We start from the raw sequence: 57,186 nt of genomic DNA on the forward strand, positions 1-57,186 counted from the left end.
ATCATCGGAATGACGCGTCACGGACTTGTCAGCAAACGACCGCGTCGGACCAGCCGACGCATCACCAGCGGCATCGAACGCGGCGACGCTGATCAACGCGAGCAGAACAGCGCACATGACGCCGATGAACTTCTTCACGATTTCCCCCAAAGGATTTCACGCGGCGACCACGTAAGAGAGGAAACACCCAGCCCTAGCCGACGAAATATTGAGTACTCGCAGCGTGCGAGTAGCCCCCCGGGGCAACCTGGACGATTCCTCCCGAACCGCCACAACAGATGAGACGGACGCTACAACCGGTAACAGCAACCTGCAATCGCTGGGCAAATAGTATGAGGCAGCTTACAGTGACTACTCTCGGTGAGAGAGCCCTGCTGCACTGAGCGGGCCGGACTCTCGTTCCTATCGGTGGCCTTGTCCGGCAAGCGCCGGTCGGGCTGATTCCTTGTCAGCGTCGCACCCCGTCGAGGGTTTTCGCTCCGAGTTCGCCCATCCTGGTCCGTGTAGCCCGTGGCGAGATAGTGCGATCGGTCCAGTCACTCGCAGCTTCCGCATTCCCCGCGTGTGGTCGAGGTAGTCGGTTTCGGCGCAGACGGACGAGTCCAGATCCGTAACGATCATTCCCGCGAGCGGCTGGTCCTGGCCTACCGGATCGCCATCTTGATCAGCGAATGCGACTCCCCGGGTGGCGTAAGTCTGGTTCCACCACGAACACGATCCTTACTGTCGACGGACTGCGCCGCGTCACCGCTGAGGCGGTCCGCAACAACGCTGAGTGACCTATGAAGCACTTGCGGATACTCCGTCGGCTATCCGTCAGTCCTCAGGAGGGAACGGATACGTCGGCTCGTCACCGTCACGTTCTACCTGGCCACGCCTCGGCGGGCAGGACAAGCTCGTCCCGATCGACCAGGAACCGCAGGTATTCGAGGGTGTCGAGCGCGACGCAGGTATTCGAGGGTGTCGAGCGTCACGCAGGCGATTCCGCCGAACACGTGGGTGGCCGCGCTGTACCGCTCGCGGGCGCTGAACTCGTCGTAGCTGGGCAGGTCGCCGTGGACCGAGTCCTCGTAGAGCCAGGCGTAGGCCAGGTCCAGGTCGGTGGCCCGGTCGACGGCGTCGTCGTCGGCCTTGCCCGTGAGCACCGAGTAGGCGCGCGTCTTCGCACCTCAGGTGCGATCGCGCTCGATGGCGTCGCGCCAGGCCTGGCGGACCTTCGCGTTGGCGACCGCGACCCGGGAATCGTCGGACCCCGCGGTCAGCGCGTCCATCATCACCTTGGCGTGGCCAAGGGCGTCGTTCGTCAGCGTCATCGGCCTCAGCCGGGCGGCCAGCGACTCGAACGGCACCTCGTCGGGCAGCTCGAACTTCAACACGACCTCACCGGTCTGCGGGTAGACCACAGCCTTGAACTGGGTGCTGCGCAGGGTGCGCATGAGCTCGCCGCAGTCGTCGGCGATCAGCGGGTGGGCGTCGATGCGGCGCCGACGGCGGACGAATGCGCTGAGCAGGGCCGTGTCGTCGATGCTCATCGCTTGGTCTCCTCAGCGGCCTTGGCGGTGGCGGTTGCCTGCTGGAATCCGGCCACGACGCCGCGGAAGGTCTCGGCGGCGACCCGGGCGCTCTACGCTGCGGCGGTCTTGGCCTCTGCCGCGTCGGCACGGGCGATGAACTCTGCGACCTGCTCGGCATGAGCGCGTTTATAGCGGCGCTCGCCTTGAAAGCGAACGCAGATGCGCTGCGTCGACCGACCCGGACTCCTGAGCAGAACTCGCCGAAGCGCGCTGAGGTCCACTGCTCAGGCTCGGGACTTCATGCGGCAGACCCAGTCCTGGCCAGTTCGATCACTCATAGCAGAACACGGCGAAAAACAAAAGGTCAGGTCGCATTTCTGCAACCTGACCTCTTGCGCGATTTCGTCCTGAACCGCTCGTGGTGGGCGAAGGGGGACTTGAACCCCCACGTCCCGAAGGACACTGGCACCTGAAGCCAGCGCGTCTGCCATTCCGCCACTCGCCCGTGGCGTCGATCAATCGACATATGTCCGCGTGGACTCGAAAACGATAGCACGCAGCCAGCGCCGAAGTTAAATCCCACATCTCCGACCACTCCGACCTGCGAATACCCGCCCTGAAGCTGTCCGCCACAGCATCGTGCTGTTGTGACGTCAGTTGCGCATGTGACGCACAAGCGGCGACGGGCTTGCCTGGCCGGTAACATCGACAGGCACGGTATGCACGCCGACACGCCACAGACCACGGAAGGAGTCGAGACGGGTGGGAATTCTCGACCGTTTCGAGCGCAAGCTCGAGTCCGCCGTCGACGGTGGTTTCGCCCGAGTCTTCGGTGGCAAAGTGGCACCGCAGGAGATGGAACAGAGCCTTCAGCGCGAAGCCGAAGGCACCCTCGAGAACCTTGGCGACGGCGCGAGCCTCGTCGCCAACAGTTACGTCATAACGCTCAGTCCGTCCGACCTGGAGCACGTATCCACGGAGTACGAACTGAACCGGAAGATCTTCTCCCGCCATTTGGAAGACTTCATCCGGGACAATGGGTGGCAGACTTATGGGCCAGTGGTCGTAGAGTTCGATCAGATACCGTCACTGCACACCGGACAGTTCCATACCGACGGCGTCGTTAACCCCGACGCCACACCACGCCCGGTCCCCGCGTCCGCCGCGGCCCCGGGACCAGCTAGTCACCGAGGAGCCCCAGCCATGACCAATCCACCCGGAAACGATCAGGGCGGCCAGTACCCCGGCTACCCGCAACAGGGCGGACAGTACCCCCAGTACGACTACGACCAGCAGCAGTACGACCCCCAACAGGGGTACGCACCGCAGCCCGGCTACGAACAGCAGCCGTACGACCAGCAGGGCTACGCACCGCAGCAGGGCGGCTACGACCAGCAGTACGCCGCACCCGTCGACCAAGGGCAGCAGCCCGGATACGACTACGGCCAACAGGGCTACGGGCAACAGGGCTACGGTCAGCAGCCCGGCTATGACCAGGGCTATGCACCGGACCAGGGTTATGCACCCCAGCAGGGGGCACCTCAGCAAGGCGGCTACGAGCAGCCCGTCTACGACCAGGGCTACGGTCAGCCGCAGCAGGGCTACGACCAGGGGTATGCGCCGCAACCCGGCTACGACCAGGGTTACGCAGCACCTCCGATGGACCAGGGTTACGGCCAGCAGCCCGGGTACGACCAGGGCTATGCTCCGCAGGGAGCACCGCAGCAGGGCGGCTACGAGCAGCCCGTCTACGACCAGGGCTACGGCCAACAGCCTGCGTACGACCAGGGTTACGGAGCACCGGTCGGCGGCGGTTACGCACCCGCAGGCATCACCCTCGTCCTCGAAGACGGCAGCAACCGCACGTTCGCGCTCCGTCAGGGATCGAACGTCCTCGGCCGCGGCCAGGACGCACAGTTCCGTCTCCCCGACACCGGCGTCTCACGTCGCCACGCCGAGATCCGCTGGGATGGACAGACCGCCATGCTGACCGATCTGAACTCGACGAACGGGACAACCGTCAACGACCTCCAGGTCAGCGCGTGGGAACTCGCCAACGGAGACCGTATCCGTCTGGGACATTCCGACATCACGGTCCGTTTCCAGTAGGCCGGATCCGCATAAGATGCTGTCGGGGGATCGTCGCGTCCCCCGACAGTTGACTGCATCCAGGCAACCGCCCGGATGTCGATGTTCTTCGTGAGGGAGGTGACGCGCAGGTGCAGGGCATCCTGTTGCAGGTGACCCGTTTCGGGTTCCTCATCTTGTTATGGCTGTTCGTCTACGCCATCATCCGCACCATGCGCAGCGACCTCTCGGCTGCCACCAGCGGTCGGATCCCCATCGGCTCGAGCCGATCCGACCGGCGGTCACGCAGCACCCGCGGCCGCGGCTCCGCGAAATACCTCGTCGTCACCGCGGGCGCGCTCGCCAACACACGCATCACGCTCGGCGCACAACCCGTCCTCATCGGCCGCGCCGACGACTCGACGCTCGTCCTCACCGACGATTACGCGTCCGAACGACACGCTCGATTGTCGCCACGAGGCGACGACTGGTACGTCGAAGACCTCGGCTCCACCAACGGCACCTATCTCGACCGCGCCAAAGTGACGACCGCCGTCCGCGCTCCGATCAACACACCGATCCGGGTCGGCAAGACAGTGATTGAGCTACGCCCGTGACCCTCGTCCTGCGCTACATCGCGCGAAGCGACCGCGGCCTCGTCCGGTCGAACAACGAAGACTCCGTGTATGCAGGTGCCCGCCTGCTCGCACTCGCCGACGGAATGGGCGGCCACGCGGCAGGCGAAGTCGCCAGCCAGCTCGTGATCCAAGCGCTGCGCGGCCTCGACGACGACGAGCCCGGCGGCGACCTCCTCGACGCACTCGGACACGCCACAGCGGTCGGCAACACGGCGATCGCCCACCAGGTGGAGCAGACCCCCGAACTCGAAGGCATGGGCACCACGCTCACCGCCATCCTGTTCGCCGGCAGCCGCCTCGGCCTGTGCCATGTCGGCGACTCGCGCGGCTACCTGTACCGCGACGGCATCCTCACCCAGATCACCCGCGACGACACCTTCGTCCAGAGTCTCGTCGACGAAGGTCGGATCACCGCCGAGCAGGCGCATTCGCATCCGCAACGATCCTTGATCATGCGCGCCCTCACCGGTCAGGAAGTCGAACCGACGCTCATCATGCGTGAAGCCCGCGCAGGCGACCGCTACCTGTTGTGCAGCGATGGACTCTCCGACGTCGTCAGCGAGGAGACCCTCGCCGACACTCTCGGCAACATCGCCGACCACAAGGAGTGCGCCGACCGCCTCATCGAGTTGGCGTTGCGCAGCGGCGGCCCCGACAACGTCACCGTCGTTGTCGCCGACGTCGTCGACGACCAGTACGGCGAATCGCGGCCCATCCTCGGCGGCGCGGCGGGCGACGACGATCAAGACGGCTACGTGCCCGACCCGAAGACCGCAGCGGGCCGTGCAGCCGCGCTGCGTCCACCGGCGCCCGCGACCGCGCGGCCGACCATCACCATGGCGGACGAACCCGAACATCGACGACGGTGGGGGTGGCCGCTCGCCATCATCGCCGTGCTCGTCGTCATCGCCGCGCTCGTAACCGCGTTCTTCGTCATCCGAGCCCAGGCGTTGAACAGCAACTTCGTCACCGTGAACGACGACGGCGCCGTCGAGATCCACCACGGCACACCCGACAAACTGCTGTTCTTCACCGTCGAATCACCCAACCAACGGGCATGCGTCGACGACGCAGACGCCGAGAAACCGAGCGTCACGTTCGTCGACGCCGACAGTTCGTGCACGCCAATGCTCGTCGACGACCTCACCGAGATCAGTCGGAGCGCCGTCGAATCCCAAAGCATCAAGAACCTGTCGCTCGACGCCGCGCAGGAACGCATCCGCAATGAACTGACCTTCCTGCCGTTGTGCGCCGTCCCCGACGCACCGAAGCCGCCCGGCGACAAGGAACCCGGGGACAAGAAGCCCAGGGACACCACGTCCACCACGATGCAGGCGCCCGCCCCAACCACCGACTCGGACGGCGCACGCCGCTGCCGGGAGGTCGGATGACGTCGACTCCCGCTGGGCACGCACCGCCGACCACACCGCCGGCGAATACCGGGCGTACCACCGAAGTGGTACTGCTCGGTTTCGCCGTGGTGCTTGTCGGCGTTGCCTTGGTGATCGTCGAACTCGCTCAAGGAGAGCCGCTGACCTGGGAGGTCGCTAAGTTCGTCGCGGCGTTCGCCGCCCTCTGCGCGATCGCCCACGTCGCCGTCCGCTACTTCGCGCCGTACGCGGATCCACTGCTGCTGCCCGCCGTTGCGATCCTCAACGGACTCGGCCTGGTGATGATCCACCGCCTCGATCTCGGGTCGGCGCGCGCCGACGAACTCCTCAAAGAGTCCGAGCGCACGCACAACGCCGACCAACAGCTGCTGTGGATGATCATCGGCATCGTCTTGTTCACCGTCATGCTGGCCCTCCTCCGCGATCACCGCTCGCTGTCGCGGTACGCGTACACGCTGGGTCTCGGCGGTCTGATCTTCCTCGCGATCCCAGCGATCCTGCCGTCGTCGATGTCGGAGATCAACGGCTCCAAGATCTGGATCCGCGCGGGCTTCTTCAACATCCAGCCCGGCGAGTTCTCGAAGATCCTCATCATCATCTTCACCGCATCGTTCCTGGTGTCCCGCCGCGACCTGTTCACCACCGCGGGCAAACAGTTCGCCGGGATCGACTTCCCGCGTGCCCGCGACCTCGGCCCGCTGATCGCGGCGTGGGCGATCGCCGTCGGCGTGCTCGCCTTCGAATCGGATCTCGGTACGTCGCTGCTCATCTTCGTGACCGTCCTGACGATGCTCTACGTCGCCAGCGGGCGCGTCAGCTGGCTGATGCTCGGACTGACGCTCTTCGCGCTGGCCGCCGTCATCGCCTACCAGCTGTTCTTCCACCTGCAGATGCGGGTCGCGGTGTGGCGTGACCCGTTCGAGCAGTACGACACGTACGGCTACCAGGTGGCGCAGAGCCTGTTCGGATTCGCGACGGGCGGCCTGTTCGGGACGGGCCTGGGTTCCGGCCGCCCCAACATCGTGCCGTTCGCCAACACCGACTTCATTCTCACCAGCTTCGGTGAAGAGGTCGGTCTCGTCGGCCTCACCGCGATCACCCTGATCTACCTGGTCCTCGTCGTCCGCGGACTGCGCACCGCCATCGCTGTCCGCGACAGCTTCGGGAAGCTGCTCGCGGCCGGCCTCTCGTTCACCATCGTGTTCCAGCTGTTCGTGGTGTTCGGCGGCGTGTCGAAGCTGATCCCGCTGACCGGTCTGACCACGCCGTTCCTCGCGTACGGCGGATCGTCACTGCTCGCGAACTATCTGCTGCTCGCACTGCTCATCCGCATCTCGAACGCCGCCCGCGAACCCGATGCGCCCAAACCTAAGCCGAAACGCAAGGTCGACGCGATGCCCACCCAGGTGGTGACGCGCTGATGAACAAGCCCATCCAACGCGTCGCGATCGCCGCCATCGTCCTCGTCGTCGCGCTGCTCGCCAACGCCACCTACCTTCAGGTGTTCAAAGCGGACTCGCTGCGCAGCGACACCCGCAACTCGCGTGTGCTGCTCGACGAATACTCGCGTGAGCGCGGCGTCATCGTCGCCGCCGACGGCACGGTGATCGCCGAATCGGTCGCCACCGACAACAAGTTCAAATACCTCCGGAAGTACCCGACCAACCCGAAGGCATTCGCCCCGGTCACCGGCTACTTCTCGTTCGTGTACCGCGCCGATCGCGGTATCGAGGCCGCCGAGGACTCCGTGCTCAACGGCAACGACGACCGCCTGTTCACCCAGCGGTTCATGGACATGTTCTCCGGACGCGACCCGCGCGGGGGCAACGTCGTCACCACGATCGACCCGCGACTGCAACGCACTGCGTACCAGGAGCTCTCGGGCGCCGACTGCGACGGCCCATGCCGCGGCGCCGTCGTCGCCATCGAGCCGGGCACCGGCAAGATCCTGGCGATGGCGTCGACGCCAAGCTACAACCCGAACGCGATCGCCACCCAGGACTTCGGCGAAGCCGAGAAGGCATGGACGTCGATGACCGACGAATCGGCGGACTCGCCGCTCGTCAACCGAGCGATCTCGGCGCTGTACCCACCCGGTTCGACGTTCAAGGTGGTCTCGACCGCAACGGCGCTCAATGCCGGCCTCAACGCCGACACCCGCCTCACCGCGGCGTCCCGCTGGCAGCTGCCCGACAGCAACACCTTCCTGTCCAACGATTCCGGGGCGACGTGCCCGGGGTCGTCGAACGGGACCGTCACGTTGACGCAGGCCTTCGAGTACTCGTGCAACACGGCGTTCGCGCAGCTCCTGACCGAGAAGGTCCCCGGCGACAAGCCAGAGGAGTTCACGTCGACCGCCAAATCGTTCGGCGTCGGCGAAGACCCGGCGGGCATCCCGATGCCGGTCGCGAAGAGCTCCGTCGGCGACATCGGCGACGACCTGGCCGCCCTCGGCCAGTCGGCGATCGGCCAGCGCGACGTCCGACTCACCGTGTTGGAGAACGCGGTGATCGCGGCGACCGTCGCCAACGGCGGCGCGCGGATGCGGCCCTACCTCGTCGATAAATTGCAGACCGGCGACCTGCGCACCATCTCGACAACGGCGCCGACGACCCTCAACCGCCCGCTGACCGCCGATCAGGCCGACGTCCTGACCGACATGATGATCAAGTCGGAGCAGAACACAGCGGGCTCGCAGTCGGGCATCGCGTCGAAGACCGGCACCGCCGAGCACTCGGACACCGCGCAGGGAGGCGAGACCCCGTACGCCTGGTACATCGCGTTCTCGCCGGGAACCAACAAGCGCATCGCGGTGGCCGTCATGCTCGAGAACGGCGCACAGGGACAGAACTCCTACGGCGGCGTCGTTGCCGCCCCGATTGGACGAGCAGTGATGAACGCATATACGGGAGGTGGCCGATGAGCCTGCAGAACGGGACCATCATCGCCGACCGGTACCGCCTGGTCCGGTTGATAGCGACCGGCGGCATGGGACAGGTGTGGGAAGCCCTCGACACGCGACTGGGCCGCCGAGTGGCCGTCAAAGTTCTCAAGGCCGAATACTCGAACGACTCCGAGTTCCTCGGACGTTTCCGTACCGAAGCACAGACGACCGCACGGTTGAACGACCCGGGCATCGCGAACGTCTTCGACTACGGTGAGACGCCCGACCGCAACGGCGGCGACCCGCTCGCCTACCTCGTCATGGAGCTCGTCGACGGCGAACCGCTCAACTCGGTGATCGCCCGGATGGGCCAGCTCGCGCTGACCCACGCCCTCGACATGCTCGAGCAGACCGGACGCGCGCTGCAGGCCGCGCACACCGCGGGCCTCGTGCACCGCGACGTGAAGCCCGGCAACATCCTGATCACGCCCACCGGGCAGGTCAAGATCACCGACTTCGGCATCGCGAAAGCCGTCGACTCGGCTCCGGTGACCCAGACCGGCATGGTGATGGGCACCGCCCAGTACATCTCGCCCGAACAGGCGATGGGCGGCGAGGCGACCGCCGCGTCGGACGTGTACTCGCTCGGGGTCGTCGGCTACGAGGCGCTCACCGGACGGCGACCGTTCCTCGGCGACGGCGCGATCACCGTCGCGATGAAGCACATCCAGGACACGCCGCCGTCGTTGCCGTCGTCGATCCCGGCTCCGGTCCGCGAACTCATCGACATCACGCTCTCGAAGGATCCGGCGCAGCGGTACGCGACGGGCGGCGAGTTCGCCGACGCCGTCGCCGCCGTTCGGGCAGGCCATCGTCCGCCGCGGCCGCGCACCGCGGGCGGCGTCGCGCCGGTCGCTGCGGCGGCAGGGACCCGCGCGATGACATCGCCGACTCCCGCACCGGTCTCGCGGCCCACCACGGCCCCGTCGACCGCTGCCGGCGCGAACACCGACAACGGTGGCTGGACGACGACCCACAAGGTGTTGACGGCGGTCGCCGCGCTGCTGCTCATCGCGGCGATCGCTTTGGTCGCCTGGTGGATCAGCAGCAGCCCGAAGGACCCCGTCGAACCCCGGAACTCGACCCCGGTCACCGTCACTCAAACGCAGCAGCCGGAGGAACCGACTACTACGGAGGAGGAGACTCCGCGCTCGACGCCCGAGTCGACGACCACGACCGACGAGCAGACCACGACCACGACCGACGAGGACACGACGACGACGGAAGAGGAGACGACCACCGGCAGCGACGGCATAGAGGTCCTGCCCGGAGTCACGATCCCGACTAGATGAGGCTGACGATGTGAGCGACTTCGATCCGCACTACCTCTCCGAGCGTTACGAGCTCGGCGAGACACTCGGCTTCGGCGGCATGTCCGAAGTCCAGTACGCGCGTGACCTCCTGCTGCACCGGGACGTCGCGATCAAAGTGCTGCGCGCCGATCTGGCTCGCGATCCGTCGTTCTACCTGCGTTTCCGGCGTGAAGCCCAGAACGCCGCCAAGCTGACCCACCCGTCGATCGTCCAAGTCTTCGACACCGGCGAAGCCGAGACGTCCGAGGGACCGCTCCCGTTCATCGTGATGGAGTACGTCGACGGCGACACGCTCCGCGACATCCTGCGGGCGAGCGATTCGGGGGTCATCGCACCCAAGCAGGCGATGACCTGGATGGCCGACGTGGCCGCCGCGATGGACTTCTCGCACCGCGCGAACATCGTTCACCGCGACATGAAGCCCGCCAACGTGATGATCGACCGGACGGGCGCGGTCAAGGTGATGGACTTCGGCATCGCCCGCGCCATGGACGACACGTCGGCGACCATGACGCAGACGTCCGCCGTGATGGGCACCGCCCAATATCTGTCGCCGGAACAGGCACGCGGCATCAAAGTGGATCCGCGCAGCGACATCTACTCGATGGGCTGCGTTCTGTTCGAACTCGTCACCGGTGAGCCGCCGTTCACCGGCGACTCACCGATCGCGGTCGCCCACCAGCACGTCCACGAGGATCCGCGCCGCCCGTCGACGGTCCGACCCGAGCTGTCGCCGGAACTCGACTCGATCGTCATGCAGGCGATGAGCAAGAACCCGGCCAACCGCTATCAGACGGCTGCCGACTTCCGCTCCGACCTCATCAAGGTTCTCGCAGGCGGCAAGCCGTCGGCGCCGATGCTGTTGACCGACCAGGAACAGACCGACCTCATCGAATCGACGCGGGCGCCCGTCCGCAACGAGACGCAGTCGTCGCGACGTAACAGCCACCGTCTCGCCGAGGTGATGGACGACGAGCCGACGCCGCTCCACCGCCGCAAGCCGGTCATCGTGGCCGTCGCGCTGCTGTTGATCGCGGCTCTCGTCGGCAGCCTCCTCGCGTGGGCGCCGTGGACCAGCGAGGAGCCGTCGATCGCCGTCCCGAAGGTCGCCGGCCTCACCGCCGAAGCCGCCAAGGCCAACCTCGAACAAGCCGGTTTCAGTGTCAAAGAGCAACGCGAGTCGAGCTCGGACATCACCGAAGGCCTCGCCACACGCACCGTGCCGGGCGACGACGTCCCCACCCCCGAAGGGTCGGAGGTGACGTTGTACATCTCGTCCGGACCGCAACGATCCGCGGTGCCTGATCTGCGAGGAAAGACCGAGAAAGACGCGCGCAAACTACTCGAAGCACGCGGATTCGAGACGGTGAAGACCGAGCAGATCGAGTCGACGACCGCCCTCAAGGACAAAATCGTCCGGACGACCCCGCAGACCAATGCGACGGTCGCGGTCACCAGCACCATCGTCCTGCACATCGGCACCGGCCCGAGCGAAGTGACCATCCCCGACCTGCGCGGGCAGACCGAGGACGAGGCCACCACCGCCCTCGAACAAATGGACTTGGACGTGGTGACCGTGCAGGCCGACTCCGACCTCCCCGAAGGCCAAGTGGTCAGCACGTCACCCGACGCGGGGACTTCCGTCCGGGTCGGCAGCACCGTCCAGGTGATGGTCTCGCGCGGCAACCAGTTCACCGTCCCCGACCTGCGCGGCAAGACACCCGATCAAGCACAGGATGCGCTCGTCAGGGCCGGATGGGATCCCAACACGATCAACATCACCGAACGCAAGGTTCCGCTCGGCAGCCGCGACGACGGCAAAGTCATGTCCCAGCGGCCGTCCGCGGGCAGCAAGCTCCGCAAGAACGAGTCGGTCTCCGTAGTCGTCGGCAAGGAAGCATTGTTCTGACCGGGGCTCGTCTCGAGCAGCAGACCAGGGCTCGGACGCCCAGGGCTGGACTCAGACGCCCAGGGCTGGACTCAGACGCCGAGGGCTACGGCCATCTCGCTTTCGAGGCGGGCGACGAGGTTCTCGGAGACGTCGAGGCCGCAGACTCGAAGCCAGTTCGCGAGCATGCGGTGACCGCCCTGTGTAAGGACGCTCTCCGGGTGGAACTGGACGCCGTGAATCGGCAGGTCGCGGTGCTTGAACGCCATGACGATGCCCGTGTCGGTGGTCCCGGTGACGACCAGTTCGTCTGGGATGGTCGCCGGTGCGACGGTCAGCGAGTGGTACCGGGTGGCGACGAACGGGTCGGGCAGGCCCGCGAGGACGCCGGACCCGTCGTGGTTCACCAGCGACGTCTTGCCGTGCAGGAGCTCCGGGGCCCGTTCGACGGTGGCGCCGAACGCTTCGCCGATCGCCTGATGGCCGAGGCACACCCCGAGCAGCGGGGTACGCGCGGCCGCGGCGACCGCGATGATCGGCTCGGTGGCGCCCGCACGGTCCGGGGTTCCGGGGCCGGGGCTCAGCAGAATGCCGTCGAATTCGGCGACCACGGCGTCGAGGTCGGTCAGATGATCGTCGTCGTTGCGCCAGACGACGGCCTCGACTCCGAGCTGCCCCAAGTATTGGACCAGGTTGTAGACGAAGCTGTCGTAGTTGTCGATGACGAGGATGCGCACCGGTAAAGGTTATCGTTTTGGCTGCTGACCGTGCAGCTGGGATACCGTGGAGGGTATGCCGAAGTCAAAAGTCCGGAAGAAGACCGACTACACGGTCAACAGTGCGAGCCGCACCCCGGTGAAGGTCAAAGCCGGCCCGTCGGGCGTTCTCTATCAGTCCGTCATGTTCGGTCTGATGCTCATCGGCCTCCTGTGGCTGCTCGTCTACTACTTGGGTGCCACGCAGGACACGTTCGGTGCCGAGGGGAAGTTCCTGCACTGGATGTCCGAGCTGGGTCCGTGGAACATGCTGATCGGTTTCGGAATCATGGTGGTCGGCCTGCTCATGACAATGGGCTGGCGCTGACCGGAGACGTTGTCCCCAGCGGGGGAATTACATGTGTGTAATTCATCCCCACTGTGTATAACTCCTGTGGATAACTCTGTGGAACCAGTGCACAAGGAATGGGCGCCACCGGCTCTGGCCGGTGTCGCCCTCATTGTCGGCGGCGTTGCTCTGGCCGCCGCTGCGGCCGCGTCGTACACCGATCCCGCGGCGACCGTGTTCCTCGCTGTCGCCGCGCTCGGCTTGATCGCGGCGGGGACGGTGATGCTCGTGCGACGGCCGCGTCTGACCCTCGACCCGGGCCCCACGCTGACGGTCCGCACCCTGACCGGGCGCATCACGTTGACGGCCGACGACGTCCAACGCGTGTCGACGCTGCGGACGCGCAGGCTCGCGGCGCACAGCAGGCAGCTGCTCATCGATCTGCCGGACGACCGCCTGTTGATCTTCGGGCGCTGGGATCTCGGCGCGGCGCCGGGAGCCGTCGCCGACGATCTACGCGACGCAGGCTTCCGCGTCGAGGAGCGCTGACGCGGCTAGAGACTCTCGCCGAGTCCGATACCGCTGCCGATCGCGACGGCGATGACGGCGAGCGCGAGGAGGCCGTACCAGCCGACCCGGTCGACGGCGGCCTGCGTGCGCTTGGGCGGCGGCAGCACCGCGGTCGGCAACCAGATGACGGCGGCGGCCGACGCCGCACCGAATACCAGACCGCCGAGGTGCCCGAACAGGGAGATGTTCGGGAGACTCACCGAGAACACGATGTTGACCACGATGATGACGACGACTGTGGTGACGGGCGCCTTCAACTTGAGCAGCAGTACGAACAGCGCGCCCATCAGCCCGTAGATCGCGCCCGACGCACCCGCGGTCAGCGTGGTGCCGTCCTGGAAGGCCATGACGGCCGCGCTGCCGCCGAGGAGGCCGACCAGATAGATCGCCAGGTAGCGGGCGCGGCCGAGGACCCGTTCGAGGTCGGCGCCGATGATGTACAGCGAGAACATGTTGATCGCCAGGTGCGGCACGCTCTGGTGCAGGAATCCGGACGTCAGCAGACGCCAGTACTCGTTTTCGAATCCGGCTCCATTGACGAGCACGCCGTGGCTGTAGATCGACGACGTCACCAGGTCGCGCAGATCCGTCCCGCCCGCCTGCAGCAGCACGGCGCCGAACACCAGAAGGTTGACGGCGATCAGCGCGTAGGTGACGACCGGTTGCACGGAGCGGCGGGCGACGACGGTCGGCGCCGTCGCGCGCTGAGTGGCGCTCGCCTCTGCGACGCAGTCGACGCAATGCTGTCCGACGGACGCCGGACGAAGGCACTCCGGACAAGCCGACCGCCCGCACCGCGTACACGAGAGCGCGGTGGGACGGTCGGGATGCCGGTAGCAGACCTGGTTCAACAGGTGCTCCCGAGTTGTTTCAGGAGAGCTCGACGCTCTCGATGACGACGTCCTCCACCGGGCGGTCGCCCGGCGCAGTCTTGGTGGCGCCGATGGCGTCGACGACCGCCTGCGACGCAGCGTCCTTGACCTCACCGAAGATGGTGTGGCGACGGTTCAGGTGCGGCGTCGGGCCGACGGTGATGAAGAACTGCGAGCCGTTGGTGCCCGGACCGGCGTTGGCCATTGCCAACAGATACGGACGGTCGAACTGCAGCTCGGGGTGGAACTCGTCCTCGAACTGGTAGCCCGGGCCGCCGCGGCCGGTGCCGGTCGGGTCGCCGCCCTGCAGCATGAAGCCCGCGATGACGCGGTGGAAGATCGCCCCGTCGTAGAACGGTCCGCTGGACTCGCCCTTCGCGTTCTTGGTGGAGTACTCCTTCGAGCCGTCGGCCAGGCCGACGAAGTTCGCCACGGTCTTCGGGGCGTGGTTCGGGAAGAGTTCGATGACGATGTCGCCGCGATTGGTGTGCAGGGTCGCGGTCTTGTTCTGCTCACTCACACTGTCCATACAACCATGTCCGACCGACATCGCGCCGCCGCTGTTCGCGATGCGGGGGTGTCCGCGGGCCGGCCGACGGCATCGGTTGGCGTCTCCCGGTTTCACCTGGCAACCTGGAACAATGCGCCAGAAACTCCTCGCCGCCGTCGGTTCGGTCCTGCTGCTCCTGCTCGCGGCCGTCGTCATTGTGCTGCGGCGCGCGCGCACCGAACATCCGCCTGTCTCGCAGACCATTCCGCGCGTCGACGCGCCGTCGTCCGCTGCCGACGACGCCGGAGCAGGTAGTTTGTAGGCGTGACGACTGACGACCCCCGCCCCGACGCACCGAACCCGCAAGGTTCGCCGACGCCCGCGCATCGCGCCGCGCCGCGTCCCGCGGCGCCGTCGTCTCCCGGCTCCGGCGGCAGTCACCGACCCCCGGCCGCCCCGGGCCCAGGACAGGGGCAGGGACAGGGGCCGGCAGCACCGGGACCGCGTGCACCGCAGGGGCCGCCTCCGCAGGGGCCGCCGCCGCAGCAGCCTCCGCGTCCGCCGTCGACTGCGCCGCGTCCGCCGAGTGCCGCGCCGACGAGTTCGTCCGACTCCGAACCTCCTCGTCGCCTCGCCTATTCGGCGGTCCCCGAGCCGAGCCCCCTGTCGGGACGCCCCCAACAGCCCGGCCGACCCGGCCCCCAGCCGCCAGCAGGGCCCAGTTCACAGCCGCCCGCTGGCCAGCCGCCGCGGCCCACCGCAGGCCGACCGTCAGCACCGGCGAGTCCGCCCCTGAACAGCCCTCGCCCCGAGACCGACCGCGCCGCGAAGGAGAATCCGGTGCCTGCCTCCACCGCGACCCCGCCCCGAGCCGCGTCCGACGACGCGGTGAACGTCCGCGCGATCGTCGCCCTCGTCCTCTCCGGCCTGGGCATCACGTCACCGTTCGGCATCTGGCTCGGTTACCGCTCACGCAACGAGATCGACCGTGACGGCGGCATCGGCCGCGAGTTCTCGTCGGCGGCGATCATCGTCGGCTGGCTGTGGATCCTCTGCATCGTGCTCGGCCTGATCGCGTTCCTGTGGATCTTGATCTGAACGCTGCGACGGCGCTCGGCGAACGGTAGCGCTCGGGCCGGCGGCCTCAGCCGAGGTGCCGGGTGAAGAAGCGGTCGAACGCGGACCACTGTGCGGCGTCCATCTCGGTATGCGAGCCATCGCCGACGACTGTGGTGAACGGCACCCGGTTCAGCGCTAGGTCCGCGGCGAGTTTGGCGTGCAGCGGCGACGGCACCGTCGTGTCGAGGGTGTTGAGGAGCAGCAGGATCGGCGCGTCATAGCCGCGCACGGGTACCGCCATGTACCTGTTCAGGGCCGCCGTCATCTTCGGGGTGGTGAGCGGACGCGACAGCAGTGAACCGAACGCGAGATTCTTCGGGAGCGTCGGGCCGCCGCACGTCTGACCGACCTGGTCGACGAGTCGTCGACCGTACGGCGTGAGGTACGAGTTCACGTGCGCGCTCGGATCCGCCTGACGCAGGCCCGCGAGAGTCGCGAGGAGGAATCCGTACGAGTGGTCGATCGGCGAGGGCAACGTCGGTACGTACGGGCCGAGCAGCGGCATGATCTTCTCGACGTCCGACTCCGGGTCGATCGCGACCGCGCCACGGAAGTCGGTCGTGGGGCCGTAGGTCTGTTGGCGGTGCGCGGTGGCGAGCGCGGCCTGCCCGCCCTGGGAGTCGCCGGTCACCGCCCATCGGTCCGACAGCCTGCTGTCGAGGGTCCGGGCGGCGGTGAGCAGGTCGATCGTCGCGGACGATTCGCTGCGCGTGTTCAGGTACGGGTGGACGCCGACGTCGTCGTGTCCGAGTCCCACGTAGTCCGGTGCGACGACGGCGTACCCGTTGCCGACGAGCCGCGTGATGTACCGGTTGGCTTCCGCGTCGGCGGAACTCTGCCCGCCGCAACCAGTCCCGTAGCCGCTGGTGCCGTGTGTGTAAGCGACGATCGGCCATCCCCCCGCCGGACCCCTCCCCGGCGGGACGAAGACGGCGCCGCTCGCCCGAACCGGGCGACCCTGCGGATCCTGCGTCCAGTAATCGACTGCTCGTCCGTTGTCGAGTCCACGCCAACCGTCCGGCCGAATGGTGACCGAGATCAGTGCGCCGTGGTCTCTGTTCTCCGCCGACGCGATCGGTGGCGCCGTGACCGGTACCGACAGCAGGGCGACGGCGACCACCCCGACCAGACCTCGTCGCATCCTGAACACGCCGCGCCTCCCGTCATCCGTACGAAGGACGTTACGCCGTCGTACCGGCGGTTCCCGGCAATTCTGGAGTTCGCGTACCACCCTGGTCCAGCCTCCCCGAACGGCCTTACACGCCGATCGCGCCGCCGCCGTCGCGCCACACGGCGACGACCGACGGGCGCGGCTGGGAGTTCCCGCCGTCCGGCCAGTGCGAGAACGGGCGGTCGGCCGAATAGTCGTCCTCTTCGCCCGGGTGCTGGACGCAGACGATGACGCGCTTGGAGTCGATGATCGGGCCGCAGGTCTCGGCCCCCCGCGGGACGGTGAGGAACTGTTTGGTCTCGCCTCGACGCTCACCTTCGAGAGCGACGGCGAACAGGCCGTCGTTGCTCTTGAGCGCGTTGCCGTCGGTGGAGATCCACAGGTTGCCGTGCGGGTCGAACGCCACATTGTCCGGGCACGAGATCGGGCTGACCTTCGTCTTGTCGAAACCGCCGTAGTACGTGTCGGCCGCCTTCGGGTCGCCCGCGACGAGCAGGAGGTCCCAGGTGAACGACTCGCCCGCATGGTCGTCGGTCATCTCGAGGATCTGCCCGTTCTTGTTCTCGTTGCGTGGGTTGGCCGACGTCGGCCCCTCTTCGCCGTCGACGCCGCGGTCGTCGTTGTTGGTGAGCGCGCAGTACACCTTGCCGGTGATCGGGTGCGGCTCGATGTCTTCGGGACGGTCCATCTTCGTCGCGCCCGCCTTGTCGGCGGCCTCACGCGTGAAGACGGCGACCTCGGCAGCGGTCATGCCCTTGATGTGCGACTGGGCCGAACCGTCGGCGTTGACGGTCATCAGCTTGTGCCACGCGCCGCTGCCCGCCGCGTCGTCGGTGGTGACCGGCTTGTCGCTGGAGAACGACGCGACGTACAGGGTGCCTTCGGTGAGGATGCCCATGTTGTGGCGCTTGTCGCCGTCCTTGATCTTGCGGCTCGACACGAACTTGTAGATGTACTCGAACTTCTCGTCGTCACCCGTGTACGCGACGACGGTGCCCGCGGCGGGACCGTCCTTCACGACGTGAATGTTGGCCGACTCGTGCTTGAGGCGGCCGAGCGCCGAATGCTTGAGCGGAGTGGAGTTCGGGTCGGTCGGGTCGACCTCGACCACGTAGCCGAAGCGGTTGGCCTCGTTCGGGTCCTTCTCCAGGTCGAAGCGGGTCTCGAACCGGCCCCACTGGTGGTAGTCGGCGTCGTCCTCGAAGCCGTAGCGCTCCAAGTGCGCGGCAGCTGCCTTGTCTTTCACCTTGCTCGCGTTCGAGAAGTAGTTGTTGTAGTTCTCTTCGCCGGACAGCATGGTGCCCCACGGCGTGATGCCGCCCGAGCAGTTGGCGATGGTCCCCGCGACGGTGTTGCCCGCACGGTCGGCGGTGGTCTTCACGAAGTCGGTGCCCGCCGCGGGACCGGTCAGCCGAAACGGAGTGCTCGCGGTGATACGACGGTTACGCGGTCCGACGACCGGCGTGAGCGAGCCGTCTGTGCCCGACGCTTTCACTTCGAGGACGGTGATTCCGTGCGCAGCCATCGCGATGCGCGCCTGCTCTTCCGTCGGCTCCTTCTCCTGGTAACCGCGGAACATGAACTCCTCGGTCGTGTACTCCTGGTTCACGACGAGGTAGAAGCTGCCGTCCTGGCCGTCGATCGGGATGAGTCCCGCGAAGTCGTTGTTGAAGCCGAACTGCTTCGACTGCGCGTCGGCCGTCTGGTTCTCGAAGTCGAACGCGGGGGCGCCCGGCAGCACTGGATCGCCCCAGCGGATGACGACTTTCTGTCGGTAGCCGTCCGGGATCCGCAGGGCGTCGTCGGTGTTGGGTCGCACGATGTCGAACTTCATGCCGTCGACGGGGCCGCCGCCCGACGGGGCGCCGGTCGAACTCGCCCCGTCGTCGCCGCACGCCGAGAGAAGCGACGTCGCACCAACCGCCAGCACCGCACCCGCGCCGCCACGCAGGACGGTCCGCCGCGACAGCGCCGTCCGCGCGACGTCGCGGAAGTACTCGTTGTCGCTGCTGTTACCCGGCTCGTGCCAGCACGCCTCGCCGCACTTGTAGCGGCACGTGACGCGTGAACGTGCCGAACGACCCACGTCGTCTCCACCGATGGTGAACAGCTGCAACGGAATACGCATGAAATCGCCTTCAGGTCTCGGTGCCTCGTCCGCACTGGGCTGAGCGGATACGCCGACGACGTTAAGGAGACTTCTCCACGGTTCGTCATCGGGGGAATGAACGACAGACGAACAAGCTGCTGCGAGCAGGTGGTCGCCGCCGCCGGGCACAAGTCTCACGTATATGGCCCCAGGACCCGAAATACGGCCGATCCGGGTCGAAAATGTGCGAACTGTGCCCGGCCCCCGTGCAAGACTGGCGTGGAGTACGTGGCCCATGACGCGAGGAGCACATCCGAGGAAGGGAACGCGTAGTGAACGCACAGTCCGTCGACGCCGAGAATCGGTTCGCCACCTGCCCGATCGACGTCGACGCGTCAAGCGCTCGACGCGGTGCGTACAGCTACGACGCGTCGAACTATCGGATCCCGCCCGCCGGAGTCGCCTTCCCGCGCACCGCCGACGAGGTCAGCGCGACCTTGGCCTGGTGCCACGCGGAGAAGATCACGGTGACCGTCCGCGGCGGCGGCACCTCGATGGCGGGCAACGCCGTCGGAGCCGGACTCGTTCTGGACCTCTCCCGCCACATGGACACGATCATCGACATCGACGCCCGCGCACACACCGCCACTGTCCAGCCCGGTGTCGTCCTCGCGCAACTCGCGAGCGCCGTCGAACGGCACACCGACGGCGCGATGACGTTCGCTCCGGACCCGTCATCGAAGTCACGCGCGACGGTCGGCGGATCGATCGCCAACGATGCGTGCGGCAACCATTCGGTGCGTTACGGCCGGACCACCGACCACGTCGTCGCACTCGACCTCATCCTGGTGGACGGCACGCGTGTCACCGCGACCCGATCCGGGATCCAGGCGAGCGACCCGTCCGACACCGCCGCCGTCGGTCGCGCCGCCCGGATCACCGCCGACCTCGCCGACCTGACACACGACACGATGGCCCCGCTGCGCACCGAACTGGGCCGTATCCCCCGTCAGGTGTCCGGCTACCACCTGTCGCATCTGTTGCCCGAGCACGGCTTCGATGTCGCACGTGCCCTGGTCGGCAGTGAGGGAACGTGCGCGGTCGTCGTCGCCGCGACCGTCTCGATCGTGGACGTCCCGCCGTCGGCCCTCCTGCTGATCCTCGGCTACGAGAACGTGGTCGACGCGGCCCGCGACGTGCCCGAGATTTTGACGTTCTCGCCGTCAGCGGTGGAGGGCATCGACGAGCAGATCGTCGCGACGATGCGCGACCGACGCGGCGCCGACTCGGTCACCGCGTTGCCGCCAGGGCACGCCTGGCTGTACGTGGAGCTCGACGGCGACAGCCCCGATCAGGTGGCGACCGAGGCGACACGCCTGCTCGCCGGTCTGCGCAGCGCGGGGCGAGTGCTCGACGGCGCCGTCGTCACCGATCCGGTTGTGCGCACGAGCCTGTGGCGGGTCCGCGAGGACGGCGCCGGATTGTCGTCCCGGCTCCCCCTCCCGGACGGCGGCTCGATCACGTCGTGGCCGGGGTGGGAGGACTCGGCGGTGGCGCCGGAGAACCTCGCGGACTATCTCGCGGACTTCACCGAACTCCTCGCCGAGCACGATCTGATCGGCGTCATGTACGGCCATTTCGGCGCGGGCTGCATGCACATCCGCATCACGTTCGACCAGGCCACCGACGAGGGGCGCGCGGTGATGACGCGCTTCCTCGACGCCGCGGCTCGCCTCGTGGTCCGGCACGGCGGCACGCTGTCGGGCGAACACGGTGACGGCCGCGCCCGGTCGGGCCTGCTGCCGATCATGTACTCCCCCGCGATGCTGGCGGCGTTCGCCCGGTTCAAAGCCGTGTTCGATCCGGAGGGTCTGCTCAATCCCGGGATCATGGTGTCGCCCGCCGAACCGGTCGCCGACCTCGCCCTGGCGGGAGTCCAGGTGCTGGAGTGGCAGACCAGTTTCGCGCTGGGCGACACCACCGCGTCCCCGCCGGGGCAGAGGCTCGTCGACGCAGTCCAGTCGTGCATCGGGGTGGGACGGTGTCGTTCGCACAGCGGCGGTGTGATGTGCCCGAGCTACCGGGCGACCGGCGACGAGAAGGACTCCACGCGCGGCCGGGCGCGCGTGCTGCAGGAGATGATTCGCGGCGCGACGACTGTCGACGACGGATGGCGTTCGGAGGATGTGCGCGAGGTGCTCGACCTGTGTCTGTCCTGCAAGGCCTGCGCGTCCGACTGTCCGACGGGCGTCGACATGGCGACGTACAAGTCGGAGTTCTTCGATCATTACTACCGGCGACGGCTCCGTCCGGCGGCCCACTACTCGCTCGGCTGGCTGCCTCGTTGGCTGCCGATCATGTCGCGGACGGCGCCCGCGGTGAACGCGGTCCTGGCATCGCCGGTCAAGAATGCGGCGCTGCGGATGGCCGGGCTGACCACCGAGCGGGACCTGCCGCGGTTCGCGTCGCGTCGCACCCTGCGGAGACTGCTCGCGCGCCCCACGCCGACCGGTGCGGCCGACGTCGTGTTGATGGTCGACTCGTTCACGCGTGGCTTCCGTCCGGAGGTCGCGGCCGCCGCGCGTCGCGTCGTCGACGACGCCGGGCATCGTGCGCAGATCCGCACCGACGTGTGCTGCGGGCTCACCTGGATTTCGACTGGCCAGCTCGCCCAGGCGACGAAGAAGCTCACCCATGCGGCCGAGGTGCTCGACGACGGCACGGACCGTCCGATCGTGGTGGTCGAGCCGAGTTGTGCGGCCGCGTTGCGCAAGGATCTGCCCGAGCTCGTGCACACCGACGCCGCCGAACGGGTGTCGAAGCGGATCAGGAGCTTCGCCGAGCAGGTCAGCGCGCAGGTCGCGGAGGGCTGGGTCCCTGCCCGGGGTGTTCCCGGCGAGGTCGTCGTGCAGACGCACTGCCACGAGTACTCGGTGTTCGGTTCGGCCATCCAGCAGCGCGCGCTCCGGGACGTCGGCGTGCGCGAGATCCGGGAGGCGACCGGCTGCTGCGGTGTGGCGGGGAATTTCGGTTTCGAGGCCGACCACTACGAGACGAGCATGGCCGTCGCCGAACAGGCGTTGGCGCCCGCACTGCGCGCCCGCGACGACGCGACGGTCCTCACCGACGGCTTCAGTTGTCACATGCAGGTTCGGCAATTGACCGGCGATCGGTCGTCGGACGCGTCCGCGCACCTCGCCCAGATGCTCGATCCCACTCCGGAACGACGATGAGGGCGGGGCGGCGTCAGCCGTCCCGCCCTACCCCTCGACATGCACCCCCCGACTGGCGCATGTCTGGTCACCCGTGCGCGCTCAGAGGCGCGTGGTCTTCCCGTAGTCGTAGTAGACGTAGACGCCGGTCTCCGTGGTGACCGATATCTTGGCGAACGGCTGTACCGAGATCGGGCCGACCGCGTTGGAGACGTTGAGCTCCACGCCGGACAGGACGACGTCGGCGGTCGGCTTCGTCATCGCGAACTCAGCGAGGGCGACGGTCGTGATCTTGCCTGCACCCACCTCGAATTCGAGGTCTGCGGCGGGGATGACCGTCGACTCGGCTCCGGCCTCCAGACCGATGTCGCCGAGCGAGCCACCGCCACCGGTTCCGGAGATGGTGACGTTCGGCGAGATCTTCGTGTTGACGCCACCCGATAGTTTCAGGTCCGGGGTGTGCGCGGTGACTTTGACGCCGGTCGGCGCCACCGAGACCGGATACCCGATCTTGTAGCCGAGTTCGACCGTCGCCCGCACCTTCTTGTCACCGATGCCCGCGATCGCCGCGTGGACGTCGGACGTCAACAGTGCTTGACCCGAGAACGGCGACGAGTCGAGCGGGGCAACCTTGCGGACCTTCAACCGGCTCGAGTCGAGCGTGATGTCCACGCCCTCACGAGTGTGATGGGTCTGGGCGGCAGCCGGACCGGCGACCAATGCCGACACCATCGTGAAAGCCGCGACGACGGCCAAAAGCAGCAGAGTGGTAGTTCGTCGCAACACGACGATCTCCTTACGGTGACGCGGACCGTGCGGTCCGAGGCGAGATCTGAGCCGCGGAAGGTCCGCGTCTCACAGGAGGATTCTCCTGCCATCGATCTCACGCCCTCTGCAACTGTTTTCCACATCGCGAAACCGAGAAGTGGACAAAATAGCAGGTCAGAGCGTCAAAGTATTTGTCCGGTCCGGACAAATCCGGACCGCAGGCGGGTCCGGACGAGCCACCGGAGCCCCGATTCGCCTCGGCGAATCGGGGCGGCGACGGCTACAGGGTGGCCGTGTCGATGACGAACCGGTAGCGGACGTCGCTGCGCAGGACACGCTCGTAGGCGTCGTTGATCTCGTCGGCCGAGATCAGTTCGGTCTCGGGTGCGATGCCATGCTCAGCGCAGAAGTCGAGCATCTCCTGCGTCTCGGCGATGCCGCCGATGTTCGATCCGGCGAACGACCGCCGGTTGGCGAACAGTGAGAACACGCGCATCGAGACCGGGTCGGCGGGCGCGCCGACGTTCACCCACACACCGTCCAACCGGAGCAGCTTGACGTAGCGGTCGAAGTCGAGGGACGCGCTCACCGTGTTGATGACGAGATCGAAGGTGTTGCGCAGCGTCTTGAACGTCTCCTTGTCACTCGTTGCGTAGTAGTCCGTCGCACCGAATGCGAGACCGTCGTCCTTCTTCGACAGAGTCTGCGAGAGGACGGTGACTTCTGCGCCCATCGCGGACGCGATCTTGACGGCCATGTGCCCGAGGCCGCCCATACCGACGACGGCGACACGCTTGCCGGGTCCGGCGTTCCAGTGGGCGAGCGGCGAGTACGTGGTGATGCCCGCGCACAGCAGCGGTGCGGCGGCCTCGTACGGGATGGCTTCGGGGACGCGCAGCACGAAGTCCTGGTCGACGACGACGTGGGTCGAATATCCGCCCTGCGTGATGGTGCCGTCGCGATCGACCGACGCGTACGTGCCGGTGTTGCCTGCGAGGCAGTACTGCTCCATGCCCGCCACACAGTTCTCGCATTCGCGGCACGAGTTCACCATGCAGCCGACGCCGACGCGGTCACCGACGGCGAACTTCGTGACCTCGCCGCCCACCTCGGTGACTTCACCGACGATCTCATGGCCGACTACCTGCGGGAAAGTGATCGGGCCCCAGTCCTCGCGAACGGTGTGGATGTCCGAGTGGCACACACCGGCGTACGCGATGGCGATCTGGACGTCGTTCGCGCCGACGTCGCGGCGTTCGATGGTGGTGGGGACGAGCGGCTCGGTGGCGGACGGTGCGGCGTATGCCTTAACGGTCAGCAAAAGTGTCTCCTGAGATCAGCTGTGGACCTTGGTCTGGTCGTGGACGGCGTTCTGGGGATGTGGATTCTGGCGGAATGTGGGTCGTGGCGGGATGTGACGTGCGCACACCAGAATCCGGTCTCGGTGCGATGGCGTCGCTATCGTCCGATCGTACTCATGCGTGAGCGTGCATGCCGGACGCGAAGTCTGCTGCGGTGGAACAATGCAGGCATGACCGACCGCGCGCTTCCCGTGGTGGACATGGCCCCAACCTCTGGCCTGCCGAGCTCCCGGAGTTGCAGACGGCGGTCGGTGAGTGGCAGGAACGCTGCAGCGCGATCGGTCTGCGTCTGATGCGCGAATGGGCTGACGCTCTCGGCGCACCGCGTGACGTCTTCGACGCCGGCTTCGCCGAACGACCGTCCACCCTGATCAAACTGGTCAAGTACCCCGGACGCGATTCGTCGGACAAGCAGGGTGTCGGCGCCCACAAGGATCCCGGCGTGCTCACGTTGCTGATGATCGAACCCGGCAAGGGCGGGCGCCAGGTGCAGGGATCCGGCGGCTGGTCGGACGTCGACCCGCTGCCCGGCGCGTTCGTCGACGATGGCGCATCTGGATCTGCCAGCCGGCCTCCGGGCGGCGGCCCGCGGCGTCACCGACGACCCGGACAACGCCATCTCCGGGACGTTCGGCGAGAACATGCTGAAGGCGAGGCTGCGCGCCCACCCCGACGTCGCTCGGATCCACCACCCGCATCTTGTCTGACTGCACGCGGACCGCATCACATCGGTACCGGAGTGTCATGGGAGTAACTCGGCAGTCTTTATACTTGCGAGCGTTCACCCAGCGCCGTCGCGCCGTCGATGAGGAAGAGAAGTGTCGAGATGACCATGCAAACCGCCGGCAAGGTGTTCGTCGTCACGGGCGCCGGAAACGGGATCGGACGCCAGGTGACTTTGGAGCTCATCGCGCAGGGCGCGACGGTCGCCGCGGTGGACATCAACGAAGAGGGGCTCGGGCAGACGGTCATCGAAGCAGGCCTCCGGCCGACAGGCGTCGAAACGGGCCTCCGGCCGACAGGCAGCGAAGCAGGCTCCCGGATCTCGACCCATGTCCTCGACGTCTCCGACGGTGACGCGGTGGCGGCCTTCCCGCAGATCGTGCTCGACGCGCACGGTGTCGTCGACGGGCTCTTCAACATCGCCGGGATCGCGCAGGACTTCGAGACCACCTCCGGAATCATGCCCGAACGCATCGATCAGATCATGGCCGTCAACTTCCACGGCACAGTCGCGATGACCCGCGCGTTCCTCCCCCTCCTCGCGGAGCGGCCGGACGGCGGTCGGGTGATGCTGACCTCGAGCCTGTCCGCGCTGGTCCCCGTTCCGGGAGCCGCCGTCTACGGGGCGTCCAAAGCGGCGATCGCCTACTTCGGATACGGGCTGGCGCAAGACCTGCGCCGCCAATGCCCGTCGGTGAAGGCGACGACGGTGATTCCGGGGACCATCTGGACGGACATCGTGCGCAACAGCGCCCAGACCATGGGGGTTCCCGTCGCAGTGGCGAAAGCCTTCGCCATGCCGGCACGGAAGGCCGCCAAGAGGATGATCTCGTCGACGATGAAGGGCCGGACGTCGGTCGTCATCGGTAAGGACGCGCACGTCTATCGCACCCTGCAGCGCGTCAGTTCCGTTCTCGCCGAACGCGTCTCGTACGTCCAGGTGGGGACGTTCGCCTACCGGGAGAAGCCGGTGAACTGAGCGGCGGAAAAGATGGTCGCCTCTGAGCGGCTACCTGTTCCGTTCCGAAGCGAGTGCCTCGGTGCGCTCGGTGATCCAGCCACGCATCGTCGTCACTTCCTTCGCAAGGTCGTCTGCGGTCATCTGGTCGCTGACAGGGATCGACGACGCGAATTGATTCAATATCTCCGTAGCCGTCGTGTCCCCGTAGATCTCATCGAACAGCTTCCAGTAGGCGCCGTCGTAGACCGCGGTGAACTTCGTCGAGTCCAGGAAACGAGTCTTCAGCTCGTTGCCGCCGCCCATCCCGCCAGGCATCCTTCCTCCTGCCGGACCCGCCGGTCCGGCGAGCCTATCGGGGGCCGCGCCGCCGCCGGGAGCCTGACCTCCGGGAGCTCTCCCGTCTGCCGTCTTGCCGAACATTCCGCCGATCGAGATCGAATCATGCGGTCCCGCGTCCGCGTTCCCTTGCATTGCCAGGTTCAGGTCCCAGGAGATCACCGAGATCTTCTTCGAGGCCAGGTCGTACCAGAGGTAATAGTTCTGTCCCGGCCCCGACATGTCGTCCATGTTGGCGAGCAGGTTCTGCGTCGCCACGTAGTCGGCGAACGAATCGACGTCCACCCAGTCGGCCAAGTGCGCGTCGAACTCGGTGTCGTCGGCGGAGTCGACCCATTTCAGAAAACTGATGATGGGCTCGAGGTTCCCGTTACCGTCGGAGTTGATCTGCTTGAACTGGTCCGAATACGAGGACTGGTCGTCGTCGACATACTCGAATCGTGACGAGGCGTCCGCTTTGAACAGGTAGCCGTCCGAATCCGACAGCGAGTCCGCGTATCCGGCGTCGGGATGCTCCAACAGCAGCCGAGTGGTGGTCTTACTGTCGTTCACCGAGTACACGGTGTATGCGAATCGCTGGGTCGGCTGACCGGTCGCCTTCGTCAACGCGAGCGCCATCGCCTCGTTGAGGACCGGCGAGCCAGGTCGTACCGACAGTTCGGTCATGCCCTGGTAGGCCCGACCCTGCGCGTTGTGGTCGAAGCTCAGGAGCAGCGGCAACGACGTCGGATCATCGGCCGACAACTGTGCCAACCCGGCTGGGCCGCCCGGCGGCATCCCCTGTCCGTCGGGCTTCACGCTCCCGTTCGGTTCGCCTCCGCGACCGCTCTGTCCGGGCGGCTGCTCACCGTCCGGCAGTTGCATACCGGGTGGCAGTTGCATCCCGTCCGGGACCTTCATGCCGCCGGGCGGTCTCATGCCGCCGCGCAGGCTCTGCAGAGTGGAGTTGCCTTTCAGCCTCACCCCGACGTCCTTGACGAGGGTGCCGTCGACCACCACGTCCGCGGTGACCCACTTCTTCTCACCGTTCTTGACGTACGAATCCACCATCTCGGCGTATTCCGCGTCGGAGATCGTCATCGAGAAGTCATGCTCGGTGGAGTCGTCGAACAGATCGACGGTGCCCGCGATGTTCTCGGTCACGTCCGACTCGATCACCCGCTCGTCGCCCGAGATGTAGGGGCGAACCGTCAGGCCTCCCATCGTGACGATCACGACGAGCAGGAAGACTCCGAGCGCTGCGGGCCACTTCCAGTAGCGGCGCAGCTTGGTCGGGATCCGGTGACGGAGTCGGCGGGGCGGGGTGCCTTCCTCGCGCGGCCCCATCACAGATCGGTTTGGTCATAGCCGGTCAGCACGGTGACTCGTTGGCCGGAGTTGACTTCGCTGAGGGCGGAGACGAGGTCGTTGGACTTCTGCCCCTTCTTCAGTTGGGCCGTGTAGTACATCTCGTTGAGCGCACCTGCCCGCACCGATTCGGTGGACACCAGTTCGTGTTCGGCGCAGAACTTGATGAGGACGTCCTCCACGCGTGCGACGTACGCCTGCTCCGGTGGCATCTGAACCTTGACGACCTGTCGCTGAACGTCGAGCTTGTACCAGTTCATCTTGCTCATCACGACGAGCACGAGGCAGATGGCGACTGTCGCAGCGATCGCCAACACGTAGAAGCGCGTTCCGGTGGTCATCCCGATCGCCATGACCAAGAAGATGAAGCCAACGTCGCGGGTCTCCTTGATCGCGTTTCGGAAACGGACCACCGACAATGCCCCGACCAGCGCGAACGCCCGCGCGATGTTGGATCCGACGACGAGCATGATGAGAGCGATGACCATGCCGACCAGGACGAGCGTCTGCACGTACGACTGGCTGTACGAGACGTTTTTATGAGTGAAGCGGTAGACCCAGCCGATCGTCGCCGACAGCACGAACGACAGCGCGAGCGCCACGACGATGTCCAGAGTGGTGAAGGTGCCACTCAGGTCTTGGAAGTCAAAGTTCACGATTACCTCTGCGAATGATTGTTGATGGAGAGCGAGCAGCCGACGCGGTCGGCTGATGGGGTCAGATCGTCGACGCTCGTGACGCCGAAGTCCTTGCCGTCGAGAAGGCCGGCGGGAACGATGCCCGCATCGCCGTCGGGTGCGACGAACTCGGGCGATCCGAGCTTGGAACGCGGCGCCAAGTCGAACGCTTCGACGGACTGGCAGTATTTGGACACCCGAATGACCGACATGTTGAGGCGAGCGGTCAGGTCGGTCGTCCAATACGGCACGCGCTCATTGGCTTTCAACTCGACAATCGCGAGATTCGGCGGGATGATGAACCGATTCTCCCCGCCGGCCGCGAAGTCGAAGTCGCGATCGCGTCCGTGCACCTTGTGGTCAATGGTGACGCGCAGGCCCGTGTCGGCTTCACGGCCGACGAAGGCTTCGCGCAGGTACCCGGTCGTCACGATCGGCCGCAGGTCGAGGTTCTCGACGAGCATGCTCACCTCGTCGGCGAACCCTCGCTGGCCCGGGGCGAAGTCGAGCTCCTCACCGCCGTTGAGCCATCGCCGGGCGTCGCTGTACGGCAGTTCGATTCGACGTTTCTGAGTCACTCGGTTGACCCGCTGTTTGATCTCGACTTGAACGGGCGTGTCTGAGGTGCACTCGGACGGTGGGCCGTACAGGCGGACACGGACTTTGCGACGGAACTTCAATCCCTCTATTTTCTCCCAGTAGAAGCGGAGGGACTGTGTGTCGTAATAGAGCGAGGTCACCGGATAGCCTCCGGTCGGCGAGTGCGGATCGGTGTCCATGTGCTCGGCCAGCTCATCGCGAAGCGCTGGCACGTCCAACTCGTCGATGAAGTACTTGATCTCGTATCGGTTGAACGAATGAAGACGACTCGCGGTTTCGCGGAAACCGGATCCCGGATGCTCGACGAGCTTCTCCTCAGTCGCTTCTCCGGGGTCGTTGCGCACAGTTCTGGAGAACCGGAAGCGTGCCATGTGTATTGGTCCTTTAGGCATGGGTTTACGAATAGGCGAACTTTCCTAGACAACCTCGTGAACCTGCCCGTGCGCGGCCACGAAGCTGCCAGTGTCCTGTCAATCAGGCTCTGAGGCGTGATTCCGTGGGGCGCGTGCGAAGATCGGGCCATGCACCACATCGCTTCGAGTGCCATACGTCGGGTCCTGAAGTCGGCTTTGGCTGTCGCGGACAGTGCGAGCAAGGCCACCGGGACGCCGTTCGACGCCCCGGAGATGCTGGTCCCGAATCTCGACTCACGCCGTTTCGGCTGGACGCACTACGGACTGATGATTCCGGATCTGCCCGAACCGCATCGGTTCCTCAGTGTCATGTCGTTGATCGGCGCCACCGGATCGCTCGCGTTCGACAATGACCATGCGCTCCCGTGCTCCCCTCGTCGGACGGCAGCCGTCGTCGCGGGCACCGCAGCATCGCATCCGGGGCATTTCGGCACCTACGAGTTCGGGGCGGACTTCTCCGCCGCAGCGGACGGCTCCGAGGTGCGGTTCGGCGACGACCTCGCGTTGACCGGCGGCTATCCCGAGTACCGGCTCGAAGGGAGCCTCGGCGGCGTCGGGGTCGATCTGACGATCACGTGCAGCGACACGGTGACGTGGTTCTTCCGGACGCCCGTGTACAAGCATCTGAGCCTGTTCGGCGAGTATCGCGGCACGCTCACCACCGGCCCGGACTCAGTGGACGTGTCGGGCCTGTGCTCGTTCGAGTACGGTGCGTGTCCGAGCCCGTACCTGCTCACCGGCAGGCCGCTGCCATCGCGGCTCAAGGCGCCCTTGGACTACTTCGTCTACCACATCGTGAATCTCGACGACGATAACCAGGTCTTGCTAAGCCAGTACTCGATCGGTGGAGTTCCCCTGTCTGTGCACCACCGCATTTCATCGAAGTCGCAGCGGAACCTCACAAAGCTTCCCGAACGTCTCCTTCGAGGTGACCGAGACCCGCGCTGATCCCGAGCCGACTCCGTACGGCAAGCCGATGCCGGTGCCGGCCAGGACACGTTTCCGGGTGTGCGACGAAGCGGGCGACCTGTGGCTGGATCTGCGCACCGTGATGGACACACCACTGACGTACGGGCTGGGGTCCGGTTTCGTGAGCGGATTCGCGCACGAGTCGCACTGGCGAGGAGCGCCCATCAGCGGCCGCGGCTACCTCGAGTACATCGACCGGCGCAACGGCTGAGCTTCGACGGGAACTGCTGGCGTTTGCCTCAGTTGCGCCGGAGGGGGCGGCGGGGTACCTCACCACACCCAATGAGCAGGTAGATTCTAGGAAAGACCACCAGAAAGGACGGCCATGAGCGCGACGTTCGAGGAGAAGTACGCCGACCTGCTGGACCGGCTCAACCCTGTCGAGCGCCGCGCAGTCGTGCGGTCGGTCACCAACGCCATCCAAGAAGGCTGGGACCCGACCCGTAGCCAGATCGAGTTGCAGGTACGACGCGCCGCCGGCGAGATGACCGGAGATCAGTACCGCGCTCAAGTCCTCGCCGACGTCCGCCGTAACCGCCTGGCCCACAGCGCGCGGTAAGTCATCACTACAGACCCACTGACCGGCGGGTGCGCAGCGTCCTTAACGACGTCGCGCACCCGCCGTTCTTTGCAGGAAGCGACTGATCGTGTCTAGTCGCCACCCCGACTTCGAGGCGACGTTCATCCCGGGAACGAACGTCCTGGCGAACAAACTCGATCTTTGCAACGGTGAGGACCTCGCCGAAGTCGAGTATCGGTTCTCCGCCGACCGGCAGCGCGAGATCGAGAACGGCACAGTCTAGATCGCCAAGACCTACGACCAGGACCACCTCCTTGCGATCCACCGGCACCTGTTCCAGGACCTCTACGACTGGGCCGGGACAGTACGAACGTATCCGCTGTGGCGTAACCCCGTAGTCCCGTTCGATCATTCTCGAAACACGCGGCGACCGTCTACGCCTCGGTAAATTTCGCCCGTCCCAGCAGAGAAGGCAACGGCAGAGCGGCCAAAGTATTCATGACGCTTGGTCACGACGTAGACGACCTTCGGTAGTCCGGCACGCTGGGCTCGACGGCGGCCGAGAGTTCAGCGGGGGCTGCAGTCTGACGGCATGAGTCACCGACGGATGTGCTCACAAACGAGTCAACGCCCACCCGGAGTAGTAGCACCGGATAGGCGTTGACCTCATGTCTTGATTTTCTGTGGAGCCTAGGAGATTCGAACTCCTGACATCCGCCTTGCAAAGGCGGCGCTCTACCAACTGAGCTAAGGCCCCGGGTCCGACCGAAGTCGGGGGTGGTCATGGTGGGCCTAGGAGGACTTGAACCTCCGACCTCTTCGTTATCAGCGAAGCGCTCTAACCGCCTGAGCTATAGGCCCGTGAACCGAGATGGAACATTACCCGACGAGTCCTGAACTAACAAAACGGGTGGTCAAGCGTGGGTCAGTCGAGATCCGCGAGCGTGACTTCGACGCCGCCGACCATGTCTGCGCACACGTTGTAGATGTACGCGGAAATGGTGGACAGTCCGGTCACCAGGATCGCGGCGATGACGCCGAACACGGCGGAGAAGCCGAACACCATGCCCGTGCCGATCAGATCGCCGGTGCTCTGCCCCTCGCCTTCGACGAGGTTGCCGAACGAACTGTTGATCTGGTCCCACACGCCCATCCCGCCGAGCACGCCGTACAGGATGGCGATGGCGATCATCCAGATGAAGAAGCCGACGATCGCCAGAACGCCGGTCACCTTGAACACCGACCACGGGTCGACGCGCCGGATCTGGACGGCGGCGCGCAACGGAACGCCGATCGACCGCGACGGAATTGTCTGGCTCTGCGCGCGAGCCGCTGCCTTCGCCTCCTTCGACGCCTCGACGTGGTGGATCGCGTCGAGATCGGGAAGCTGATCCTTCTTGGCCAACTCGTTTCGCGGGATGTTCCGAGTATCCGACTCGACGAACGGCTTCTGCTCGGACGGAGCGGACGTCGCGGTCTGCGGTTGAGCCTGTGCGGGCTTAGGTCCCTGCTGCGGTACGGGGCCCTGCTGCGGCGCAGAGGGTGATGCCTGCTTGGGACCCTGCTGCGGCGCGTGAGGTGTCTGCTTGGGGCCCTGGCCGGCCCCTGCCGCGCCTGTAGGCCCCGCTGACGGCCCGCCTGGGGTCGAAGGCGAACCAGTGCCCCCGGCGGCAGGAGTCGGCGAACTGGGACTAGGCGAACCAGAACCCGCCGGACCAGAACTCGACGAATCAGGACCCGAGGTGCCTGTGTCCGACGAGCCCGTAACCGAGCCTCCACTCCCCTGTGCCGATGCGGCAGGCCGCGGCGTAGTGGACGGTGTGCCCGATACGACTCCGCGCGGCGCCGGGCCGGCAGCAGGTCTGCCGCCGGTGTCGACGCCGGCGGCCTTAGCCATCTCGCCGGCGGTCAAGCCGGTCGACGCGGTCTTCTCGCCGCGCTTCCACGGCGGAACGACCTGGCCGCGTTCGACGTTCTGGTCGTCAGGTGTGCTCACAAGCGGATCCTCACTGGACGGGTGATGACACCCACCCTAAACGCTGTCGGCCGTCATTCCTGGTCTGCCGCGCCCTCTTCGGGTTCATCGGCGTTGCGTGCAATCGCCAACAGGCTGTCGCCGTCGGACAGGTTCATCAAACGGACGCCCTTCGTCTGGCGTCCAGCCTTGCGAACCTGCTTGGCCAGCGTGCGGATGACGCCGCCGCTCGACGTGATCGCGTACACCTCGGAATCGAGATCGACGATGATCGCGCCGACCAGATCGCCGCGCTTGCGGTCGTACTGAATCGTCAGCACGCCCTTGCCGCCGCGGCCCTGCGCCGTGTACTCGCCGATCTCGGTGCGCTTGGCGTAGCCGCCCGACGTCGCGACCAGCAAGAAGGTGTCGTCCTGAACGACGTTGAGCGAGAGCAGCTCGTCCTCGTCGTTGAACCGCATACCCTGCACACCGGACGTCTGACGACCCATCGGGCGCAACGTCTCGTCGTCCGCGGTGAACCGGATCGACTGCCCCTTCTTCGAGACGAGCAGAAGGTCGTCGTCCCCGCTGCACAGCTGTGCGCCGACCAACTCGTCCTCGCCCCGCAGGTTGATCGCCGCGATACCGCCAGACCGGTTCGAGTCGAACGCGTCCAGACGCGACTTCTTGACCAGACCATTGCGGGTCGCGAGCACCAGATACGGCGCATGGTCGTAACCGGAGATCCGGATGACCTGTGCGATCTTCTCCTCCGGTTGGAACGCCAGCAGGTTCGCGACGTGCTGGCCGCGCGCCGTGCGGTTCGCTTCCGGCAGCTCATACGCCTTCGCCCGGTAGACGCGGCCCTTCGTCGTGAAGAACAGCAGCCAGTCGTGCGTGCTCGAGACGAAGAAGTGCGCGACGATGTCGTCCTGCTTGAGTCCGGCGCCCTGCACGCCCTTGCCGCCGCGCTTCTGGCTGCGGTAAAGGTCAGTCCTGGTCCGCTTGGCGTAGCCGGTCTCGGTGATCGTGACGACGACGTCCTCACGGGCGATCAGATCCTCGTCCGCCACATCGCCTTCGGCCGCGATGATCTTGGTCCGACGATCGTCGCCGTACTTGTCGACGACCTCCTTGAGTTCGTTGTGGACGATCTCGCGCTGCCGTTCCGGACGCGCCAAGATGTCCTTCAGATCGGCGATCTCGCGCTCGATCTCCGCCAACTCGTCGACGATCTTCTGACGTTCCAGAGCCGACAGACGACGCAACTGCATCGCCAGGATCGCGTCGGCCTGCAACTCGTCGATGTCGAGCATGTCCATCAGCCCGGTGCGCGCGGCGTCGGTGTTCGCCGATGCGCGGATCAAGGCGATGACGTCGTCGAGCGCGTCGAGCGCCTTGACCAGGCCGCGCAGGATGTGCGCGCGCTCCTCGGCCTTGCGCAGTCGGTACCTGGTCCGTCGCACGATGACGTCGATCTGGTGCGCGACGTAGAAACGGATCATCTGATCCAAGCGGAGGGTCCGGGGCACGCCGTCGACGATCGACAACATGTTGACACCGAAGTTCGTCTGCAGCTGGCTGTGCTTGTACAGGTTGTTCAGCACGACCTTCGCGACGGCGTCGCGGCGCAACGTGACGACGATGCGCAGACCCGCACGGTCGGACGACTCGTCGTCGATCTTGCTGATGCCCTTGAGCTTGCCGTCGTTGACCTGCTCGGCGATCGAGCTGATCAGGTTGTCCGGATTCACCTGGAACGGGAGCTCGGTCACCACGAGCGTCGTGGTCCCCTTGTTCTCCTCGATGTCGACGACGCTGCGCATACGGATACTGCCGCGGCCCGTCATGTAGGCGTCCTTGATGCCCTGGGTGCCGACGATCAGGCTGGCCGTCGGGAAGTCCGGCCCCTTCACCGCGTCCATGCAGGCGGCGAGCATCGTCTCGTCGTCGGCCTCCGGGTTCGCCAACGCCCAGAAGACGGCGTCAGCGACCTCGCGCAGATTGTGCGGCGGAATATTGGTGGCCATACCGACCGCGATACCGCCGGAACCGTTGATCAGCAGGTTCGGCACGCGCGACGGAAGGACCGTCGGCTCCTGCGTCTTACCGTCGTAGTTCGGGATGAAGTCGACGGTCTCCTCGGTGATGTCACGGAGCATCTCCATCGCCAGCGGCGTGAGACGGGCCTCCGTGTAACGCATGGCTGCCGCGCCGTCGTTGCCTCGAGAACCGAAGTTGCCCTGGCCGTCGATCAACGGGTAACGCATCGACCACGGCTGGGCGAGACGGACCAGCGCGTCGTAGATCGAGCTGTCGCCGTGCGGGTGGTAGTTGCCCATCGTCTCCGACACCGGGCGGGCCGACTTCACATAGCCGCGCTCCGGGCGGAAACCCGCGTCGAACGACGCGTACAGCAGACGACGGTGCACCGGCTTGAGTCCGTCACGCACTTCGGGGAGGGCACGGCCGACGATCACGCTCATCGCGTAGTCGATGTAAGAGTTCTGCATCTCCTGGCCGAGGTCGACCGGGTCGATGCGGTCGCCGCCGCCGTCGCTGTTCAGCGGTGACAGATCGGATTCGTCGCTCATCAGATCACTTTCTTGGGTCTCGACTCCGCTCGACCGGCGAGAAGTGGCCGCTCAGTCGGCGAAGCGAAGTGGATGTCAGTCAGGCAGGAGTGTCTTAGACGTCGAGGAAACGGACGTCCTTGGCGTTGCGCGCAATGAAGCTGCGGCGTGCCGCGACGTCCTCACCCATCAGGATCGAGAACAGTTCGTCCGCTGCTGCCGCATCGTCGAGGGTGACGCGCTTGAGGACTCGAACGTCCGGGTCCATCGTGGTCTCCCACAATTCGCTGGCGTTCATCTCGCCGAGACCCTTGTAGCGCTGGATGCCGTCGGCCATGTTGATCTTCTTGCCCGAGTCGAGACCCGCCTGCAGCAGCGCGTCGCGTTCCCGGTCGCTGTACGCGAAATCGGGCGCGGAACCCTTCTGCCATTTCAGCTTGTACAGCGGCGGCTGCGCGAGGAAGACGTGGCCCTGCTCGATGAGCGGACGCATGAAGCGGAACAGGAGGGTCAACAGCAGGGTCGCGATGTGCTGGCCGTCGACGTCGGCGTCAGCCATCAGCACGATCTTGTGGTACCGGAGCTTCGAGATGTCGAACTCGTCGTGGATACCGGTGCCGAACGCGGTGATGATCGACTGGACCTCCGCGTTCTTGAGGACACGGTCGATGCGCGCCTTCTCGACGTTGATGATCTTGCCTCGCAGCGGCAGGATCGCCTGGTACATCGAGTCGCGACCGGACTTGGCGGAACCACCTGCCGAGTCGCCCTCCACGATGTAGACCTCGCACTTCTCCGGGTCCTTGCTGCGGCAGTCGGCGAGCTTGCCGGGCAGTCCGCCGATATCGGTGGCGGTCTTGCGGCGGACGAGGTCCTTGGCGCGACGGGCCGCCATACGCGCCTGCTGCGAATCGGACGCCTTGCGGATGATCGTCTTCGCTTCGGCCGGGTTGGCCTCGAACCAGTGCGCGAGATGCTCGTTGCACGCCTTCTGCACAAAGCTGCGGACCTCGGTGTTGCCGAGCTTGGTCTTCGTCTGGCCCTCGAATTGAGGGTCGCTGACCTTCACCGAGATGACAGCGGCGAGGCCTTCCCGGATGTCGGTCCCCTCGAGCTTGCCGTCCTTGTCCTTGATGAGCTTCTTATCGGAGGCGTACCGGTTGACCGTGCTCGTCAACGCCGACCGGAAACCCTCCTCGTGGGTGCCCCCCTCATGCGTGTTGATGGTGTTCGCGAACGTGTGGACCGATTCGGAGTATCCCTCGTTCCACTGCATCGCGATCTCGACCTCATGGCCGGTGCCCTTCGCGGTGAAACCGATGACCGTCCGGTGGATGGGCGACTTGGCGCGGCCGTTGAGATGCTTGACGTAGTCGACGATGCCGTCCGGATAATGGTAGGTCCGGGTCTTGACCTTCGCGATCTTCTCGGCCTTGTTCTCGGTCGCCGCCGAGATCGCCTCGGCGCCGTCGACGTCTCCGTCGGCCTCGACTTCGGCTTCCGCTTCGGAATCGGTGATCCGCTCGTCCGTGAGCGTGATGGTCAGTCCCTTGTTCAGGAACGCCATCTCCTGCAGGCGACGGGCGACGGTCTCGGCGTCGAACTTCGTGGACTCGAAGATCTCGGCGTCCGGCCAGAACGTGACGCTGGTACCGGTCTTGGTGGTCTTGGCGCCTTCGACGAGCGGACCCGGCTTGGCGTACGTGTACGTCTGGTTCCAGTAGGAGCCGAGATTCTGGATCTCCAGGTCGACTCGCGTCGAGAGCGCGTTGACGACCGAGATGCCGACACCGTGCAGACCGCCGGACACAGCGTAGGAGTCAGAGTCGAACTTGCCGCCCGCGTGCAGCTGTGTCATCACGACCTCGACGGTCGGGACGCCGGTCGCGTGCAGGCCGACCGGGATGCCTCGACCGTCGTCGACAACGTTGACGCCGCCGTCGGCGCGGAGGGTGACGTCCACGCGTGACGCGTAGCCCGCCATCGCCTCGTCGACCGAGTTGTCGACGACTTCCCAGATCAGGTGGTGCAGGCCGCGTTCACCGGTGGAACCGATGTACATGCCGGGACGCTTACGGACGGCTTCCAGGCCCTCCAGAATGGAGATGGAGTCGGCACCGTATTCACCGGACTTCTTCGGCTCTTTGCTACTGCTGTCGGCCACGGAGTGTCCGCTCCTGTTCATCTAGAGGGCAGGTTGGCCTCCAGTGTACTGCCTCAAGCGAATTAGCTGACCGCTCGCCACGGCCTGTCGTCCTCACAGCGCGATTTTTTCGGATAGCTGCGACTCGGTTGGCATCCGCCCCGGATTAATCGCGCTCACGCGCGAACTGACGGCCGATACGACTGCCGGTCACGTCCACTACCCGTACGTGTCCCGCGGGCCGCGCCCGGAAACGTGTCGCGGACCCTTCCGCCACGACGGAGCCTGCGGCCCCACGATGCGCAGACTCGTCACCACGTTGTGCCCGACGGAGGCGGCGATCTTCTTGAGTATCTGACTCTGCATGTATCGCAGCTGCGTCGCCCACGCCGTCGACTCGGCGCGCACATGCAGCACGCTCTCGTTGAGCTTCTCCGGTTCGGCGTGCGCCGCGATGTCCTCGCCGACGATCGACGGCCAGAGGGCGAACAGCGTGCCCTCCGAGATCTTCGACTCCCAGCCGTGATCCTTCGCCAACCGGCCGGTCAACTTGCCCAACGGCTGAGGATCGCGTGGATCGGGTCCCGCACCCGACCATGACCTGCGCGAGCGGTCTCCGCCGCGACGCCGGGACCGGATGGGCGCAGAGCGGCCCATACCGACCGACTTCCCGGCGGCGCGGGCCTCGGCACGCGCGTCTTCGAGCGCCTTACGCGCCATCTCGTATCCGCTGCGTCCGCCGAGCGGATCCGGTGGTGTCTGGTCACTCATGCGCCTCCCCCTCCTGCTCGAGCGGAGGCACGATCTTCTCATCCCCCACGACCAGCGAGCTGCGCGGTCCGCCATCGTCGGACACGCCGATGGAGATCCGGCGTCCGCCGACGCGCGTGGGGATGTCGTCGGCGACGGCGGCGGTCACCAGAAGTTGTTCGGCGCCCTCGGTGAACTCGGCGAGCTTCTCGCGGCGTCGGACGTCGAGTTCGGCGAAGACGTCGTCGAGCATGATCACGGGGTCCACGCCGTCTGCGCGGAGCAGGTCGACGCTGGCGAGCCGCAGGGCGAGCGCGAACGACCAGGATTCGCCGTGGCTCGCGAAACCCTTCGCGGGTTCGTCGCCGAGGACCAGCTCGAGGTCGTCACGGTGCGGTCCGACGAGGCTGACGCCGCGTTCGATCTCCTTGTCGCGCAGTTCGACGAGCCGTGCCGCCAGGATGTCCCGGATCTCGTCGACCGCGTCATCGCCGCCGGGTGACGCGTCGACGTCGGCACCCGCGGCGGACCGGTAGGCGATCGTCGCGGGCCGCGAGTGCGGGGCTATCGACCCGTACGCCGCCGTGACCAGCGGCGCCAGGTGTCGGACGATCGCGATTCGCGACGCCGTGACCTGGGCCCCGAACTCGGCGAGCTGGGAATCCCACACGTCGAGGGTGCTGATGACCGAATCGGTCTCACCACGGCGCATCGCTGCGCCCGCCGTCTTGAGCAGCGCGGACCGCTGCCGGAGAACCCGGTCGTAGTCGGCTTTCGCACCAGCGGCCATCGGCCGGATCTGGGCGACGAGCTCATCGACGAAGCGTCGACGCTCGCTCGGGTCCCCGCGCACCAGCGCGAGGTCTTCGGGGGCGAACAGCACCGTCCGCAGAATGCCAAGGACTTCGCGGGTACGACGCACCGGCCGCGTGTTGATAGCCGCCTTGTTCGAGCCGGACGCCGCGATCGCCAAGTCGACGGTCAACTCGCGCCCGTCATTCTCGACGGTCGCCGACACTTTCGCGACATCGGCTCCCGACCGCACCAACGGTGCGTCACTGGACACTCGGTGCGACCGCAGCGTCGCAACGTAGAACAGCGATTCGAGGAGATTCGTCTTACCGAATCCGTTCCGCCCCACGAAGATCGTGGTCTCCGGAGCCAACGTGAACTCGGCGCTCGGCCATGAGCGGTAGTCGCGCAGCGTCAGATCTCGAACGAACACGTCTGGGGCGCGGATCAGCCCGGCAGACGCACAGGCATCAGCAGGTAGCTGAACTCGCTGTCGGGTGCGGCGTACAAGCCGGACTCGTCGGTCACCGGATCGTTGCCGGAAGCGGGCCGCAGGACGGCGGGACGGATCGCGGCACGCTGCTGGCCGCTGCCGTCCGGCTCCGGGTTCGTGAAACCGAACTCGACTGTCTCGGAACCGATCGCGGCCAGGCCGTCGAGCAGATAGGTCGGGTTGAACGCGATGATGATCGGCTCACCGTAGAACGCGACCGGCAGTTCTTCCTCCGCCTTGCCCGCTTCGTCGCCGCCCGCGGTGAGCATCACCGAGTCGCGCGTGAAGTCCAGGCGGACCTGCGCACCGCGTTCGGCGACAAGTGAGACACGCTTGATGGCTTCGATGAGCGGAGCGCTGTCGACGGAGGCGACCGATGTGTGTCCGGCAGGGAACAGTTGGCGGAACTTCGGGAACTCCGCATCGAGCAGACGCGTCGTGGTCTTCTTCGCGTTGTTCGTGATGCCGAGAATGCCGTCGGACCCGATGGCGTGCGCCGAACCGAAAGCGAGATCGACAGTGCCGGTGCCGTCCGAGCCTGCCGATTTGGCTGCTTCGGAGAGTGTCTTGGCTGGGACGAGCGCAGAGCCTGCGGTACCGGCCTCAGAGGGACTCCACTGGAGTTCACGGACCGCGAGACGGAAGCGATCGGTGGCGGCGAGGACCACTTTGTCGCCGTCGATCTCCACGCGGACGCCGGTCAACATCGGCAGGGTGTCGTCGCGACCTGCGGCGACCGCGACCTGTGACACGGCCTGGGCGAAGAGATCGGCGGGGACGGTGCCGGTCGTCTGAGGAACGTCAGGCAGATCCGGGTAGTCCTCGGCGGGCATCGTCGGCAGCGAGAAGCGCGCGCTGCCGCAGGCGATAGCGACGCGACTGCCGTCGATGGTCACATCGACGGGCTTGCTCGGAAGCGCCTTGGTGATGTCGGCGAGCAGTCGGCCGGAGACCAATGCGGTGCCGTCGTCGGACACCTCGGCCGAGATGGTCTGGGTGGCCGACACCTCGTAGTCGAATCCTGAGACTCTCAGACCGTCGTCCCCTGCGGTCAGGACGACGCAACCGAGGACCGGGACCGGCGGACGCGACGGCAGGCTCCTGGCAACCCATGCGACGGCATCGGCGAACTCGTCACGCACGACACGGAACTTCATCTGCGGTGATTGCCCTTCTGCTGGTTGACGGCCGTGCGCGGTGACGCGCTCGACTCCGGCGACACGACCGTGTCACCGGGTTCCACTCTAGAGCGAGCACCGTGGTGTATCGCAACAGCGGCGGTGATTCGACGGACCGGCGGGACGTCGTTCGGCTGTGTATGCACACAACTACTTTTAAAAGAAGTACTTCTTAGAGAAATTCTTACTAGAAGTAGGACCTGTGGAATCTGTGGATAACTCACCTTCCAGCAGGTCACATGACCGGCATCGCTGGGGACCGACATAGAACCGAGCCTGTGGATAACTCAGTGCGGTTGTGGACCGTGATAGTTATCCACAATGTGCACAACCCCTGTGCACAGCTTTGCGGCGAGTCGTCACCAAGTTGTCCACAGGGCGGCGTGAACACGGACCTGGGGTTTTGTCATTGCGACACGCCGGTGACGACACGACGAATTCGACCTTCGTGTCGCGTGAACCGTTCGTCGCCGAGACGACCGAGTGCCCGAGACATCAGCGGTTGGCCCGCTGTTTGATGCGTGCGGTCAGTTCCTGCACGTGGTCGTAGACCTTGCGCCGCTCCGGCATCTCCTTGTTGATCTTCTTCACCGCGTACATGACCGTCGTGTGGTCGCGGTCGAACGCTTCACCGATCTTCGGGAGCGACAGATCGGTGAGTTCGCGGCACAGGTACATCGAGATCTGGCGTGCCTGCGTCACCGGCCGCATCTTGCTCGGTCCGCGCAGATCCTCGATGGAGATGTCGAAGTACTCGGCGGTGATGGCCAGGATGCTCGCGGCGCTGATCTCGATCGCCCGGTCGTCCGGGATCAGTGCCTTGAGCACGACCTCGGCGAGTGTCCGGTCGAGCTCGGCGTTCTGCAGGGATGCGAACGCCGTGACCCGGATCAGCGCGCCTTCGAGCTCACGGATGTTGCGTTCGATCTTGGATGCGATGAGCTCCAGGACGTCGTCCGGGGCCGCCAGCTTGTCCATCTGCGCCTTCTTACGAAGGATCGCGATACGTGTCTCGAGGTCGGGCGGCTGCACGTCGGTGATGAGTCCCCACTCGAACCGGGTCCGCAAGCGGTCCTCGAGGGTGGCCAGCTGCTTCGGCGGACGGTCGGACGAGACGACGATCTGCTTGTTCGCGTTGTGCAGCGTGTTGAACGTGTGGAAGAACTCCTCCTGGATGCCTTCCTTGCCCTCCAAGAACTGGATGTCGTCGATCAGCAGCATGTCGATGTCGCGGTACCTGCGTTTGAACGCGACGCGGCGGTCGTCACGCAGGGAGTTGATGAAGTCGTTCGTGAACTCTTCGGTCGAGACGTACTTGACGCGCATCCCCGGGTACAGGCGTTGCGCGTAATGGCCCGCCGCGTGCAGGAGGTGAGTCTTGCCCAGGCCGGATTCGCCCCAGATGAACAGCGGGTTGTACGCGCGAGCCGGGTTCTCGGCGACGGCGACCGCCGATGCGTGCGCGAACCGGTTCGACGCGCCGATCACGAACGAGTCGAACGTGTACCGCGGGTGCAGCGACGTCGTGCTGCTCTCGGCGGGCGTCGCGACATCGCGGTCCGCGAAATACGACGTCCACTCACGCGGCCCGGGTTGCGGGCCCTGCGGCGCGTCGGAGTAGTTCAACGCGGAGAACTCGTTCGGCGCTGGATCGGCACGGTGATCGAGCGTGTCGACCGCTGCGGCCGCGGCCGCAGGCGTGCGAACCGGAGCCGGCTCGGCAGGCGTCGACGCGATCTCCTCCGGTTCGGCGACGCGGACCGCGATGTCGACGGTCTGACCGAGATGGGTGCTGAGCGCGGTCCGGATCACTTCTCGGAGATTGCGCTCGATCTGTTCTTGGACCAGCGGAGTCGGCACCGCCAGGAGCGCGAAACCCTCGATCAGCGTCAACGGTTGGACGAGCGAGAGCCACGCCTTCTGCTGTCTCGAGAGTGGTTGCCCACTCGGCGTGGCGGATTCGCCGGTGAGTTCAATGACGACCTGCTTCCAGACGTCGTTGAACGACTCGCGATCGCTCGCCATGCCGGGCCCCCTTCAACAGTAAATCCACAGACGTGCGTCCTAGAGGTTGCCACGAAATGCCACGCCAGCGCGAGTTGTCCACACAGTTATCCACATCTGTGGAGAAAGCTGTGAACAAATCTCAGGCATGTAATTCGCTGCCCTGTGATCCAGGCAGGTCGGAGCGGGTTTGATCGGGCAGCAGCGGTCCAGTAGTCTCGACAGGTCGCCCAAACACGTGTGCAGGTCATCTAGTCATGAGATGAGACCGGTACCCAGCGTCGGGCAAGAGACCACCTGCTGTATCGACTCAAGGAGCACCCAGTGGCTAAGGGGAAGCGTACTTTCCAGCCGAACAACCGTCGTCGCGCCCGCGTGCACGGCTTCCGTCTGCGCATGCGTACTCGCGCCGGCCGCGCAATTGTGAACGGTCGCCGTTCCAAGGGCCGCGCCAAGCTGACCGCCTGAGTCGGCGCGTATCCGATCGCAGCGATCGGTGACCGCCGCCTCCAGGCGGATCTCGCGGAGATCCGATTTCGCCCGCACACTTGCCAAAGGTGTGCGGGTTTCGGCACGTGATCTGGTGATCCACCTGGCGCCCGTGTCTGCGACATGGCCGGACCCGACCGGTCTGCGTGCGGATGTCGCGACCATCGGTGGCCCCTGGCTCGGCCTCATCGTCTCGAAAAAGGTCGGCGACGCCGTCACCCGGCATCGGGTCGCACGGCGTCTTCGTCATGCCTTCGCCCAGGTGCGCGGCGAACTGCCGGTCGCCGAGACTTTCGTCGTACTGCGCGCGTACCCGTCCATCGCCGAGCTCTCCACCGATGAGCTCGCCGATCAGTTGAGGGCCGGCTTCGCGCACCGGAAAGCGCAGGCGGCGTTCGCGGGGGCGCGATGAGTCTCGCCCACCGAATCCACATGTGGCCGCGTCGGGCCCTTATGTTCCTGATCGAGCTGTATCGGACGTGGATCTCCCCGACCCGGATGCCGACGTGCCGGTTCGAACCGACCTGCAGCGGATATGCGGTCGAAGCACTGGGTAGGCACGGATTCGTCTGGGGTTCGGTGCTCTCGGTGTTCAGACTTCTCAAGTGCGGACCCTGGCATCGCCCCGGATACGACCCGGTGCCCGAGAACGGTCCGCGACAATGGCTCGCCGCGATGGTCGGCAAGCAGCAGACTTTAGAAAGCGGCGCTCGCGCGCCAACTTCAGATAGGGGTCAGTGAGCCGTGCTCAACTTCATCTACTACCCGGTGTCCTGGATCATGTGGGTCTGGCACTGGCTGTTCGACAAGATCATGCCGGACTCGCCGGGTGGTTCGGGCGTCGCCTGGGCACTGTCCGTGGTGTTCCTCGTCTTCACGCTGCGCGCGATCCTGTACAAGCCGTTCGTCAAGCAGATCCGCACGACGAAGCAGATGCAGGAAATCAACCCGCAGATGCAGGCGATCCGTAAGAAGTACGCCAACGACCGGGTCAAGATGACCGAGGAGATGCAGAAGCTCCAGAAGGAGCACGGGTTCAACCCGCTTCTCGGTTGCCTGCCGATGTTCATGCAGATCCCGGTGTTCATCGGTCTGTTCCACGTGCTGCGTTCGTTCAACCGGATGGGCACCGGCACCGCCATGCCGATCGGCGGCACCAGCGAGGCGATGACCGCGGAGCAGACGAGGTCCATCGGCAACTATGCGTTCAGCGCGGACCAGGTTCAGAACTTCCTCGACGCCCGTATCTTCGGCGTCCCGCTGTCGTCGTTTATCACCGAGCCAGTCGAGCAGTTCCAGGCGTTCGTGGAGCCGGGCCAACCGGTGGACTTCACGCGGTGGCAGATCGCCGTGGTCGTCGTGCCGCTGATGATCGTGGCCTCCATCGCGACGCACATGAACTCGCGCGCTTCGGTTGGACGTCAGACGGCGGCCGCATCGGACAACCCGCAGACCCGCATCATGAACAAGCTCGCGCTCTACGTGTTCCCGCTCGGCATCCTCGCGACCGGACCGTTCTTCCCTGTCGCGATCCTGCTCTACTGGGTGAGCAATAACCTCTGGACCTACGGTCAGCAGCACCTCGTCTTCGGTCGTATCGCCAAGGAAGAGGAAGAAGCCAAGGCTGCCAAGGAGGAACGGCTCAGGGCCAATGCTCCGAAGCCGGGAGCCAAACCGAGCAGCCCTAAGCGCGGTGCGACCGCAGTAGCCGATGCCGCGACCGACGTCGACGAGGACGGTTCCGACGAGGCACCGAAGACCTCGCTGAAGAAGGGCGACGGGACGTCGACCCAGAAGCCGTCCGGCGAGAAGGCCAAGCAGCAGCCCGGTCCGGGGAAGAAGCCGTCGCCCGGACAGCGACCGAACAAGCCTGGCGGCGCCAAGCAGTCCGGCAACAAACGGAACAAGAAGAACAGGCAAGGCCGCAAGCGCTGACGCCGTTCTCGCGACGCTACGAACTTTTCCGCAGAAGATACAGAGGTACAAATCATGACAGGTGACGCTGTGCAGGCCCCCGTCGAATCCGACGAGCCGATTGCCGAGGATGCTCCGGAGGCATTGAGCGAGGAAGACAGTCTGGTCGAAGAGGGCGAGATCGCCGGCGACTACCTCGAGCAGTTGCTCGATGTTCTCGACTTCGACGGTGACATCGATCTGGACGTCGACGGCGATCGTGCGATCGTCAGTATCGACGGAGGCAAGGATCTGTCGAAGCTCGTCGGCCGCGACGGTGAGGTGCTCGACGCGCTCCAAGAACTCACTCGGCTCGCCGTCCAGCAGGCTACCGGCGATCGCAGCAGGTTGATGCTCGACGTCAGTCGGTGGCGCGCCGACCGACGCGATCGTCTCGCCCGACTCGGCACCGAGGTGTCCGAGCGCGTGCGCGACAGCGGGGAACGTGAGTCGCTCGACCCGATGACTCCGTTCGAGCGCAAGATCGTGCACGACGCTGTCGCCGCCGTCGACGGCGTGTACAGCGAGAGCGAAGGCGCCGAGCCCAAGCGTCGCGTGGTCGTCATCAAGGAGTGAGGTCTCCCCTCCCCCTGTCCAGAGAAGTCCCGGCCATGTGGCCGGCACTTCTCTTGTCTGAAGGGGGAGAATTACAGCTATGTGATTCACGGTGTTTCACGTGGAACCGGAAGCGGGCATCGATCGGCCCGCGTTTCACGTGAAACCCATTGACGAATGAGGACAGATGGTAGACGACCAACCCACAGCCGAGTGTGAACCTACTCCCGAGGTCGCAGCCGCGGTCTTCGGTGACCGACTCGATGAAGCGAACGCGTACGCTCGTCTACTCACTGAGCAGGGAGTGCTGCGCGGTCTCATCGGACCGAGTGAGGTCCCGCGTCTATGGACGAGGCACATTCTCAACTGTGCTGTGCTCGGCGAAGTGATTGACGATGGAGCGACGGCGTTCGACATCGGCAGTGGGGCTGGCCTGCCGGGCATCCCCCTGGCGATAGCGAAGCCGAACGTGTCGATTACGTTGATCGAACCGCTCCTGAGACGAACTACCTTCCTAGACGAGGTGGTATCTGAGCTCGGGCTGACAAACGTCACGGTGACGCGAGGCCGAGCCGAGGAGAAGGCCGTGCTGGCGGCCGTCGGCACGGCCGACGTCGTGACGTCACGGGCCGTCGCGCCACTCGATCGGCTCGCGGGATGGTCGGCTCCCCTGATCCGGGTGGGTGGACGACTCATCGCTCTCAAAGGGCGTTCGGTCACCGAAGAGATCGAGCGTGATCGCTCTGCGGTACGGAAGGTGGGCATCGTCGATCTGGCCGTGACACAGTGCGGTGTCGAAGTACTCGACGAGCCGACAACTCTCCTCGTCGGGTCGAGGGTCCGGACAGACAAGGATGCGGCCGCCGCCCGCCGAGCCGCACGTCGAGCCAAGCGAGGACGTTAGAGGATTGGTGTCCTTTCGACGGAGAGCGCACAATAGACGGAACGACGTAAGGAGCTCCGGGGTGCCCGAAGACGAATCAGTAGTTTCACGTGAAACACCGACCGATACGCATGCAGGGCACTACGCGGACACGCCGATCGCGGCTGCGGCTGAGCGAGCAAGCCAGGTTCTGACTCCGGGAGGCTCTGGCACACTCCCCCGTCCGGCGCGGCCGAGAATCATGACGGTAGCGAATCAGAAGGGCGGGGTCGGCAAGACCACCTCCGCTGTGAATCTCGCGGCCGGGCTGGCGATCCACGGCCTCGGCGTACTCGTCGTCGACCTCGATCCTCAGGGCAACGCCAGTACCGCGCTAGGGATCGATCACCGCCGGCCGGGGATAGCGTCGGTGTACGAGATGCTCTTGGACGACGTGTCGCTGCGCGATGCGATCCAGCAGTCTCCCGCTAGCGACAGGCTCTTCTGCGTGCCGTCGACTCTGGACCTCGCGGGAGCGGAGATCGAGTTGGTCTCCATGGTGGCCCGGGAGAGTCGTCTGCGTAGATCCCTCGACGAGAGCGTGCTCGCTGAGCTCGATATCGACTACGTGCTGATCGACTGCCCGCCGTCTCTTGGGCTGCTGACCGTCAACGCGATGGTCGCTGCGAAAGAGGTCCTCATTCCGATCCAGTGTGAGTACTACGCATTGGAGGGTGTCGGACAGCTACTCCGCAACATCGAACTCGTGCAGGCACATCTGAACAAGGAGCTGCACGTGTCGACGGTTCTTCTGACGATGTACGACGGTCGGACCAAGCTTGCGGATCAGGTCGCTTCTGAGGTTCGGAACCACTTCGGTGACACCGTGTTGTCGACGATCATTCCTCGCAGCGTGAAGGTCTCCGAGGCTCCTGGTTACGGTATGTCGATCATCGAGTACGACCCGGGTTCACGTGGATCCATGAGCTATCTCGACGCGTCGCGAGAACTGGCGCAGCGCGCGGCACTGGAAGGTGGTCTGGCGTAATGGCACAACAGCGCGACGCGCAACGGCGGGGCGGTCTCGGCAGAGGTCTGGCCGCTCTCATCCCGACCGGTCCGACCGAGGAGGATCCGGGCGCCAACACACGACGCATGGGCTCAGCCGCGGCCGACGTCGTGATCGGTGGCGGTTCCTCTGGGGGTTCGTCGAGCGACTCCGGCGGAGTCGAGACCGATGTTTCACGTGAATCAACCGATCCCCGTCGTGAGTCGCCCCGCGGGTCGAGCGAAGGCGACACGCCGGACGCCATTGGTGCCGTCTATCGCGAGATCCCGCCGTCGCAGATTGAGCCGAACCCAAGCCAGCCGCGCACCGTGTTCGACGAGGACGCGCTGGCGGAGCTCGAGCATTCCATCCGCGAGTTCGGCCTGATGCAGCCGATCGTCGTCCGGGAGCTCCCCTCCCCCACTGCTGACGGGGTCCGCTATCAACTCATCATGGGCGAGCGCCGCTGGCGTGCTGGCACCAATGTCGGTGTCGAGGTGCTTCCGGCGATCGTCCGCGAGACGCCCGACGGTGAGATGCTCCGCGATGCGCTCTTGGAGAACATCCATCGCGCACAGTTGAATCCCCTCGAAGAGGCGGCCGCGTATCAGCAGTTGCTCGAGGAGTTCGACGTGACACACGAAGAGCTCGCGAACCGACTGGGTCGCTCGCGTCCGGTCATCTCCAACATGATCCGATTGCTGCGTCTGCCGATCCCGGTCCAGCGTCGCGTCGCGGCGGGCGTGCTGTCGGCTGGGCATGCGCGTGCGCTTCTGTCGTTGGAGACAGGCAGCGAGGCGCAGGAGCAGTTGGCGGCTCGGATCGTGGCCGAAGGGCTGTCCGTACGCGCGACCGAGGAGGCCGTGACGCTCGCTAATCGCGGCGACGATGACTCGCCGGTGGCTCCCCAACGCAAGCGGCAACAGATGCAGATGCCGGGGTTGCAGGACGTCGCAGACAGGCTTTCGGATCGGCTGGACACGAAAGTGACCGTCAGTCTCAGTAAGCGGAAGGGAAAGGTCGTCATAGAATTCGGTTCGGTGGACGATCTGGAGCGAATCGTCACGATGATCGCGGAGCAGACGGACAACGCGACCTAGTCCGATTATTCCCATTTACCACTAGTGATATACGCCTGCACCCTTGAAACGTCACAGTGACATGCAGGTTTCGTGAGTACTTCGGCGTGATACGGGAGCAACGATGACGGTGACGGTAGTACCTCTGGAACTCGAGATGTTTCAGACTCTGCCGTCGCATACTCGGCGCTGTGTCTTCTGGGAAATGGATCGCGACGACCCGAACAGTTTCGAGTCGGGGATGGTCGAGCGGAAGTCGGCGGTCGACCACGAAAGCGAATTCGACAAGGAGGCCTGGATCTCCGGACTGCTCCTCGAGTGGGGCACGTGCGGACAGGTCGCCGTCGAGTCCACGACCGGCCGGGTCGTGGGCAGCGCTCTCTACGCTCCCCCGGGGCGAGTCCCGCGAGCCCGACGTTTCCCGACGGCTCCGGTTGGCTCGGATGCGGTCCTGCTGTCGACTGTGTCGGCGGAACCCGGCTTCGAAGAGATCTCGGTGACGCTCATCGACGCCGTCGTCACCGACGTCGTGCGGCGAGGTGTCCGCGCTATCGAAGCTTTCGGATTCACCGGTTCACGTGAACCACTCGAGCGCGATCTGGTCGGCTTGATGCTCGGCAACGGCTTTGACACGGATGCGTGCCTGGACTGCCTGATGCCGACGCAGCTCCTCATCGACTGCGGCTTCGAGACAGTCGCGGCCGATCTCTATCTGCCCAGGCTTCGCCTGGAGCTCGACGAGGGACTCGGATGGAAGTCCGCAGTGGAGCGGGCGCTCGAGAAGCTGGTAGTCGAGGCGGCTGCCGATCTGTCCGGCGCGCCAACGCCCGTCGGCTGAACTGACTGCGTGCTCTACGGTCGTCGCATCGCCTCGTCCCACCGTCGTTGTTTCACGGGAAACAACATCGATGTGATTTACGGAGTGATGCGTTCCGCGGCCAGAAGATCGGCGAACGTGTATGTCCCCGTCGGACGGTCGTTCTCACCGAGAAGGTAGAGACGCTTGACGGCGACGAGGATGGCTTCGGCGATCGTGTCGCGCTGGCCGGGGTCGGCGAGCATCGCAGCGTCGTGAGGATTCGTGATGTATCCGGTCTCGATGACGACGACGGGCATCCGAGTGGTGCGCAGAATGTTCCACGTGCGCTCGTGCGTGCGGCAGTCGAGGAAGCCCGTGCGGGCGACCAGCTCACGCTGGATGAAGCTCGCGAGATTGCGGCCGATGGTCGAGAACGAGCCGTGAGTGTTGCCGAAGTAGAACGTTGCGACACCATTGGCGAGCTCGTTCCGATAGCTGCCCGCGCGCAGCGAGATCATCAGATCGACGTCAGCGAGATTCGCGACGCGGGCGCGCTCATCGTCCTCCGGCGACGACTTCCCGTCGTGCGACAGGAACGTCTCCATACCGGCCGCCGACATGCGTCCCTCGAGACGCGACGCCAGATCCCACAGTGCTCCGGCGTCGGCTTCGGCGTCGGAACCGGGGTCGATGAGGATGCGCTTGCCGGACAGCTGGGGGCCGGAGCGCCGCACCTGCTCCTCTTCGCGGATGGCGTGCGGCGATCCGCCGGTGATACGGGTGCCGAGGCGGTTGAGGGAACGGATCGTCTCGGGCCCGCAGATGCCGTCCGAGCTCAACCCGTACTCGGTCTGGTAGCGGCCGACGGAGTTGTGCGTGACTTCGCCGAACTGTCCGTCGACGAGTCCGTGGTAGTAGCCGAGGTTCTGCAGGCGTGACTGCAGGGTGGCGACGTCGTCGCCCGTCATGGGTGCGGACAGGCGGTACAGGAGGACACGGCTGCCGAGTTGATACGACGCTTCACGGAGTGCGGCGTACGTCGCGCTGCCGACCACGCCGTCGACGATCAGGCCGCGTTCTTGTTGAAACGCGCGGACTGCGCGATCGCACGCGGCATCAAAGACCGCTTCGGGCGGGGACCATAGGCTCCGCTCGTCACCGGGTGTGGCGGTCGGCGCCGGAGGCAGCAGTCCTCGTGTAGCAAGGATGGCCCGAATCTCGGCGACTGCCGAGCCGTGATCGCCGAGTCGCAATACCGGCATGGAGACCCACTTTCTCGCATAAGGGTGACGGCCGCCGACCGGGTGGCCGGCGGCCGTCACTGCACCGCTCTATTCTCTCAGGTCCGTGTCGATGCCGACAAACGAAAGGGTCGGATCGAGACCAACCGTAGTGGCGATCGACGGCTGTGTCTGGACCGCCGTCATTCGAGGACGGGCGCGAGCTCCCGCAGGATGGCGGCCTTCGGCTTGGCTCCCTGGATCGTCTTGGTGGGTTTGCCGTTCTCGAACAGGATCATCGTCGGAATCGACATGATCTGGAAGTCGCGGGCGATCGCGGGGTTCGCGTCGACGTCGACCTTGGCCACAGTCAGCTTCTCACCGTTGTCGCGAGCGATCTCGTCGAGAACCGGGGCGACCATCTTGCACGGGCCGCACCAGGTGGCCCAGAAATCGACCAGCACGGGTTTGTCGGATTCGAGGACGTCCGCCTTGAACGTGTCGTCGGTGACGTCGACGGTGTTGCCTGCCATGTTGTTACTCCTAATTTGAGAGCCTGGGGTTCGAGAGCCGGGGTTCGGGAATCTGGGGGTTCGGGGATGGACGTCAGCCCGCGTGATCGGCGAGCCAGCGCTCGGCGTCGATCGCTGCCGAGCAACCGCTGCCCGCCGCGGTGACCGCCTGGCGGTAGGTGTGGTCGACGAGGTCGCCGCACGCGAACACGCCGGGGACGTTGGTGTAGGTGGAACGACCGTCGACCTTCACATAGCCGTCTTCGTCGAGATCGACCTGGCCGCGCACGAGTTCGCTGCGGGGGTCGTGCCCGATGGCGACGAACATGCCGGTGGCTTCCAGGGTGCTGGTCTCGCCGGTGACCGTGTCGGTGAGTTCGAGCTCGGTCACCGCGTTGTCGCCCTTGACGGCGGAGACGGCCGCGTTCGTGACGAACTCGATCTTCTCGTTGGCGCGGGCTCGTTCGAGCATGATCTTCGAGGAGCGGAACTCGTCGCGTCGGTGGACGAGGCTCACCTTGCGGGCGAACTTGGTGAGGAAGGTGGCCTCCTCCATTGCCGAGTCACCGCCGCCGACGACGACGATGTCCTGCTCCTTGAAGAAGAATCCGTCGCATGTCGCGCACGAGGAGACGCCGCGACCGAGGAGTTCCTGCTCCCCCGGGATGCCGAGGTAGCGGGCGGCGGCGCCCATCGCGAGGATGACGGCGCGGGCACGATAGACCTCGCCGCCGACCTCGACCTCCTTGATGTCGCCTTCCAGGCGCATCGCATCGACTTCTTCGATACGAAGGTCGGCACCGAACCGGATCGCCTGCTCGCGCATCTCGTCCATCAGTTCGGGACCCTGGATGCCCTTCTGGAAGCCGGGGAAGTTCTCCACCTCGGTCGTGGTCATCAGCGCGCCGCCGAAGGAGATTCCTTCGAAGACGACGGGCGACAGCTCGGCGCGGGCCGCATACACCGCGGCGGTGTAGCCTGCGGGGCCGGATCCCACAATGATCAGTTCGTGGATCTGGTTCTCGGTGTCGCTCGTCAATCCGACGCTCATTAATCCTCCGTGTAGCAAGTGGGCCCGCCGTTGCACGCGGGCTTTGTCCTTCAACACAAGGATATGGGCTGATGTTCCCGCAGGCCGCCGGAGGTGGAGGCGGTCACAGATCTGACGACGGCCGGCAGATCACTGAGCGGGTTCAGTCGGTGTGGAATCGGCTGATGGTGTCGAGCATCCGCGCCCTCACGTCCGGCGGGATCGGGACCTCTTCGTCGCGCAGCGAGACGAGATCGGCGTTCGTCGCATCGAGGGCGGCGAGGATGCGTTGAGCGTCGGGATCGTCTGCGGTCACCTCTCGTACATGGTCTGCGAAGGCAGGATCGAGGTGTCCGGCGTGGAAGCTGATGAGAACGTCGGTTGGCACCGGCGGGCCGGGATACCGTCCGTCGTGACTGTCCGCCCCGTTGTGCTCCATCAGACTGTGTCCGCCTCCGCGTCGTTGGTGATTAGATTCCATCACTGATTTAGACGCAGCGGAACCCGTTTCGGTTCCCTTGTGCCAGTTCGGGCGTGGCGGATGTCGAAGCGGGCCGCGTCAGCTCTGGGTTCTCAGGTGGCCGAGGACGAGCGCGAGCTTCGCCCGTCCGCGGTTGGCTCGGCTCTTGACCGTTCCGGGAGGAACGCCGAGCGCTTCGGAGGCGTCGGCGACGGAGAGATCGTAGATGTGCAGCAGGATGATCACCGCCCGTTGCTCGGGTGGGAGGACGTCGAGCGCGCGACCGATGGAGAGCGACAGGTCGATGTCGCCGGTGTGGTCGAGCGGATCGGCCAGCGACTCGTCCTCCTCTATGAGCGGTGTGCTCGCATGCGACTTGTTCCGTCGGAGGCGATCGAGAGACGCGTTCAAGACGACCCGGTAGAGCCAACTCGAGACCGTGCAGTCGAACCGGAACCGGCCCGCGGTCTTGTTGACTGATTCGAGTGCGTCCTGGAGTGAATCGGCTGCGTCGTCGTAGTCGCCGGTGGTGCGCAGAGCGACTGCCCACAGCTTGTTCTCGTGCCGTTTGAAGAGAACTTCAAAGGCGGTGCGGTCCCCGTTGGTGTGATCCCGGAGCAACTGGTCGTCGCTTCGGGTGTCTGTGATCCCCCGTTGCATGTCGATGAATCTAGGCCCGCACACCGCCGAAAATGTCTGTTTCTGCGTACTTGTGGATAAAGTCGGCAAATTGTGGATCATTCGACCAGGTCTTGTGGATAACTTCCGTCTATCTGCCCAACGAGGTGGGCAGATCCGTCAACGACTGGCTGCAGGGTCCGGCGTAGTTCCGGTGATCACCGGTGCCAGGGCAGCTCGGGCGATCCGCTCGGCCGCGTCCGGGTCGTCGAGATCTATACCCAGACTCGGGGCGACGATATAGGAGATCGCTGCGTGGATCAGCACGTCGGCCTGGGCATCGGCGTCCCGGCTCGGTATCCGCCCGGACTGCTGCGCTCGCGCGATATTCGCCCTGATCGCACGGAATGCGAGGGCCACCGCAGAGTTCGGGCCGTGCGAGAGCCCCTCGATCACTTCGAGCCTGCGTGTGGGCGTCGCACCGCGCAGCAGCGGGTGGTCGCGTAACCCGACTGCTGCCCGGAACCCGTGGACCACCTGGTCGGTGGGGTCGGTGATGACTGTGAAATCGACGGCCAGATCGGTGAGAACGCGTGTGATGTCGCGGGACAGAGCGCGTTCGAACAAGTGGTCCTTGCTCTGGAACCTCCGGAACAGTGTGCTCCGGCCGATGCCGGCCTGGGCGGCGACCTCGTCCATCGTCGCCTCTTCGGTGCCGCGATCGGCCAGTACACGGACGGCGGCGTCGAGGATGCGGGCGTCTGTCGGGTCGCCCGTTTCGGTCGACGGCACGCGAGCATGCTCGAACGCCCGGTTCAGCAGGTGATGAAGTGGCGCGCCGGGTCTAGTCACGCATCGATTATCGCATCGGCGGGCGTGCTCGAAATCTCTGTGGTACTAATTAGTCTCTAATAGTCCCACGACGGTCGGTGAATCGTCGACGATGCCCTCGAACGCTGGGCGGATGGTGGTCAGATGAACGCGCAACGGAGAGGCTCGAACACATCGCTGGCCCATGTCGGCGACAAGGTGCGCGCTGTTCGAGTCTTGATTGATTCCGGACTCATCGAGATCAGGCGACCCCGCCAGATCCTCATCACCCTGAGACAGAATCGGGTGCACGGACCGGCTGCGGCGATGCTGATGAAGGCGGCGAGAGACCACCCGAGCAGGTCCGCGATCACCGACGAGCAGGGCACCATTACGTTCCGGGAGCTCGACCAGCGATCAGACGCACTCGCGAAGGCGTTGCTCGACATGGGGATTCCGGCAGGAGCGTCGGTCGGCATGCTCGCACGAGACCATCGCGGCCTACTGACGACGGTGGTCGCCGCAGGCAAGGCCGGCTACCAGCTCGTCATGCTGAACACGGGCTTCGCCAAACCACAGTTCGCCGCAGTCGTGCGACGCGAAGGCGTGACCGCGGTGCTGCACGATTCCGAGTTCGACGAACTGTTGGACGAGCTGCCGAGTGATCTGCCGCGAATCGTCACCCGCCTCGAGCCAGGCGACTCGATCCCCCCGGGAGCTCGACTGCTCGACGACGTTCTGAGGTCGGCCGGGGCGGGCCGGATCAGGCTTCCCAGACCGTCGACTCCGGCGGGGATCACCGTCCTCACCAGCGGGACCACCGGGCTGCCGAAAGGCGCTCCGCGCGCGAAGGTCTCTCCGTTCGGCAGCGCGATGATCCTCGACCGTCTGCCGATCCCCCACGAGTCGAGCGTGGTGATCGCTACCCCGATGTTCCACGGGACGGGGTTCGCGCTGTGGTTGGTGAGTGCTGGACTCGGCAACCAGGTGGTGACGACTCGCCGTTTCGATGCCGAGGCGACACTCCGTTCGGTGGCCGAGAATCGAGCAGAGCTGCTCGTCGCGGTCCCGACCATGTTGAGTCGCATCCTCGACCTCGGTCCGGAGACGATCGCGCGCTACGATCTGTCGTCGCTGCGAGGCGTCGTCGTCGCCGGTTCGGCACTCTCGCCCTCTTCTCGCATGGCTGCGAAGTCGATGAACCCGGTGTGAAGGGAATCGTCCACGTGCGCTGCGCCGCCGCGTTCAAGGGCTACACCGACGGCACCGTGAAGGACTCTGTCGACGGTTTCATGTCGACCGGCGACGTCGGTCACTTCGACGACGAAGGGCTCCTATTCATCGATGGTCGCGCCGACGACATGATCGTCTCCGGCGGCGAGAACGTCTATCCCCAGGAGATCGAGAATCTGCTCGCGGGTCATCGCGAAGTCGTGGACGTAGCAGTTGTCGGTGTGCCCGACCACGATTTCGGCCACCGGCTGCGCGCTGTCATCGTGGCCGGCGCCGGTTCGAACCTCGACAGCGAGACCGTCCGCCGATACGTCAAGGACAACCTGGCTCGTCACAAGGTGCCCCGCGACGTCCTATTCGTGCAGGAGATCCCGCGCAATGCCACCGGAAAGGTCATCCGCAAGGAGCTGCTCGACATTCCGTGACCGCTCGAGGAGAACCCAGACCCGGTCGGCAGACTACTGACCGCTGACGCACTAGGAGCATCCCGATGGGACGTCTACACGCTTGCCTGATCCTCATTGTCGCCGCGCTCGCGGCCAGTCTCTTGATCGTGGCGCCCGCCGCCGACGCGGCTCCCGCGCACCGAGCCACGATGTCGGACTCGCAGTTCTACGCGCAGCCGACTGATCTGAGCCGCTATCGGCCCGGGGACATCATTCGCACACGAGAGGTCGTCGTCCGCACCCTTCAACTCCTCCCCATGCGGGTGAACGCCTGGCAGGTGCTGTACCGAACAACCGACGGCGAAGGACGACCCGCGGTGACGGCGGCGACGCTACTGGCGCGGGCAGGTACCCGCCCGACCGAGTTGCTCAGCCACCAGGTCGCTATCGACTCCGTGGCACCGGACTGCCAGCCGTCGAGGGGGCTGATCAACAACACCCCGATCGACTTCTCGGCGCGTGGCGGCCCCATCACGCTGACGATGGGCGGGGTGGAGTCGCTCTTCATCGCCAACGAGCTCTCTTCGGGATACGGCGTGGTGATCCCCGACCACGGTGGCCTGCGCGCCGATTTCCTGGTGAACGCGCTGCACGCTCAAACCACGCTCGACGGTATCCGAGCCGCCCTGAAGTTCCCGGAGTGGCATCTCAACGCTCGCACACCGGTCGGGTTGTGGGGGTACTCCGGAGGAGGCATGGCGACGAGTCTCGCTGCCGAGTACCAACCGACGTACGCGCCTGAACTGAACGTTCGGGGTGCGGTCCTCGGCTCGCCGTTCCGTGACGTTGCCGCAGGCCTGCGGAAGGTCGAAGGGTCCCCGACCTCAGGGCTGATTCCGATGGGGCTGGCATCGTTGATCAAGTACGAGCCCGAGAAGAAGGAGGCGTTTCTCCGCGATGTGAGTCCGTGGGGCCGCGCCAAAGTGGAGGCCGCTCTCCATCAGTGCACGCCCGAGGCTGTCGTGGAGGGCCTCTGGCTCGACTACACACGCTTCTTCACCGCGCCGATCGATGTCGTGCTCAACCGACCTGTGTTCCGCGATGCCCTCGATAGACGCGGTATGACCGGTCTCAAGCCGACGGCGCCGCTCTATGTGTTCTCGGCTGTCGACGACGAAGTGATCACGAGTCGATCGGTCGACCGCCTTGTCCGGTCGTACTGTGCCGGGGATGCGTCCGTGACCT

At 65.7% G+C, this 57,186-nt stretch carries 55 protein-coding genes, 3 tRNA genes and 1 pseudogene (1 of these 59 only partly in view); 31 read left to right on the top strand and 28 right to left on the bottom strand.

The genetic code is table 11. The features are described from left to right. Positions 1-863: 863 nt before the first annotated feature. From L5G28_RS02380 to L5G28_RS02390, 3 genes are all read right to left on the bottom strand, one after another. On the bottom strand, positions 864-1,145 hold the full coding sequence (locus tag L5G28_RS02380) for a hypothetical protein (RefSeq protein ID WP_237000163.1): 282 nt from the start codon (positions 1,143-1,145) through the stop codon (positions 864-866). A gap of 24 nt (positions 1,146-1,169) precedes the next feature. Continuing rightward, positions 1,170-1,532: a hypothetical protein gene (locus L5G28_RS02385; protein ID WP_237000164.1), complete on the bottom strand. Its 363-nt coding sequence runs from the start codon at positions 1,530-1,532 to the stop codon at positions 1,170-1,172. A 401-nt stretch (positions 1,533-1,933) separates the two neighbouring features. After that, positions 1,934-2,019 (bottom strand) — tRNA-Leu (locus tag L5G28_RS02390). A gap of 257 nt (positions 2,020-2,276) precedes the next feature. Here L5G28_RS02390 and L5G28_RS02395 point away from each other — a divergent pair. The 7 genes from L5G28_RS02395 (at position 2,277) to pknB (ending at position 11,776) form a co-directional block, all read left to right on the top strand. Further along, entirely contained in the window at positions 2,277-3,623 is a 1,347-nt protein-coding gene (locus L5G28_RS02395) for an FHA domain-containing protein (RefSeq protein ID WP_237000165.1), read from the top strand. 110 nt (positions 3,624-3,733) lie between these two features. Further along, the gene (locus L5G28_RS02400; RefSeq protein WP_236998353.1) at positions 3,734-4,198 is read left to right on the top strand and encodes an FHA domain-containing protein FhaB/FipA; all 465 of its coding nucleotides are present in this window, start codon (positions 3,734-3,736) and stop codon (positions 4,196-4,198) included. Continuing rightward, on the top strand, positions 4,195-5,610 hold the full coding sequence (locus tag L5G28_RS02405; RefSeq protein WP_237000166.1) for a PP2C family protein-serine/threonine phosphatase: 1,416 nt from the start codon (positions 4,195-4,197) through the stop codon (positions 5,608-5,610). The genes L5G28_RS02400 and L5G28_RS02405 overlap by 4 nt, the downstream gene beginning before the upstream one ends. Then, positions 5,607-7,031: an FtsW/RodA/SpoVE family cell cycle protein gene (locus L5G28_RS02410; protein WP_236998351.1), complete on the top strand. Its 1,425-nt coding sequence runs from the start codon at positions 5,607-5,609 to the stop codon at positions 7,029-7,031. The genes L5G28_RS02405 and L5G28_RS02410 overlap by 4 nt, the downstream gene beginning before the upstream one ends. Beyond that, positions 7,031-8,533: a peptidoglycan D,D-transpeptidase FtsI family protein gene (locus L5G28_RS02415; RefSeq protein WP_237000167.1), complete on the top strand. Its 1,503-nt coding sequence runs from the start codon at positions 7,031-7,033 to the stop codon at positions 8,531-8,533. The genes L5G28_RS02410 and L5G28_RS02415 overlap by 1 nt, the downstream gene beginning before the upstream one ends. After that, positions 8,530-9,846, top strand: a complete 1,317-nt coding sequence (locus L5G28_RS02420) for a serine/threonine-protein kinase (RefSeq protein WP_237000168.1) — start codon at positions 8,530-8,532, stop codon at positions 9,844-9,846. The genes L5G28_RS02415 and L5G28_RS02420 overlap by 4 nt, the downstream gene beginning before the upstream one ends. Positions 9,847-9,856: 10 nt before the next feature. Then, positions 9,857-11,776 (top strand): Stk1 family PASTA domain-containing Ser/Thr kinase, encoded by a 1,920-nt coding sequence (pknB, locus tag L5G28_RS02425; protein ID WP_308191935.1) that lies wholly within the window; start codon positions 9,857-9,859, stop codon positions 11,774-11,776. A gap of 71 nt (positions 11,777-11,847) precedes the next feature. On the opposite strand, the gene L5G28_RS02430 is transcribed toward pknB, so the two are convergent. Next, positions 11,848-12,492 carry an aminodeoxychorismate/anthranilate synthase component II gene (locus L5G28_RS02430; protein WP_237000169.1) on the bottom strand — a complete coding sequence of 215 codons (645 nt, stop codon included), beginning with the start codon at positions 12,490-12,492 and terminating at the stop codon, positions 11,848-11,850. Between the two features lie 55 nt (positions 12,493-12,547). On the opposite strand from L5G28_RS02430, the gene crgA reads away from it, so the two are divergent. After that, a complete protein-coding gene (gene crgA, locus L5G28_RS02435; RefSeq protein WP_183369274.1) occupies positions 12,548-12,838 on the top strand; it encodes a cell division protein CrgA in 291 nt (96 codons plus the stop codon). A gap of 78 nt (positions 12,839-12,916) precedes the next feature. Further along, a complete protein-coding gene (locus L5G28_RS02440) occupies positions 12,917-13,348 on the top strand; it encodes a PH domain-containing protein (protein ID WP_236998347.1) in 432 nt (143 codons plus the stop codon). Between the two features lie 5 nt (positions 13,349-13,353). On the opposite strand, the gene L5G28_RS02445 is transcribed toward L5G28_RS02440, so the two are convergent. Together L5G28_RS02445 and L5G28_RS02450 are read right to left on the bottom strand one after the other, a co-directional pair. Next, positions 13,354-14,220, bottom strand: coding sequence for a rhomboid family intramembrane serine protease (locus L5G28_RS02445; protein WP_237000170.1), 867 nt, complete (start codon positions 14,218-14,220; stop codon positions 13,354-13,356). A gap of 19 nt (positions 14,221-14,239) precedes the next feature. Further along, positions 14,240-14,770, bottom strand: coding sequence for a peptidylprolyl isomerase (locus L5G28_RS02450; protein ID WP_236998345.1), 531 nt, complete (start codon positions 14,768-14,770; stop codon positions 14,240-14,242). 112 nt (positions 14,771-14,882) lie between these two features. On the opposite strand from L5G28_RS02450, the gene L5G28_RS02455 reads away from it, so the two are divergent. Beyond that, entirely contained in the window at positions 14,883-15,053 is a 171-nt protein-coding gene (locus tag L5G28_RS02455) for a hypothetical protein (protein WP_237000171.1), read from the top strand. A 518-nt stretch (positions 15,054-15,571) separates the two neighbouring features. Next, positions 15,572-15,829: a DUF4190 domain-containing protein gene (locus L5G28_RS02460; protein WP_237000172.1), complete on the top strand. Its 258-nt coding sequence runs from the start codon at positions 15,572-15,574 to the stop codon at positions 15,827-15,829. 46 nt (positions 15,830-15,875) lie between these two features. Here L5G28_RS02460 and L5G28_RS02465 read toward each other — a convergent pair whose 3' ends face one another. Both L5G28_RS02465 and L5G28_RS02470 read right to left on the bottom strand, forming a co-directional pair. Then, positions 15,876-16,991, bottom strand: coding sequence for an alpha/beta hydrolase family protein (locus L5G28_RS02465; protein WP_265743752.1), 1,116 nt, complete (start codon positions 16,989-16,991; stop codon positions 15,876-15,878). 115 nt (positions 16,992-17,106) lie between these two features. Beyond that, positions 17,107-19,149: a PhoX family protein gene (locus L5G28_RS02470; protein WP_237000174.1), complete on the bottom strand. Its 2,043-nt coding sequence runs from the start codon at positions 19,147-19,149 to the stop codon at positions 17,107-17,109. Between the two features lie 293 nt (positions 19,150-19,442). Between L5G28_RS02470 and L5G28_RS02475 the strand changes: the two genes are divergently transcribed. Then, positions 19,443-22,343, top strand: coding sequence for an FAD-binding and (Fe-S)-binding domain-containing protein (locus L5G28_RS02475; protein ID WP_237000175.1), 2,901 nt, complete (start codon positions 19,443-19,445; stop codon positions 22,341-22,343). An 81-nt stretch (positions 22,344-22,424) separates the two neighbouring features. On the opposite strand, the gene L5G28_RS02480 is transcribed toward L5G28_RS02475, so the two are convergent. Both L5G28_RS02480 and L5G28_RS02485 read right to left on the bottom strand, forming a co-directional pair. Further along, the gene (locus tag L5G28_RS02480) at positions 22,425-23,108 is read right to left on the bottom strand and encodes an MspA family porin (RefSeq protein ID WP_237000176.1); all 684 of its coding nucleotides are present in this window, start codon (positions 23,106-23,108) and stop codon (positions 22,425-22,427) included. 262 nt (positions 23,109-23,370) lie between these two features. Then, a complete protein-coding gene (locus L5G28_RS02485) occupies positions 23,371-24,411 on the bottom strand; it encodes an NAD(P)-dependent alcohol dehydrogenase (protein ID WP_237000177.1) in 1,041 nt (346 codons plus the stop codon). A 332-nt stretch (positions 24,412-24,743) separates the two neighbouring features. Here L5G28_RS02485 and L5G28_RS02490 point away from each other — a divergent pair. The 3 genes and pseudogenes from L5G28_RS02490 to L5G28_RS02500 all read left to right on the top strand — a co-directional run. Continuing rightward, positions 24,744-24,932 (top strand): annotated as a pseudogene (locus L5G28_RS02490) (isopenicillin N synthase family oxygenase); the annotation flags it as partial. Positions 24,933-24,996: 64 nt separating this feature from the next. After that, complete coding sequence (locus L5G28_RS02495) at positions 24,997-25,158, top strand: hypothetical protein (protein WP_237000559.1); 162 nt, start codon at positions 24,997-24,999, stop codon at positions 25,156-25,158. 119 nt (positions 25,159-25,277) lie between these two features. After that, positions 25,278-26,153 (top strand): SDR family NAD(P)-dependent oxidoreductase, encoded by an 876-nt coding sequence (locus L5G28_RS02500; RefSeq protein WP_308191936.1) that lies wholly within the window; start codon positions 25,278-25,280, stop codon positions 26,151-26,153. 30 nt (positions 26,154-26,183) lie between these two features. Here L5G28_RS02500 and L5G28_RS02505 read toward each other — a convergent pair whose 3' ends face one another. The 3 genes from L5G28_RS02505 to L5G28_RS02515 are packed head-to-tail and all read right to left on the bottom strand — an operon-like array spanning position 26,184 to position 29,466. Further along, the gene (locus tag L5G28_RS02505; RefSeq protein ID WP_237000178.1) at positions 26,184-27,797 is read right to left on the bottom strand and encodes a CotH kinase family protein; all 1,614 of its coding nucleotides are present in this window, start codon (positions 27,795-27,797) and stop codon (positions 26,184-26,186) included. Further along, positions 27,797-28,474: a DUF4956 domain-containing protein gene (locus L5G28_RS02510; RefSeq protein WP_237000179.1), complete on the bottom strand. Its 678-nt coding sequence runs from the start codon at positions 28,472-28,474 to the stop codon at positions 27,797-27,799. Before L5G28_RS02510 ends, L5G28_RS02505 begins: the two co-directional genes overlap by 1 nt. 2 nt (positions 28,475-28,476) lie before the next feature. Then, on the bottom strand, positions 28,477-29,466 hold the full coding sequence (locus L5G28_RS02515; RefSeq protein WP_237000180.1) for a polyphosphate polymerase domain-containing protein: 990 nt from the start codon (positions 29,464-29,466) through the stop codon (positions 28,477-28,479). 150 nt (positions 29,467-29,616) lie between these two features. On the opposite strand from L5G28_RS02515, the gene L5G28_RS02520 reads away from it, so the two are divergent. From L5G28_RS02520 to L5G28_RS02535, 4 genes are all read left to right on the top strand, one after another. Beyond that, complete coding sequence (locus L5G28_RS02520) at positions 29,617-30,456, top strand: DUF6670 family protein (RefSeq protein WP_237000181.1); 840 nt, start codon at positions 29,617-29,619, stop codon at positions 30,454-30,456. Continuing rightward, positions 30,353-30,688, top strand: a complete 336-nt coding sequence (locus tag L5G28_RS02525) for a DUF6670 family protein (RefSeq protein WP_504864846.1) — start codon at positions 30,353-30,355, stop codon at positions 30,686-30,688. The genes L5G28_RS02520 and L5G28_RS02525 overlap by 104 nt, the downstream gene beginning before the upstream one ends. A gap of 114 nt (positions 30,689-30,802) precedes the next feature. Beyond that, positions 30,803-31,036: an antitoxin VbhA family protein gene (locus L5G28_RS02530; RefSeq protein WP_237000183.1), complete on the top strand. Its 234-nt coding sequence runs from the start codon at positions 30,803-30,805 to the stop codon at positions 31,034-31,036. Between the two features lie 88 nt (positions 31,037-31,124). Next, positions 31,125-31,280 carry a hypothetical protein gene (locus L5G28_RS02535; protein WP_237000184.1) on the top strand — a complete coding sequence of 52 codons (156 nt, stop codon included), beginning with the start codon at positions 31,125-31,127 and terminating at the stop codon, positions 31,278-31,280. Positions 31,281-31,681: 401 nt separating this feature from the next. Here L5G28_RS02535 and L5G28_RS02540 read toward each other — a convergent pair. The 9 genes from L5G28_RS02540 to dnaA form a co-directional block, all read right to left on the bottom strand. Further along, positions 31,682-31,754, bottom strand: a tRNA-Ala gene (locus L5G28_RS02540). A 27-nt stretch (positions 31,755-31,781) separates the two neighbouring features. Further along, positions 31,782-31,858, bottom strand: a tRNA-Ile gene (locus L5G28_RS02545). Between the two features lie 64 nt (positions 31,859-31,922). Beyond that, complete coding sequence (locus L5G28_RS02550) at positions 31,923-32,993, bottom strand: DUF3566 domain-containing protein (protein WP_237000185.1); 1,071 nt, start codon at positions 32,991-32,993, stop codon at positions 31,923-31,925. 53 nt (positions 32,994-33,046) lie between these two features. Then, complete coding sequence (gene gyrA / locus L5G28_RS02555; protein WP_237000186.1) at positions 33,047-35,548, bottom strand: DNA gyrase subunit A; 2,502 nt, start codon at positions 35,546-35,548, stop codon at positions 33,047-33,049. A 94-nt stretch (positions 35,549-35,642) separates the two neighbouring features. After that, a complete protein-coding gene (gene gyrB, locus L5G28_RS02560; protein WP_237000187.1) occupies positions 35,643-37,691 on the bottom strand; it encodes a DNA topoisomerase (ATP-hydrolyzing) subunit B in 2,049 nt (682 codons plus the stop codon). Between the two features lie 198 nt (positions 37,692-37,889). Next, positions 37,890-38,441, bottom strand: coding sequence for a DUF721 family protein (locus L5G28_RS02565; RefSeq protein WP_236998321.1), 552 nt, complete (start codon positions 38,439-38,441; stop codon positions 37,890-37,892). Continuing rightward, the gene (recF, locus tag L5G28_RS02570; RefSeq protein WP_237000188.1) at positions 38,434-39,645 is read right to left on the bottom strand and encodes a DNA replication/repair protein RecF; all 1,212 of its coding nucleotides are present in this window, start codon (positions 39,643-39,645) and stop codon (positions 38,434-38,436) included. Before recF ends, L5G28_RS02565 begins: the two co-directional genes overlap by 8 nt. A 14-nt stretch (positions 39,646-39,659) precedes the next feature. Then, positions 39,660-40,862, bottom strand: coding sequence for a DNA polymerase III subunit beta (dnaN, locus tag L5G28_RS02575; RefSeq protein WP_236998319.1), 1,203 nt, complete (start codon positions 40,860-40,862; stop codon positions 39,660-39,662). Between the two features lie 516 nt (positions 40,863-41,378). Beyond that, the gene (gene dnaA, locus L5G28_RS02580) at positions 41,379-42,908 is read right to left on the bottom strand and encodes a chromosomal replication initiator protein DnaA (protein ID WP_237000189.1); all 1,530 of its coding nucleotides are present in this window, start codon (positions 42,906-42,908) and stop codon (positions 41,379-41,381) included. A 303-nt stretch (positions 42,909-43,211) separates the two neighbouring features. Here dnaA and rpmH point away from each other — a divergent pair, with 303 nt between their 5' ends. The 9 genes from rpmH to L5G28_RS02625 all read left to right on the top strand — a co-directional run bounded on the left by rpmH (position 43,212) and on the right by L5G28_RS02625 (position 49,711). Then, positions 43,212-43,355 (top strand): 50S ribosomal protein L34, encoded by a 144-nt coding sequence (gene rpmH, locus L5G28_RS02585; protein WP_006337454.1) that lies wholly within the window; start codon positions 43,212-43,214, stop codon positions 43,353-43,355. A 28-nt stretch (positions 43,356-43,383) separates the two neighbouring features. Next, a complete protein-coding gene (gene rnpA, locus L5G28_RS02590; protein ID WP_237000190.1) occupies positions 43,384-43,788 on the top strand; it encodes a ribonuclease P protein component in 405 nt (134 codons plus the stop codon). Continuing rightward, on the top strand, positions 43,785-44,117 hold the full coding sequence (gene yidD, locus L5G28_RS02595) for a membrane protein insertion efficiency factor YidD (RefSeq protein ID WP_372477147.1): 333 nt from the start codon (positions 43,785-43,787) through the stop codon (positions 44,115-44,117). The genes rnpA and yidD overlap by 4 nt, the downstream gene beginning before the upstream one ends. A gap of 3 nt (positions 44,118-44,120) precedes the next feature. Beyond that, positions 44,121-45,311, top strand: a complete 1,191-nt coding sequence (gene yidC / locus L5G28_RS02600; RefSeq protein ID WP_237000191.1) for a membrane protein insertase YidC — start codon at positions 44,121-44,123, stop codon at positions 45,309-45,311. Between the two features lie 54 nt (positions 45,312-45,365). Beyond that, positions 45,366-45,905, top strand: a complete 540-nt coding sequence (locus tag L5G28_RS02605; protein WP_237000192.1) for a Jag family protein — start codon at positions 45,366-45,368, stop codon at positions 45,903-45,905. Between the two features lie 166 nt (positions 45,906-46,071). Beyond that, a complete protein-coding gene (gene rsmG / locus L5G28_RS02610) occupies positions 46,072-46,788 on the top strand; it encodes a 16S rRNA (guanine(527)-N(7))-methyltransferase RsmG (RefSeq protein WP_237000193.1) in 717 nt (238 codons plus the stop codon). Beyond that, on the top strand, positions 46,739-47,794 hold the full coding sequence (locus tag L5G28_RS02615) for a ParA family protein (protein ID WP_237000194.1): 1,056 nt from the start codon (positions 46,739-46,741) through the stop codon (positions 47,792-47,794). The genes rsmG and L5G28_RS02615 overlap by 50 nt, the downstream gene beginning before the upstream one ends. Next, a complete protein-coding gene (locus L5G28_RS02620; RefSeq protein WP_237000195.1) occupies positions 47,794-48,894 on the top strand; it encodes a ParB/RepB/Spo0J family partition protein in 1,101 nt (366 codons plus the stop codon). The genes L5G28_RS02615 and L5G28_RS02620 overlap by 1 nt, the downstream gene beginning before the upstream one ends. Before the next feature lie 184 nt (positions 48,895-49,078). Further along, positions 49,079-49,711, top strand: coding sequence for a hypothetical protein (locus L5G28_RS02625; RefSeq protein WP_308191937.1), 633 nt, complete (start codon positions 49,079-49,081; stop codon positions 49,709-49,711). Positions 49,712-49,788: 77 nt separating this feature from the next. Here L5G28_RS02625 and L5G28_RS02630 read toward each other — a convergent pair whose 3' ends face one another. The 6 genes from L5G28_RS02630 to L5G28_RS02655 all read right to left on the bottom strand — a co-directional run bounded on the left by L5G28_RS02630 (position 49,789) and on the right by L5G28_RS02655 (position 54,364). Then, positions 49,789-50,934 carry an N-acetylmuramoyl-L-alanine amidase gene (locus L5G28_RS02630; RefSeq protein WP_237000197.1) on the bottom strand — a complete coding sequence of 382 codons (1,146 nt, stop codon included), beginning with the start codon at positions 50,932-50,934 and terminating at the stop codon, positions 49,789-49,791. A 161-nt stretch (positions 50,935-51,095) separates the two neighbouring features. Further along, positions 51,096-51,425 (bottom strand): thioredoxin, encoded by a 330-nt coding sequence (trxA, locus tag L5G28_RS02635; RefSeq protein ID WP_236998308.1) that lies wholly within the window; start codon positions 51,423-51,425, stop codon positions 51,096-51,098. Between the two features lie 73 nt (positions 51,426-51,498). Further along, entirely contained in the window at positions 51,499-52,455 is a 957-nt protein-coding gene (gene trxB, locus L5G28_RS02640; RefSeq protein WP_237000198.1) for a thioredoxin-disulfide reductase, read from the bottom strand. A 142-nt stretch (positions 52,456-52,597) separates the two neighbouring features. Continuing rightward, positions 52,598-52,873 (bottom strand): RsmA family anti-sigma factor, encoded by a 276-nt coding sequence (locus L5G28_RS02645; protein WP_237000199.1) that lies wholly within the window; start codon positions 52,871-52,873, stop codon positions 52,598-52,600. A 120-nt stretch (positions 52,874-52,993) separates the two neighbouring features. After that, a complete protein-coding gene (gene sigM, locus L5G28_RS02650; protein WP_237000200.1) occupies positions 52,994-53,554 on the bottom strand; it encodes an RNA polymerase sigma factor SigM in 561 nt (186 codons plus the stop codon). Positions 53,555-53,692: 138 nt separating this feature from the next. Beyond that, a complete protein-coding gene (locus L5G28_RS02655) occupies positions 53,693-54,364 on the bottom strand; it encodes a TetR/AcrR family transcriptional regulator (protein ID WP_237000201.1) in 672 nt (223 codons plus the stop codon). Positions 54,365-54,487: 123 nt separating this feature from the next. Here L5G28_RS02655 and L5G28_RS02660 point away from each other — a divergent pair, with 123 nt between their 5' ends. From L5G28_RS02660 to L5G28_RS02665, 3 genes are all read left to right on the top strand, one after another. Then, complete coding sequence (locus tag L5G28_RS02660) at positions 54,488-55,534, top strand: AMP-binding protein (RefSeq protein WP_308191938.1); 1,047 nt, start codon at positions 54,488-54,490, stop codon at positions 55,532-55,534. After that, positions 55,531-55,980, top strand: coding sequence for an AMP-binding enzyme (locus L5G28_RS19550; protein WP_308191939.1), 450 nt, complete (start codon positions 55,531-55,533; stop codon positions 55,978-55,980). Before L5G28_RS02660 ends, L5G28_RS19550 begins: the two co-directional genes overlap by 4 nt. A 65-nt stretch (positions 55,981-56,045) precedes the next feature. Then, a protein-coding gene (locus tag L5G28_RS02665; protein WP_237000202.1) for a lipase family protein crosses the window boundary here: on the top strand, positions 56,046-57,186 show its 5' portion. Its footprint extends 257 nt past the window's final position; 1,141 of the gene's 1,398 nt are visible here — the first part of the coding sequence; the start codon lies at positions 56,046-56,048; its stop codon lies beyond the right edge, outside the window.

It is taken from the genome of Gordonia liuliyuniae (assembly GCF_021739025.1).
Classification (GTDB): Bacteria; Actinomycetota; Actinomycetes; order Mycobacteriales; family Mycobacteriaceae; genus Gordonia; species Gordonia liuliyuniae.

Bases quoted from the DNA above. Each gene is read 5' to 3' on its own strand.
- L5G28_RS02505 (WP_237000178.1), bottom strand. From the start codon at position 27,797: ATGGGGCCGCGCGAGGAAGGCACCCCGCCCCGCCGACTCCGTCACCGG.
- L5G28_RS02645 (WP_237000199.1), bottom strand. From the start codon at position 52,873: ATGGAGCACAACGGGGCGGACAGTCACGACGGACGGTATCCCGGCCCG.
- L5G28_RS02630 (WP_237000197.1), bottom strand. From the start codon at position 50,934: ATGCCGGTATTGCGACTCGGCGATCACGGCTCGGCAGTCGCCGAGATT.
- L5G28_RS02625 (WP_308191937.1), top strand. From the start codon at position 49,079: ATGGATCGCGACGACCCGAACAGTTTCGAGTCGGGGATGGTCGAGCGG.
- L5G28_RS02605 (WP_237000192.1), top strand. From the start codon at position 45,366: ATGACAGGTGACGCTGTGCAGGCCCCCGTCGAATCCGACGAGCCGATT.
- L5G28_RS02495 (WP_237000559.1), top strand. From the start codon at position 24,997: ATGGCGCATCTGGATCTGCCAGCCGGCCTCCGGGCGGCGGCCCGCGGC.
- rsmG (WP_237000193.1), top strand. From the start codon at position 46,072: ATGGTAGACGACCAACCCACAGCCGAGTGTGAACCTACTCCCGAGGTC.
- L5G28_RS02500 (WP_308191936.1), top strand. From the start codon at position 25,278: ATGACCATGCAAACCGCCGGCAAGGTGTTCGTCGTCACGGGCGCCGGA.
- sigM (WP_237000200.1), bottom strand. From the start codon at position 53,554: ATGCAACGGGGGATCACAGACACCCGAAGCGACGACCAGTTGCTCCGG.
- crgA (WP_183369274.1), top strand. From the start codon at position 12,548: ATGCCGAAGTCAAAAGTCCGGAAGAAGACCGACTACACGGTCAACAGT.
- L5G28_RS02520 (WP_237000181.1), top strand. From the start codon at position 29,617: ATGCACCACATCGCTTCGAGTGCCATACGTCGGGTCCTGAAGTCGGCT.
- L5G28_RS02455 (WP_237000171.1), top strand. From the start codon at position 14,883: ATGCGCCAGAAACTCCTCGCCGCCGTCGGTTCGGTCCTGCTGCTCCTG.
- L5G28_RS02410 (WP_236998351.1), top strand. From the start codon at position 5,607: ATGACGTCGACTCCCGCTGGGCACGCACCGCCGACCACACCGCCGGCG.
- L5G28_RS02620 (WP_237000195.1), top strand. From the start codon at position 47,794: ATGGCACAACAGCGCGACGCGCAACGGCGGGGCGGTCTCGGCAGAGGT.
- L5G28_RS02530 (WP_237000183.1), top strand. From the start codon at position 30,803: ATGAGCGCGACGTTCGAGGAGAAGTACGCCGACCTGCTGGACCGGCTC.
- L5G28_RS02470 (WP_237000174.1), bottom strand. From the start codon at position 19,149: ATGCGTATTCCGTTGCAGCTGTTCACCATCGGTGGAGACGACGTGGGT.
- trxB (WP_237000198.1), bottom strand. From the start codon at position 52,455: ATGAGCGTCGGATTGACGAGCGACACCGAGAACCAGATCCACGAACTG.
- L5G28_RS02415 (WP_237000167.1), top strand. From the start codon at position 7,031: ATGAACAAGCCCATCCAACGCGTCGCGATCGCCGCCATCGTCCTCGTC.
- L5G28_RS02615 (WP_237000194.1), top strand. From the start codon at position 46,739: ATGCGGCCGCCGCCCGCCGAGCCGCACGTCGAGCCAAGCGAGGACGTT.
- trxA (WP_236998308.1), bottom strand. From the start codon at position 51,425: ATGGCAGGCAACACCGTCGACGTCACCGACGACACGTTCAAGGCGGAC.
- L5G28_RS02660 (WP_308191938.1), top strand. From the start codon at position 54,488: ATGAACGCGCAACGGAGAGGCTCGAACACATCGCTGGCCCATGTCGGC.
- L5G28_RS02450 (WP_236998345.1), bottom strand. From the start codon at position 14,770: ATGGACAGTGTGAGTGAGCAGAACAAGACCGCGACCCTGCACACCAAT.
- L5G28_RS02515 (WP_237000180.1), bottom strand. From the start codon at position 29,466: ATGGCACGCTTCCGGTTCTCCAGAACTGTGCGCAACGACCCCGGAGAA.
- dnaA (WP_237000189.1), bottom strand. From the start codon at position 42,908: ATGGCGAGCGATCGCGAGTCGTTCAACGACGTCTGGAAGCAGGTCGTC.
- L5G28_RS02465 (WP_265743752.1), bottom strand. From the start codon at position 16,991: ATGCGACGAGGTCTGGTCGGGGTGGTCGCCGTCGCCCTGCTGTCGGTA.
- L5G28_RS02420 (WP_237000168.1), top strand. From the start codon at position 8,530: ATGAGCCTGCAGAACGGGACCATCATCGCCGACCGGTACCGCCTGGTC.
- dnaN (WP_236998319.1), bottom strand. From the start codon at position 40,862: ATGAAGTTCCGTGTCGTGCGTGACGAGTTCGCCGATGCCGTCGCATGG.
- yidD (WP_372477147.1), top strand. From the start codon at position 43,785: ATGAGTCTCGCCCACCGAATCCACATGTGGCCGCGTCGGGCCCTTATG.
- gyrA (WP_237000186.1), bottom strand. From the start codon at position 35,548: ATGAGCGACGAATCCGATCTGTCACCGCTGAACAGCGACGGCGGCGGC.
- L5G28_RS02565 (WP_236998321.1), bottom strand. From the start codon at position 38,441: ATGAGTGACCAGACACCACCGGATCCGCTCGGCGGACGCAGCGGATAC.
- L5G28_RS02385 (WP_237000164.1), bottom strand. From the start codon at position 1,532: ATGAGCATCGACGACACGGCCCTGCTCAGCGCATTCGTCCGCCGTCGG.